This window comes from Paenibacillus sp. MDV22-iso6 (genome assembly GCF_058408365.1).
This window is the reverse complement of the sequence record NZ_JBZVDZ010000018.1, coordinates 1-51,076: the sequence shown is the minus strand read 5'-3', so window position 1 is coordinate 51,076 and position 51,076 is coordinate 1. Positions and strand designations below refer to the sequence as shown.

Sequence of the window (51,076 nt, the reverse complement as noted above, 5' to 3'; positions counted from 1 at the left end):
ACGCCGCCAAGCAAAGAACCACTGCCGATGTTATTCGGTGGTGGTTTTTATTTGTGTTTATAAGCAAAAATTAGCATTAACTATTAGTTTAAAGATAGTGCACTAAATGACTCTACATACATAAGCGCCACTCGTTATGAGTGGCGTTTCATATATATAAAATGAACCTGTCCGTATGACAAATACAGTTGTATGCATCAGGCAATACACCTAATATAACCAGGGAGTTTCCCTTGACAGTCTAAATAACGCTTTGCTAAGATGGCAATAATAAATTTTTCAGAAAACGTATTTTCGGCATAAAATACAGCCTGAGATCTTCGGGTTTTGGACCGTAAAGCTGAGCAAACATAAGGAGGAACGCCCGCGTGTGGGAAGATAAATTTGGTAAGGAAGGTTTCACCTTCGACGATGTACTGCTGGTGCCCCGGAAATCCGAGACACTGCCTAAAGAAGTGGACGTATCTGTTCGTTTGAGTGACAGCGTTAAACTGAATATTCCTTTGATTAGTGCTGGTATGGATACTGTTACGGAAGCGACATTGGCTATTGCCATTGCCCGTGAAGGCGGTATTGGTATCATCCATAAAAATATGTCTGTTGAGCAGCAAGCGGAGGAAGTGGATCGGGTTAAGCGCTCGGAAAGTGGTGTTATTACGAACCCGTTCTCATTGACAGCGGAACATCTGGTTTCTGATGCAGAATTGGTTATGGCAAAATATCGCATTTCCGGTGTACCGATTGTTGAAGGAGATCAAAAGCTTGTTGGTATCCTGACAAACCGTGACTTGCGTTTCATCCACGATTTCTCCATTAAAATCAGCGAAGTCATGACTCGTGAGAATTTGGTTACTGCGCCTGTAGGTACTACACTGCAAGAAGCAGAAGGCATTCTCCAGAAGCATAAAATCGAGAAACTTCCATTAGTAGATGAGTCCAACACACTGAAAGGTCTCATTACTATTAAAGATATCGAAAAAGCAATTCAATTCCCTAACGCAGCTAAAGATGCACAAGGACGTTTGCTGGTTGGAGCAGCGATCGGGATTTCCAAAGATACCTTTGAACGTGCTGATGCATTGGTTCAAGCCGGTGTGGACCTGATTACGGTAGACTCGGCACATGGACATCACATAAACATCATTGATGCGGTTCGTCAGCTGCGCGAACGTTTCCCGAACCTGACCATTGTTGCAGGTAACGTTGCTACAGGCGATGCAACTCGTGAATTGATCGAAGCTGGGGCGTCGGTTGTCAAAGTGGGAATTGGTCCAGGTTCCATCTGTACAACACGTGTAATTGCTGGTATTGGTGTTCCTCAAGTTACAGCAGTATACGATTGTGCAAATGTAGCACGTGAATATGGCGTACCAATCATTGCTGACGGTGGTATCAAGTACTCTGGTGAGATTACTAAGGCTCTTGCTGCAGGTGCTCATGCAGTTATGCTGGGAAGCTTGTTTGCAGGTACGGCAGAAAGCCCGGGAGAAACGGAAATCTTCCAAGGACGTAGCTACAAAGTTTACCGCGGTATGGGTTCAATGGCTGCGATGAAACAAGGAAGTAAAGATCGTTACTTCCAAGATGATGACAAGAAACTGGTTCCGGAAGGAATTGAGGGACGTGTTGCTTACAAAGGTCCATTATCTGATACGATTCATCAGTTGATTGGTGGTCTACGCTCAGGTATGGGATACTGTGGTACAAGCAGTTTGGAACAGCTTCGTAACAACACTCAGTTTATTCGTATTACAGGTGCGGGGCTTCGTGAAAGCCATCCGCATGATGTACAGATTACGAAAGAAGCCCCTAACTACTCGTTGTAATCTGAATTGTGTTAATTATTTCCAGGACAGGCTTGGCGATTTTCGCCGGGCCTGTCTTTTTTTGCGGATACCCCTGTGATAGAATAGAACAAGCGGTAATGATCCTTTAATGGATTAGGGCATTGCGGCGGTTTTTTGACGTGAGTCTATGAAACTGCTTCTGACAATGAATTTTGAGTGATTGAAAAAGGTTGAAGGTAGCCCAGCGAAAAAAGAAGCGCGGACGTCCTTTTACATAAGCATTTCATTTAATGCTAACTAAGTGACAATCGATTCGAACTTTAGGAGCAATGACAATGCTCTTTCGATACAGCGCATATACGACACACCTCACACATCATCTCCACTTGTTAGGGACTAGAAAATATTGCAGCTCAAGCTGTACTGAAGCACACAATAGAAAGCTTCGGACCGAAGGGAGTATTCATCATTGAAAACCAAACAAATGAATAAGAAAAAACGTCAAATGCTCAAAAAAAGCGTAGCCTCGGTTATGCTGATTAATATGCTCTGCATGTCTGCGGTAATGCCTGTTATGGCTGCTGCAAACGATTCAGGGCAGGTATTGACCGCAGCAGCGACAACAACGAAGACAGAAAAAGCCGTGGACATTCCTTCGGCAGACTCACTGGGACTCGATGTTAAATCAGCCATACTGATGGAGGCTTCAACGGGCCAGATTCTACTCAATGTGAATGCGGATAAAGCTATGCCGCCAGCAAGCATGACCAAAATGATGACCGAGTACATTGTGGCTGAACAGGTCAAACAGGGGAAATTAAACTGGGATGATGTCGTTACAGTTAAAAAGAACGCAGCGGAAAGTACTGGATCACGGATTTTCCTCGCAGAAGGTGACCAACATACAGTCAAGGAGCTGTACATTGCTATGGCTGTTGGTTCTGCCAATGATGCTACAGTGGCTTTGGCTGAACACATCGCTGGCTCCGAGCAAGCTTTTGTGAAAATGATGAATGATGAAGCGAAGCGTATGGGAATGAAAGATAGCTACTTCATCAACTCCACAGGACTGGATCGTGCAGATATGCCTGCGGACTTCCGCCCAACTGAGGATAAAGAAATCGTCATGTCGGCACGGGATGCGGCCATTTTGTGCAGATACATCATCATGGATCACCCGGACTACAAAGATTTTACAACCATTCAATCTTATAAATTCCGTCCTAATGACAAAGATCCAATTGTTAACTATAACTGGATGCTGGAAGCGAATAAAAATATAACCAACTTCAAAAGCTATGCCTATGAGGGTCTGGACGGGATGAAAACGGGCCATACCACAAACGCTGGGAATAACTTTACGGGTACGGCTGAGCGTAATGGCATGCGTCTGATCAGTGTGGTTATGGGTACCGATTCGGAGCCAGCGCGTTTCAGAGAAACAAAGAAAGTATTGGACTTCGGATTCAACAATTTTGAAGTGAAACAGGCGGTTGCTGCCAAAACTAAAGTCACAGGCTGGGAAGCTGTACCTTTGAAAAAAGGGAAGGAAACAACAGTACCTGTTGTGACGGATAATGCAGTAAGTTTCGTTGTACCTAAAGGTACTCAAAACCTGGACGTGACATTTAAAGCGAATGTAACTGAAGCTGATAAGCTGGTTGCTCCAATTAAGGCCGGAACCAAGGTTGGGACGGTTACTTATACGTACAAAGCTGAAGGAATTGAGCCACAAGAGAAGACAGTGAACCTCATCACCGCAGAAGAAGCCGAAAAAGGCGGTTGGTTCCGTCTCTTCTTCCGTGCAGTGAAAGATTTCTTCGTTGATCTGTTTGATGGCATCAAAAACCTGTTCTAATAGATAAGGTGAAAGAAGACGGGATAATATGACATTTTCAATATAGTGTCGTTAGACCATTGACAAAATACAAGTAATTCCGACCGGATGGATTGTATATTTACAATTTTTCCGGTAAAATATCAAGTTAGAATTCTACGTATAAATCAGTTTAAAAGTCTATTGTTCTTCTAACTGACAATGCATATTTCACATCCTGTTTATGGACAAGAACGACACATCCATTACGGTAGATTGGGGTATGGAAACGGGAATAGCACGCGTAAAAAGAGGTGCGAAAGCGCGGATCGGACATTATGTGGCGCCAAGGACTTGGATGAAGCGTTGCGCCGGATTGGCGAAGGTGCTTCCATGATCGGTACCAATTCCAAACTTGCACCTTCCGAGCCCATGCAGGATCGCGGCTGGTAAGAGAAAGGTGGATTTTAAATGAAGATCGGCGTTTTAGCACTTCAAGGGGCAGTCACCGAGCACATTCGTAGTATTGAACGGGCCGGAGCAGAAGGATTGGCGATTAAACAGGTTCAGCAACTTGAGGAGCTGGATGGGTTGATTCTTCCTGGCGGTGAGAGTACCACGATTGGCAAACTGATGCGTAAATATGGTTTCATGGAGGCCATTCGGGCATTCGCTGCTGAGGGTAAACCGGTATTCGGCACCTGTGCTGGTTTGATTGTTATGGCCAAACATATTGCAGGACAAGAGGAAGCTCATCTGGAGCTAATGGATATGACCGTCTCCAGAAATGCATTTGGACGGCAGAGGGAAAGCTTCGAAACGGATCTTTCGGTAAAAGGCATTGAGGAGACGGTAAGGGCGGTGTTTATACGGGCACCCCTGATTGAGAGTGTAGGAGAAGAGGTAGAGGTTCTTTCCACTTACAAGGATGAGATTGTCACTGCTCGCCAGGGGCATCTGCTGGCTTGCTCCTATCACCCTGAGCTGACAGATGATTATCGACTGCATGCTTACTTTGTGGACATGGCTAGGTCGTATAAACAGCCTGTACAGAACCAATAGTGGTTGATATACAACCTATGATCTGCCGGTGAACCGGATCAGTCCTTCAGAGGCTTTACACGGCTTGCTGGCAAGGAGCTGTCTGGTCAGATACCTGATGTTGCCCGTATCTGCTTCCAAAGCGGGAATCGCAGCGTAGGGTAGCGCCGGATGTCATAGGTTGTTTTTTTACCATTGAGGAATGATGAAGCTATAAGGCTGCAAAGTTTTTACAGGAGTTAATAAGGAAGGTTTCTACTTTGTGGTGTTATTTAGGAGGGGTATTTAGTGCTTGATGTGAAAATATTGCGGAATGAGTACGCACGTGTTGAAGAAGCATTGACGAAACGTGGCAAATCGCTGGATCTAATCGCTGGGTTCACGGACATGGATGCCAAGCGTCGTGAGTTGCTGCAAGAGAGTGAAAACCTGAAAAGTCGCCGGAATACGGTATCCGGAGAAGTTGCCAAGCTTAAAAAGAGTGGTGAAAATGCGGATGAGTTGATCCTTGAGATGCGCGAAGTCTCCGATCGAATCAAAGCAATGGATGAAGAAGTGCGTGAGTTGGAAGTGAAGATCAACGATCTCACTATGGCGATTCCGAACATCCCTAACGAGAGTGTGCCTGTTGGTGCGTCCGAAGATGATAATGTGGAGATTCGTCGTTGGGAAGAGCCGAAGTCATTTTCATTTACACCAAAAGCACACTGGGAAATCGCACAGGACCTTGACATCCTTGATTTTGAAGCGGCTGCCAAAGTAACAGGCTCCCGTTTTACCTTTTATAAAGGGCTGGGTGCACGTCTGGAACGTGCTTTGATCAACTTTATGATGGATCTGCACAGCGATCAGCATGGCTATGAAGAGATTCTACCTCCATACATCGTTAACCGCGATAGCTTGTTTGGAACTGGCCAACTGCCGAAATTCGAGGAAGACCTGTTTAAGCTGAAAGATACCGAGTATTATTTGATCCCTACCGCTGAAGTTCCGGTAACGAACTATCATCGCGAAGAGATTTTGAATGCTGACCAGTTGCCTAAACACTTTGTAGCATACAGCTCGTGTTTCCGATCCGAAGCAGGTTCTGCTGGACGGGATACACGTGGCTTGATTCGTCAGCATCAGTTCAATAAAGTTGAGTTGTTGAAACTGTCTTCTCCTGAGACCTCCTATGAGGAATTGGAGAACATGACTCAAAATGCGGAACGTGTGCTTCAATTATTGGGGCTGCCTTACCGTGTTCTGACGTTGTGTACAGCAGATATGGGCTTCACGTCTGCCAAAACATATGACATTGAGGTCTGGTTGCCGGAAAGCAATACGTATCGTGAAATCTCGTCTTGCTCCAACTGTGAAGACTTCCAAGCACGTCGAGCTAATATCCGTTTCCGTAGAGAGCCAAAAGCGAAACCGGAATTTGTTCATACGTTAAATGGTTCAGGACTGGCAGTGGGGCGTACAGTAGCTGCTATTCTGGAGAACTACCAACAAGAAGATGGAACAGTGGTTATTCCTGAAGCACTGCGTCCTTACATGGGCGGAGTCAGCGTGATTGCCCGTCGTTCCTAAGATGTTCAACTAAATGAATGAAATAAAAAACCGTCTCCTGACAAATGGAAGTTTAGAACGATCCATTTTCACAAGGAGACGGTTTTTTGTAGTTTATTGTTTATAACGACTATAGATTAGCCATAATTATCACCTAAGCGAAAGCGTAATTTTAGTTCACATACTCAATGGAGCGCAGTGTACGCACCAATATCATAAGTGCTTCGTCTGTGGTTACTGCTTTTTTAGGTTCGAAGGTGGTCCCGAATGTATCTTGAAGCAAATTGAGCGATGTCAGAGCCTGGACTTGGGCTGTGGCCCAAGGAGAGATAGATTCATGGTCCAGATAGGATATCACAGCTGAGCTATTAGCGACAGAAACTCCTCCTGTATACTGAATTGCCCGATAGACCATGATTGCTAGCTCTTCCCGCGTGACCTGGCGATCGGCACGGAATGTTCCATCATCATAGCCTTTAACAAGTCCAAGGTGTGCAGCGGTTGCCGCATACGACTGTTCCTCAGTCCTTAGATGCGATTCCGTTTGCCCCTAAGGCAGAAACTAATAATTGGGCAACCTCTCCGCGTGTGATGGGTCCATCGGTCTTGAATTGGTTCAAAGCAAGCAATTGTTTATTCTGCATGTATTGGATGCTGTTTATCGATGAATCATTGTCTGAAGTATCTATCTGTTCATTTGAAGCAATAACATAAGTGCTGTATTGCATATCTCGTATTCTTACCTCCCATTGCCCTTTATTTTGGACGTAATAGGCTGGCACGTAGGAATATGTCCGCGTTTCTTCATTGAACCCGAGTACGGTTGCTGTTTGTGGGTCAAGATCTGTAGTACCAAGGTGGATCACCCGAGTCACATTTTTTAATTCTTCTTGATCCAGCTTGAGCGTTTGGTCGCCAGCCACCCATTGTACATTGAAACGTAAAGGCTGTACCAACATTTTTAGGCCAGCCGGTAGCGATTGTTTTAGGTCAGACAACTCATCGTTGGACAGGACATCAATGTTGATCTGGAGATCAAGCTGTTCGGTTGGCACATGCAGTAGAGAAGATGCGCGTTGAATATTTAATTTGTTCAAAGCTAACGTCATTTTAGACTGATTGCTGAACAGAGTGAATGAAGAAACTTTGTCCTTCGAGCGCAGGAAAGAAAGAACTCCTTTTTTATTCCCTCCGAAATCAACTCACTGATTCGCTCCTCAGGCAATGCGTTCAAAGGGTCATTTTTACGATACACACCTATAAACAAGCAACCACCCCATAATGAAAAAGTCTAAATTCGATTATACAGAGCAGGGCTGAACCGATTCTGAACAACCATATCAATCTTCAGGTAGCAATGTTTACCGGTAGTTAGTAGGTGGAATTTCCCTTTTTGATGTATCGAACAATAAATCTTATAAAAAGGTTGCTTTCTGTCATACAATTATGGTACGATCTATTTCGTGGCAAGTTTATAAAAGTTAATGTTCTGGAGAGGTACCGAAGCGGTCATAACGGGGCGGTCTTGAAAACCGTTAGGGGGCAACTCCACGTGGGTTCGAATCCCACCCTCTCCGCCATACTACAATTATGATAAGGGTTCGAGCGATAAGCTCGAGTCCTTTTTTGCATTTATTTATACATTTAGCACAGCTGCATAGCCGCTGTATTTACAGAGCATTTTTAAGACAAGAAATCAGTTTGTTTCAATATCTGTGTGATGCATAAAAACATTCAAATCGCCGCACTTTATATAAGAGTGGAGGTGGTAAGATGAACCGCGAATTAAACATAGATCAGACGGAGCTCGTAGGTGCTTGGCAGGAAAGATTGCCTGAGGTCCTAAATGTCGGAGATCGGGCTCAAGTTATGGCTGACGAGGCTGATCAACAGGCTATTCGAATTCACATCGCAACAGCGGGACACCAGATGTACTCTTTTGATTTCAAGTGTGCCTATGTGGATTCTCGTGAAGTCAGTGTACAACTAATTGATGTGGAGCGCGATGGAAGTACGACGGATGAGCGTACAGAGCCTATTCAGGAATTGGCTCAGGATTACACGCGTCATATTCATGAATGTGCCCAGTCGTTGCAAACCAAAACCAGACATTAGGCAGACGTAAAAGGAGTGGTAATACGTGAGCAAAGCCAAAGCTGGAACAGATAAAAACCTGCAAAATGTAGTCGCAGATCTGGATCAGACACCTGTGAATAGTCACCATGCCCAGCAAATTCAACAGGACTCGAATGACCGTCGGCATCAGGATTCCATAAATCATGATAAAACGGAAGATATGGACCCATCCCATTCCTAATCCAATGAAGAGGGGGGAACAACATGAGTAAACCCAAAACAACACCTGTGCCTGAAGCTCAGGCTAATGTGCAGCACCGAAAACCTGAAAAGCATTCTTCCATGCAGGAACCGTTGTCCGGCTCCAAAAAAGTGAAAAACCAGAATCATGTAGATCATCACAATCCTCAAGGCTAAGTTAAAGGAAGATTCATTCCTTTCTTTAGCACATATTAATGCATAACTATAACCTATAACTCCGGTTAACAAACCGGGGTTTTTGCGTGTTCATACATGATTTAGAGGAGCACACCATTGATATCTATAGCTTACATAGGTCTTTGTAGCCAATTTAGAGAGTAAAGCTCACAAATTTCCCAAATCGTGTTTCCGTTTCAGAATAAATGGTATATCATTGATATTGAATTATTTTTTTTGGGTTATCACGAGAGGAGAGAAACAAATGACTAAACGTATGGGGGCGCTTCTTCTTACGTTGCTGTTAACCGTATCCATGGCACTGACAGCATGTAGCAGCAAGCAAGAACCAAAAGAGGCATTGAAGACGGCGGCAGCCAATGCTTCCAAACTGACTTCGTATGAGATGAGTTCTAACTTCACTATTAATGAATTGAGCTATAAAGCTGCAGACGAGTCACAACAGGATCCAACGATGTCTCAGTTTATGAGCATGCTGAAGGATGCTCAGTTGAATGTTACTGGCGTATACCAAAGCGAGCCAATGCAGACCGAAATGACGGTAGGTATTGAGCTTAAAGGCGATATGGGTATGACATTTACCATTCCCATGGTTATGACCGCTGAGAAGTTATATGTTAAGGTACCAAGTATTCCGTTCTTCCCGATTCCGGAAACGGTTGTTAATAAATTCCTAGAGCTGGATCTGAAAGAACTGGCTGAGCAAGAAGGAACGGAATGGAATCCGGATGCTATGGATGCAGCGAAAACACAAAAGCTGAGCAATGAAGTTATGGATGCGGTTCTGAGCGAGTACGATCAGGATAAATTCTTTAAAAACCTGGACGTGAAGGATGCACAGCTTCCTGAAGGTTTGGATGCCAAGCAAGTCGTTCAATTTTCGGTCAACAATGACAATGTGAAAGAAGCTGTTACTGTTCTGGTAACCAAAGCATTGCCTAAAGTATTGGATATCATCTCTAAAGAAGAGTATCGTGACATGTTGCAAATGAGTCAGGAAGATATCGACAAAGCTAAAGAGGATCTGAAAATTACTGAAGCAGATCAAGCTGAAATGGCTAAAGATCTGGACCAGTTGAAAGATACACTGACCATTAACCAGTTCCACATTGATTTTGCTTTGGACAAAAAAGATTTCCCGGTATATCAAAAGTTGGTTGCTGATCTGTTGATTAAACAACCTGATACCAAGGATGAAGTTAAACTTGCTTTCACTGGTTCGAACACTTACACCAAAATTAACGAGAAGCCAGCATTCAAAATCAATATTCCTACTGGCGAAGACGTCATTACAATGGATCAGTTTGAAGAATTAATGAACGCATCTTACGGATACTAAGTTCTCAGTTTCATGTTAAAGCAAAGAGCCGCTCGACCTTAGGGTTGAGCGGCTCTTTGTATGTTGTTACATGGTATATTCAATTACTGTAAAGATTCACCCAAGTCCTCGGCCAGCACAGCGTAGATCTGATGATCCTGATACTCTCCGTTAATTTTGAGATATTTACGAGCAATGCCCTCAGCTTGAAAGCCGTTCTTCTCGAGAACACGTTTGGAACCCGTATTGGACAACAGAATGGCTGCTTGGACACGATTTAACTTCAGGGCACGGAAGGCGTAGGATACAGCGAGTTTCACGGCTGCGGTCATTCGTCCGCCGCCTTGGTAATCTGGATGGATGAAGTATCCCATGTCTGCATAATTGGCAACGCCCTGAACGACATTGTTCAAGCTAACCTGACCGATCAGAATACCATCGTCGATTGTAAAAATTCCGAATTGATAACCTGTTCCTTCTTCGGCCGCCTGTATTCTATCCTGAATGCGTCTGGTTTGCGCCTGCAGCGTATAGAATTCATCATCCCGGATAGGCTCTACAGCTTGGTAGGGATGACGTGTAATTTGAATAAGAGCAAGATACGCCTCTGTATCTTGTGGAGTAAGTAAACGGAGACTTATTCCTTTTGGTGTGTCGTATAGTGTAAGCGGCATGGAATGCACTTCCTTTCCAGATGGGTGTAAGATTCTATTTTTTGCGTAAACGCCGGAAAAATTGAGTCAGCATGGTGGAGCACTCTGGTTGCAGAATGTCAGCAACCACTTCGGTTCGATGATTAAAACGAGGTTCCTGCAGCAGATTCATCAGCGTTCCTGCGCATCCGGCCTTGGGGTCTGCGGTACCATATATGATTCGAGGCACTCTGGATTGCACAATGGCACCTGCACACATGGGGCATGGTTCCAGTGTGACGTACAGACTGCAATCCAGCAGTCGCCATGCACCGATGGCTTCACTGGCCTGCCGGATGGCTACCATCTCCGCATGTGCTGTGGAATCAAGTGTCGTCTCACGCAGGTTATATCCACGACCAATAATACGGTTATGTTGAACAATTACAGCCCCGATCGGCACTTCCCCGAGTGCTTCTGCTTTGTACGCTTCAGCAATGGCTTCACGCATCCAGTGCTCGTGCTGAGCCTCCTCGGAGAGATGCGTAAGATCAGGTTGGAGAACGTCATCCTTCATTAAAATGTAAAACTCCTTCCAAAGAGCATTTTATGCGGCGAACAAACATTCGTTTGTTAACATGTTGTGTATAAGTCTGTGGATAACCAACGAGTTGCTCACATAGTTATGAACATACTATCCACATGCCTGTGGATTTGTGTATAAGTTTTAGTGGTTATTCCCATTGTAGGCATGGAAAAGACAAAATACAATTGATTTCGCGTTTTTCAGCCAAGCGGTAACTTTTGGACAAGGGTCAATTATCCTTTTCAAATAGACATACAACAGTTATGATGGAGATAGGTTTTGCCATATATCGCCAGAGGGTACAAGCCGAGAGGTGAACGAAAAAGTTGTCTATTAAAACGAAATTATCCATGATTATGTCGTGCTCAGTGCTCGTCATTTTGGTTTTAAATATAGCACTGAGTTATTATACTACAGAAGAGAATTTAAGGCAGGACAGCGAAACCAAGATGGTGCTTACGGCCAAACAGATTGCAATCGCTGTCGAACAGAGTCAGTCCAGTTCAGAATATGTAAAACGACAAATTGGGAACAATCTATGGCTGGCCTCAGTAATGGCAGCGGGAGAACTGGACCCGAATATTAATAATATCACAAATGAAGACCTGGTTCGCATGAGCGAGAAAGTCGGTGTCTCCCACATTTCATTGATGGAGCAAACGGCTGATGATATTGTGGTTACCCGGTCTTCCGATCCAAAGGAGATTGGATTGTCTACCAAATCCATGACGTACTGGTATCAGGCATTTAAACAGCTGTTCGAAAACCATCAGGTTACAATTTCACAGGGACAGAAGTTGGACCATTTTTGGTCGGATGGATTCGAATACTCTACATCCAATCCGTCAGATGTTGATATCTGGGGTTACTATCATGATGGGAAGAGGAATTACATAATCAATCCCTTCTATAATAATGCCGCTGTTGACGACTATGTGAAGATCTCTGGTCCAGACGAGATTTTGAATAAGATTCGCGAAGTGAATTCATCGATTCTGGAGATTACAGGTATCAATCCATTGACCTTCGGTAGCTCGAACATGAGCAATGACGGAAGGGATACGAACCACAACAAGTTGAATAACAGGCCTATTCGTTTCGGTACATATCAATATGGTGCCGCAGAAGAGGATCACAAGGCGGTTGTACGGGCAATTCGTACTGGGCAGAATGTATCTTTTGTCAGTGAAACTCATGAACAGAAGGTGCTCAAAAGTTTCATTCCGATATTTACCCCCAATGAATCATCTTATGTGATTAGTATTGTCATGGACTATAAGCAAATATCCTCTATGGTATCGGAACAACTGGTTAGCCATGCCTCGATTTCGCTTGTGTTGCTGGAGATTGTGATCTTTGGTAGCTATTTGCTTGCGGGATACATTACGCGCCCTATTCAATCTATTCTGGGCAAAGTGAATGATGTGGCTGATGGCCATTTTGATTTCCGTCTAAAAGTGAGAAGGAAAGACGAACTGGGCCAATTAGCGAATCGCATTAATGCGATGATTCGTAATTTGGGCCATTATACGAATCGTCTGAAACAGATGTATGAAGAAAATCGTGCGGTAAAAGAGCATTTGGAATCGATTATTAACCAAACGGCAGATGCGATTCATATTACGGATCTGGATGGAAATGTACTGCGGGTAAACCGTGCCTTTGAGCAGTTGTATGGCTGGCGCAGTCGTGAAGTTGAAGGACGCAAATTGAAAATTATCCCTCCTGGTACTGAAGAGGAGATGGAAGAGCAGCATGCCCAGTTGATTGAGGGTATGTCAATTACGTCTAATGAAACGACATGGATGAAGAAGGATGGTAGCCGTGTCGAAGTCAGCGTGAGTACAGCACCAGTCCGGGATGAAGCAGGAGAGATTACAGCACTGATCAGCGTATCAAGAGATATTACCAGCCGTAATCGTATGGAGGAACTGCTCAGACGTTCCGAGAAACTGACGACGGTTGGTCAGCTGGCAGCCGGGGTTGCGCATGAGATTCGTAATCCGCTTACGACCTTGCGTGGGTTTCTTCAGCTCCAACAAGAGACGAACAAGCTTAATCATCGTCACCTGGATTTGATGCTGTCAGAGTTGGATCGAATTAATCTCATTGTGGGTGAGTTTCTGATACTGGCCAAACCACAAGCGGTTCATTTTCAAGAACGGGATATTCGCTTCATTCTGGGAGATGTTATATCATTGCTGGATAGTCAGGCGCATCTGCATGGTGTGGAATTTGTATTGAATGCTTCATCGGATTCAGCTATGGTACACTGTGAAGAGAACCAGTTGAAGCAGGTCTTCATTAACTTGTTGAAGAACGGCATGGAGGCCATGCCAGACGGAGGTAATATTCGAATTAAACTCAATCATGACGAAGAGAATAGTCGGGTTCGGATTGAAATTAAGGATGAAGGCACTGGAATTCCAGAAGAACTGATGCCTAAGCTGGGGGAACCATTCTTCACAAGCAAGGAATCGGGAACAGGGCTTGGCCTGATGGTCAGCCAGCGCATTATTCAATCACATAAGGGCATGATGGATATCAAAAGCGTCATGAACAAGGGAACGACCGTCATTATCGATCTGCCTGCCTCCCCACAGCAAACGGAGAGTATAGAGGAAGAGCATAAGACGGACAATGAACCTACAGACGAAGAGAACTAGATGAGGTGAGATTACCTTTTGCGTATTAATAAATTTATCAGTGAAACAGGTTTTTGTTCCCGTCGGGAAGCCGACAGATTGGTGGAAAGCGGGAAAGTAACGATTAATGGAGTGACGGCAGAGCTGGGCAGTCAAGCAGAAGATGGCGATGATGTAAGAATTAATGGTCAACCTATTAAGGAAAAACGGAAACACGTATATATTGCGCTTAATAAACCTATTGGAATAACGAGTACAACCGAACAGCACATTCAAGGGAATATCGTTGATTTTGTAGGACACAAAGAGCGTATCTTCCCAATTGGTCGCCTGGATAAGGATTCGGAAGGTTTGATTCTGATGACCAATGACGGTGATATTGTCAATCGAATTCTAAGGGCAGAAGGACGCCATGAGAAAGAATATATTGTCACCGTCGATCGTGCGGTAACGCCGAGTTTCTTGAGAGGCATGAGCACAGGAGTCAAGATCCTTGGCGAAATGACGCTGCCTTGTACGGTGACTCGTATATCAGAGCGGGTGTTCCGCATTATTCTGACAGAGGGAAAAAACCGTCAAATTCGCCGGATGTGCAGTGCATTTGGCTATGAGGTTCGGAAGTTGAAGCGGATTCGTATTATGAACATTCATCTCGGTGAACAGGCCACAGGGACCTGGAGAGAACTGACACCCGCAGAGAAGTCGGAATTAAGCAGTTTGCTAGATTATAATATGGAATAAATGATGATTGTCCAAGGCGCTGCTTCCCCTCAAGGGAAGCAGCGCTTTTTCATATCAGTGGATAGAAAAAAGTCACTCCCCTGGTATTAAAGGAGAGTGACATAAGCTTAAGCATTAGTTTGCTATAACGAACGATTCTTTAGTTACCTTGTCCGACTGCTTTCACGGCCGTGTTGTTACTCTGATATTTCCGGATAATCGAAACTTCTACCCGGCGGTTTTGAGCTCGTCCAGCATCCGTTTGGTTGCTAGCGACTGGGTGATACTCTCCATAACCGCTAGGTGTGAACTTCGAAGGGTCCAGCGCCTCATTCAATAACAGAATTTTGAGGAAATTCAGTGCTCGATCGGCACTCAAATCCCAGTTATCCTTATATTGGCTGTTCGAAATGGGAACATTATCAGTATGGCCAGACACAACGACTTCATATTCCGGGAACTCCTGCAGCATGCTCGAGATGGCTTTGGCCAGCGAGCGTGACTCGGGTTTAACATCAGCCCGGCCTGAGGAGAACAGGGCGTTATCACTGATCGTGATTTTGAGCTCAGACTGATTCAGCTTGGTATTCAGCTGATCGGAAAGCCCATTTTTCTGAATATATTGATCAAGCTGTTTCTTGAGTTTCTCCAGATCTTCCTGTTCTTTCTGGGCCATTTGCGCATCCGTAATCTGAGCCGCTGTCTTCTTGGTGATTTCTTCAGGCTGCTGTTTGTTCTTGCCCAAATCTGTAGTAGATTCTGTAGGGTTCATGGAGGTATGATCCAGTACACCCGAACCACCATTCAATGCGCTGCTCAGTGCGGAAGCCATCTGTTCAAACTTCGTTGCATCTATAGAGCTCATAGAGAATAATGTGATAAACAGAGCGAGCAGCAACGTCATTAAGTCGGAGTAGGGAAGCAACCAACTCTCGTCTATATGTTCTTCATGCGGTTCGTGTTTTTTAGCCTTTTTCACCTGATGAGCCCTCCTTCTCTTCCAACTGTCTACGTTCGGAAGGTGTCAGGAATACAGATAATTTTTGATTAATGGCAATGGTGGATACACCAGATTGTATGGATAACAAGCCTTCAACCATCATCAGCTTGATTTCCATCTCTTTTTTGGACATCCGCTTCAGTTTATTGGACATCGGATGCCACAACACGTAACCACTAAAGATACCGAGAAGTGTCGCGATAAACGCCGCTGCAATTGCATGCGAGAGCTTTTCCATATCACTGAGATCGGCAAGCGCTGCGATGAGGCCTACAACGGCCCCGAGTACCCCGAGTGTTGGTGCATACATCCCCGCTTGCGCGAAGATCAAGGCACCGCCACGATGGCGCTCTTCTGTAGCATGAATATCTTCCATGAGTACATCACTTACAAATTCCTGATCATTGCCGTCAATAATCATACGCATACCGCCGCGCAGGAACTGATCATCAATATCTTCGACTTTCGATTCAAGTGCAAGCAAACCTTCACGACGGGTGGTGGAAGCCCAGTCCATAAATGTGCCGATTAGAGAAACACGGTCAATCAGTTGTTGCTTTTTGAACAGTACCCCGAATAGCTTGGGGATTTTTTTAACTTCAGACATGGGAAATGCCATGAAAATAGTTGCTGCCGTACCAACAAAAATAATAACGTAGGCTGCTGGGTTGTTAACCAGGTTGATAAGGGGCGCACCCTTCAGGAACATACCCACTACAAGTGAAACCAGCCCTAAAACTAGTCCGATAATCGTTGAAATTTCCATCATACACCTCATCCATGAGATAAAATTGAATCCTTTCAAGCGGCTTTATTCGGGCTTCCGGACGAACGTTACACCGCAATCCGTTTAATGTTAGGCATCCTTTAGGGTTGCAGAAACAGTTAAAACGGTCATGTATAGTATTTATCGACCAGATGGCCTTTTTTTTTAAGGGTTATTTTCAGGTATAATAAGATCAAATCTGCTCCTTAGGGGCTAAATAGGAGTGAAAAGCCAATGGGCGTAAAGCATGGACGAGATTATGAAGGAATATTGACAGATTTGACAGAGGCTATAGGCCGAATACCGGACCGCTATGTTTTCTTTGAAATGGATGAGGAAGAATGGTCACGCCTTGGTGTAACAGAGCAACTCGAAGTGGATGAGGCATTGGCGGAAGATCTGTTCTATGCACTGGGTGAGGAGTCGGTCATTCCGGTAGGAAGTGGAGTGGTCATTCATGACAAGGATCAGCACCGAATTCATATCTTAATTGGGGAAGAAGAACTGACTTTTGTACCGCTCATTTAGTATGCTCCTATAAGATATTTTGCATGGAAAACCGAGTTGGAAAATCTCCCTAAAGCCTTATGGTTAGTGGATCTAGCGCCATTTGTACTATTGGAATTTGAGGCTTGTCCGTGGTAAGATGATAGTCATGAAACGGGCGAACCGCAGGGCGGTGGACCTATGCGTTTGGGTTGCTATGGGTAGCACCAAAGGTTTCGGTGGCAGCATGGACAGTTGTCTGTGATAAGCCATCATATGGGGAGGAAGATAACGTATGGTTTTTTCGCAAGAGGAAGTCGAAGCTCATCTGGGAAGGCTGGAAGGCTGGGAACTGGAAGAGGGACGATGGATTGTCCGCAAGTTCGTATTTTCCAACTACATGAAAGGGATTGCATTTGTGGACGAGGTCGCAGCGATTTCGGAAGCGTTCAATCATCACCCTTTCATTACGATTGACTATACAACAGTCACACTGCGTCTCACATCATGGGATGAAGGTGGCATCACATCTGTAGATATTAAAGAAGCAGAGCAATATAATGAGGCTTTTGAGAAAATGAGGTCGGAATAACCTGGATCGGTTATATCGCACTACCGGAAATGAGTGAAGCATACATGTCAGACGATAATCAGAACAAACCTCTTATTGCTGTCGTAGGCAGCCTTAATATGGATCTGGTGGTGAAGACAGACATCATTCCTGAGGAAGGCGAGACGGTGAGTGGGGAGGAACTGCACTATTTGGCCGGGGGCAAAGGCGCCAATCAGGCGGTTGCTGCTGCACGACTGGGTGGACAGACTACGATGATTGGTGCCGTAGGTTCGGATGGTTTTGGTGAACGCCTGTTGCACAGTCTAACGGAAAGCGGGGCGGATGCCTCGCAAGTTCGCATTCTGGATGATACCGTTACAGGTACGGCCTCCATCTGGCTCTCCAAAGGAGATAACCGGATTATTGTTATTCCTGGAGCGAATGGGCAGGTTATGCCTGCGATGCTGGAAGAGGCGGATACGGTAAAAAGCCTGACTGCAGCCGCAGCGGTGCTGCTGCAGCTGGAGATCCCGCTGCCTGCGGTCACCCGCGCCGCCCAACTGGCGGCTGAAGGCAGCGCATTGGTGGTACTCAACCCGGCGCCTGCGGTGCCGGGTCTGCCCCAGGAGCTCCTGCGGTGCGTCGACGTCGTCACGCCGAACCGCAGTGAGCTCGCCGTGCTCACCGGCCGGGATGATCTCCGGCCGGAAGACGTGGATGCGGCGGTCGCAGAGCTCGCCGCATCCCTCGGGGCCGCTGTCGTCACGACGCTCGGCCCCGAGGGGGCTGTGTACGCGGCAGCGTCTAGCGGCCGCGTTCAGGCAGAGCGTGCCGGCGCGTGCCGTGCGCCCGGCTACGCCGTAAGCGCCGTCGACACGACCGGCGCTGGCGATTGCTTCAACGGCGCGCTGGCAGTAGCCCTCGCGCGCGGAGAGACGCTGGACGCGGCGGTAAGCTTCGCCATGGGCGCAGCCGCGTTGTCGGTGACGAAGCTCGGCGCCCAGTCCGGGATGCCGTCCGCACGTGAAGTGCAGGCTTTCCTTGCCGAGCAGAAGGCAAAGACCCAGTAATATATGCATACTTTAGGTGAATCAGAGGCAGGCTGGAAGGATACGCTAATGCCTCTATTTAGCCATAGCATGGTGGATGTTTTCATCGGAGCATCCCTGAAATGACCAAGAGGCTCTTACTTCCCAGTACGGGAGAGTAAGAGCCTCTTGTCTGTATGACCATTGATAAAACGAGTAACCCTGTATTACCAATAAGGGTTGACTACGTTGCGCGTCTAGCGCCAGCGTGGTTTAGAGCATGAGTAAAGAGCAGAGGATGATTGAAGCCATCACACTCTCTATACATGCCCCCTGCCACAAACTGATCGCCTTGAACATCTTGGATTACTTCTTCTCCGCCAGCCACATCGCAATATTCGCGATTTCTTCATCCTTCAGCTTGTCTTTGAACGAAGGCATACCGCCGCTTTTACCTTTGACGATGGTCGTATAAATCTTCTCCACATCGTCCTGGCTGCCAATCTTCTGCAGACTAGGGCCCATGCCCCCTTGAAGCTGATCACCGTGGCAGGTAATACAGTTTGCTTTGACCAGTGCCTCAGCCTGTCCTGCATCCATTGTAACTTGCGGCATCGTCGGTTTCGCTTCTTCTGCAACTTCCTCTTTCCCTGGAAGCGTAAACATTAGTACAATAGCTAAAGCGCACGCTGCAAAAAATACCCCGCTCATGATCCATTTGTGCATCCCTTATGTCCCCTCCAGAATGAAAGATCATCTAACTTGAAACTATCCATATCATTATAACGGAACCTGTAGTGACATCATAGCATTTTGTGGTAATTTTTTGAACTAATCACATAACCGGGGACTTTTTGGGGTGATTTCAAGCCCTAGTTATTCGCGTGGACCTTCATAGACCATACAGTAAAAAGGTTTCAAACCACCCGGTGTCTGTCGTTCGTATGTATCCTGCGTAACAAATCCGGCTTTGAGATAGACACGAATAGCCCGGTCATTCCAGGTCAGAACTTCCAGATCAATTTCGTTTGCAGGGTTCCGGCGAATGGCTTCCTGCACAATGGCCGAGACAAAAGCCGTTCCTTGACCATGACCACATCGATCGGGGTGCATGCCAAGTCCGATGCGGGTTACACCTTCAAGAGGGAAGTACTGAGCAAAACCGCAAATCTGCTGATCCTCTCCCAGCACCACCGCATATTGTTCTTTCCGTAGCTTGGGATCGCCGAATTCCACTTCAAGTGCTTTCATCTGCTCCCAGGGCAGCCAGCTATAAATATTATAAGGCGGGTCATACTGCCAATCGCAGATTAGTTCCGCGTGTTCTTCTTGCATGGGCACAACGTGAAACGTCACAGGGGCTTCATCCATACAACTGCACGCTCCTCTCATTGTGAACAAGCTATAATGATTTTGATTTGTCCATATACATATACATATGTCATTCCATATCTAAGCTTGTTTTCACTCTACAAAAGAGGCGTTCATTTGGCAAGTCCTCGTTTTTGAAAAAAAGTGAAACAAAAGTTCCGGTAATTTCGTTTATATTATAGTGGGATGGGTAAAAACATTATAAGAGCACGGGCGAAGCAATGAAAAATAGCTTTAAAAAAAGTTAAAATTAGGTTTGATAGCTATCCCGAATATGTTAAGGAAACGAAGCACAAAAAAACCGCCGGATAACATTCCTGCGGAGAATGTACCAGACGGTTCTATTATGCTTCGTTACAGTAAAGTTATTGTTACAGCATGACGTTGCTCGGCTTGTCCCTATTCAATGGCCAATGTCTCATATGCGTCCGTGCTCATAATACGTTTAGCGCCAACATAGCGGTTGGCCCAATAGCTTTCGCTTAATTCGCTAATTGTAACTCCTTTGGAAGAAGAGGAGTGTGCAAACTTCCCATTCCCTACAAAGATCCCTACGTGCGAGACCCCTTTGCCCGTTGTATTGAAGAATACCAGATCACCTGGTCTCATTTCCATCCGGGATACCGAATCACCCATGTCGAATTGTGAACTCGATTGGCGAGCCAGATCAATGCCCAGCTTGTCGAATACATAACTTGTGAATCCAGAGCAGTCAAAGCCGTTAAGCGTTGTTCCTCCGCTTTTGTATGTAGTCCCCATTGCTGAATCAATAACTTGGTCCATTTTCGAATCTGCGAATGCGCTGCCTGCTCCAAGCGATAATGCGAATGTGAGGCTGAGTACAGCTGCGGTTAATTTCTTCTTAAACAAGAGATATACCCCTTCCAATGCCTGCGAGGTTAGCTTAAGGATTCGGTTGAAGGTCCCCTATGATCCCTCTGTTGCAAGATCAATTCACCCATAACTGGTTCCCCCGCTTCCCAGGTGCTAGGAATTTGGCTATGCTAGTTATGCACCTGCGAAATCAAGAAATGACGATTAAATTTTAAGTAGTTACAAATATGAAGGTAAAGATTACAAAGTTGTTACTAAAAACTCACTGCGATTATTGTAACAGAGGTATATCACTTTGGCAACGTTTAACAACAAAATTAACAAAAAAACCCTCGACCTTTGACGGGGAAAGGTCGAGGTTTGCTTGTTTAACGGCATTTGAAGAATACAACTTTACATAGAGATGGTAACCGTTTTTAACCGTTTAATTTAATCTTTGACCGAGTTGGACTGCCATAGGCGGAAATGGGCACATATTTTCCACAGGCTCAGCAAGCACCGGGCAAGTGGATACGTTTGTTGTAGTATAAGACCAGTTAAGCCGGTTAGTAACCATGAAGCTGAAGTAAAGGCACCAAAGACCAACAGATGAAGGCCGCCCAGCAGGACAGCAATGCCGATTAGAGTGATGACTTGGCGTAGTGCAATCCATATAGCTTGAAACGTACCACGTGCTCCGCCTTCCCCATCGGGAGCTGAGATACCAAACTGCATGTACAGTAGGACATGATGGATAACCCACCCGTATACAATCCAACCAGCAACATAGGGAATACCAGGCAAGAGCAGATGGAGGGAATGAAAACCTTCCATAAAGATGGAATAGAGCTTTGGCGCGAGCCAATAAGCGGGTAGCAGCAGTAATATAGTCCGAATGGTGTGGAGCAACAGCATCGGTTTCCATAAATTTTTGATACCGCGAATGAATGGAATGCGCTCTTCCGAATGGTTATAATGCTGGAGCGAGTAGAGCAGCCCTGCCTGAATGAGTGGGCTAATCAGAATCCGTATCAGCAGCATAGCCCCTAAAATCCATAAATAGCGGTGAACCTCCGGATTCGTTGTCAGACCGAGTTGGCTCTCCATTTTAAATAAAATCGTACTGAGTTCCCCTGTATCAGGGTCAGGATAACGCAGGAGCAGCGGAACCACAGCTGACTGCACCATTCGATAAAGAAAGTATCCCCATACTAATTGATAGAGAAATAAGAGTGCCGCAATGAACATATGCTGACGGACGAGAAACCAGCCTTCACGTATTTTCGCTTTCACTGTATCCACCTCACCATGACAGACTTCCGAATATGGCTTCTATAATTTTGGTTGCGCTCATGCTCCAGCGGGATTTAGTTGGCTCATCCAGTCCGGCTTTCAGAAAATTGTTCATATGATGGTTCTCCAGCACAATCGTGTATAGCGGATCAGTCATAGCCCAGGAAACAGGGGAAGTATAGGTCAGTTTGTAGGTAATGCGCTCCTCGCTACCATCCCATTCTTTCGTCATGGTTTTCCCATCTTCGAACATAATTCGAACAGGAACCTTCTTATATTCACTCCCTTTTTTCTGCAATGTAACCGATGACTCGTACAACGTTTGGCCGTCTTTCAGGATAGGATTGATTGCGATCTTTTCCACTGCAAAGTCAGCCATGCCATCGCCGTATACATACTGATTAAAATAATCGGTCCAGGATGTACGCGTCACTTGTTCCACGACCTTTTGAAAATCAGACGAAGTAGGGTGTTTAAAGCGGTATTTATTCACATAGGTCGAGAGAATACGCTCCATCGTTTTAGCACCAACCTGTTGTTCTATTCCAAGTAATACAAGCTTGCCTCGTGTGTATACGTTTGCTGCATATTGATTCTGGGAATCAAACTTCCAGGAGTCCTGTGTCAGTGAAGCTGGAGAAGTAATGAGACCAGCTTGTACGGGCAGATTCGGGATAAGTCCGTATTCCTGTTCCATTACTTTGTCTTCTGCATAGGAGGTGAATCCTTCGTCCAGCCAAGCCTCTTCAAATTCATTACTCGCGACCATGCCGTAAAAATACTGATGCCCAATCTCGTGCACAACCGTGCGTTCCAGATCGTAGCCAGGAGCAGAATCATCTGCACCGAAGGCGGTGACCAAGGTAGGGTATTCCATTCCCCCTGCGCCATTCCCTGATTTGGGCGGGACAACGATGGACAGTGTGGAATACGGATAAGGGCCAAACCACTTGCTATAATTGGATAGCGCTGCTTTGGCGGCGTAGAAATAACGTTCCTTCAGATCCTCATGAGCAGGGTCGAGATACAGCTTGATTCGTACGCCTGGCACATTGGGAGCAGAGAAGGGTTCTTCTGCATAAACAAAATCAGGAGAGGCTGACCAGGCAAAATCATGCACATCATCGGCATAGAACTGATATACTTTTTCGCCGTTCTTCACAACCGCTTGCTGGGTTGGGAATCCAGTAGCAGCTACTTTGTATGTTTCCGGTACCCGAATACGCACACTATAGATACCAAAATCGGCGTAAAACTCTGAATTACCGTGATACTGATGCAGATTCCAGCCTTCGGTCGTTTGACCTCGTGTGCCTACTGGCTCATATACGCTAAGTTTAGGGAACCACTGACCTGCCATAACGAAATTATCTGCTGTTCCCATGCGGGCAAAAATTTTCGGTAGCTTGACCTCAAATCGGGTGTGAAGCGTGATGCTTTCACCGCCTTTAACGGGTTTGGGCAGCCGTACCTTAATGAGGCTAGTATCTTTCATGTTTCCGTCATCCGGTTGCACATACTGCATCCGATGTAAGAGAGAAAGCCCATCCTCTGTTTTCATTTCTGTAATATGCATGGAACCGTAACCGTTCGTGGGCATGACATCACCTCGAAGTTTCCCTCCGGATTCTTTCATAAAAGTGGTGTCGGCAGAAGAGAAGGCATTGGGATACATGTGAAAATAAAGCTCGCTGACGGTTTTCTTACCTGGATGTGTCCAGGTGATCGTCTGAGTCCCTTGCAGTACATTCCCGTCTACCAGCTTCACATCCATGTGATATTCCACTACGCGGTTGCTGAACACTTCAGCGGTAGGTGTCTGTATACTTTCCGGAGATGTTTGGGTTTTGACGGGTGCCGTAGGCTTGCCCGATTCCGGGGCGAGCGCAGGCAAGTCAGATTGAATGGAGCGTGTGGAGCCCAGACCAAGCCATATCCCCCCGGCAACTACACACAGGGCTATAATTGCGGTGAGCCAGCTCTTGGCGCGTCGTGGAATCATCGTTAAATACCTCCCGTTGACAAGCATCTACAGCATGTATATGTTTGCATTGGGGCGATTATTAGTTAAAATATTTGTATCAACCCTTGGAGGCTATAAAACATGGACCAAAACGAGCAGAACGGCAAAAAACAGATTGCCTTGAATATCGTTAGTGCAAAGAGCAAACACAAAGGTTTCGGTGCAGGCTCCATTGATCTGAATAACCTTTCCCCCGTTATTATTGATAACGGTGAAGCAAAGATTGATGTGGGCGCGATGCATGCGAAGAGCAAAGTGGAGCGCAATATCAAGTTCTCGACTAATCGTGAGGATGTGCCCAATGGACGCCAAGTATGGCTAGTATGGGTAGCTGTGGACCGTAACGAACAGGGGCAGTTCTATGGTGGAGCAACTGCGTGTGAGATGTGGATTGATACAGAAGCGCGTCGTGGATGGAAACTGCTTGCCGATCATGTGAATCGCATGGATTATGCCATGAAGCGCCGGTTCATGCTGGATGATCTTGGACCTGAGGATCGCGCGGCACTCAAGACGTTGCTGACTACGCATAACGAAGAATGGTGGAACGCTTCTCCGGATGAATTGAAAGAAGCGCTTGCCTAATTAATGAATGTTTCAAGCTGTTCAAAAAGAAGAAGCAAAAGCCCCGTGACCGAGATGATCGGTTCGGGGCTTTTGCTTTTATGCTAAATTGAATTTTACGGGTAATGACGCAATTACGTCATTACGTATTTACGTCACTTTGGTTATTCCACCCACCAGCGTTTGAAATCCTTCCACCATGAATGCTTCTCTTCCTGTATTCCCTGCTGGTTTTGCACTTCTCGAGTGTCTTTATCTTTCTCTGAACCCGAATCGTCTGAAGCGCTGCGGCAGACCTCGGTCGGTTCCGTGCCATCAATAAAAACTTCCAGCCGTTTCTCGGCGCAGCCATTGCCAGCCAGTTTGCCGGATTCGGGATCGATATATACACTGACGACGTTATCCGGTACAGTAAAAATCTTCGGTGGAACACTGGCGAGGGCCTGTTCCGTAAACTGGGCGAACATGGGTGCCGCACGACGCCCGTCGGATGTGGAAATGGCTTTGCCTTGATCGTAACCGACCCAGACAGCCGTTGAGAGCTCTGGAGTGAAGCCGACTAGCCAAGCATCCGTATTGGTCGTCCCCGTTTTGCCGGCGACAGGCCGTTTAATCGTTGCAGATACCCGATTACCCGTACCTCCATTTTCGAACACACTTTCCATCAAGCGTGTTAATACATAAGCGGCAGCGGGTTCAACGACCTTCTCGGCCTTGGTCTGAGGTGCTTCATAGATTACTCGTCCTGCGGCATCCGTCACTTGCAGAATGGCTACAGGAGGTGTCCGCTGTCCACTTGCGGCAATAGCGGAAAATGCTGAAGCCATCTCCAATGGACTAACTGGCGAGGTGCCGAGTGCAAGGGAGGGTACCGGGCTCATGTTGCTCGTAATCCCTAGATTCTTGGCCATCTTCACCACTTGTTCAGGTCCAATCTGCATAATCGTATTTACCGCATAGATGTTGTCCGAAGCGGCGATCGCCTGTCTTAAATCAATCTCACCTAAATACTTATCCCCGAAGTTGCCGGGTTTATAGGTTTTGCGATCATTGTCATAATGAAACAAAGTCGGCTCGCTTTTAAACATGGACGCACTGGTGAGCTGTTTGGATTCCAGGGCAGCCAGATACATAATCGGTTTAAAAGCAGATCCCGGTTGGCGTGTAGTCGCCAGTACATGGTTAATCTGATTGGTGCGGTAATTTTTGCCACCCACCATCGCTTTGATGTATCCGGTACGCGGATCGATCGATACCAGAGCCGTTTCGAGCTCGCTTTTGGCGTCCATGCCTCTGGCTACAGCGTCTTCCGCAGCTTTTTGTACACGCAGATCCAGCGTGGTGTATATATTCAATCCCCCATGATCCAGCATCGCTTCGCTGATTCCCAGCTCCTTGATGGCTAGATTCCGGATATAATCGCGGAAATAGGGTGCGCTTTCTACGGTTTTGCGTTCACTTTCCGGCTTGAACGAAAGCATTTCCTCATAAGCCTTGTCTGCTTCCGCTTGCGTAATTTTGCCGATGTCAGCCATGGCATTCAATACAACCTTCTGCCGGTCCTTGGCGTTCTTCATATGATTATATGGTGAATAGTAGGTCGGACCCTTTGGAATCCCTGCAAGCATGGCACTTTCGGCAAGCGTCAACTGTTTGGCGGATTTGCCAAAATACATCCGTGAGGCTGCTTCGATCCCGTAGGCGCCGTGACCGTAATAAATTTCATTCAGGTACATCTGCAGGATTTCATCCTTGCTATATTTCATCTCCAATTGTGCCGTGTACATCGCTTCCTTGGCTTTGCGGGTCCATGTCTTTTCATGAGACAAATACAAGTTGCGCGCGAGCTGTTGCGTCAGTGTACTTGCGCCCTGGGACATCTGCATATGTTCCAGGTTGACGAGTACAGCCCGTCCCATTCCTCGGATGTCGAAGCCGACATGATCATAGAACTTGCGGTCCTCTACAGCAAGTGTAGCGCTAACCAAATCAGGTGAGATATCTCCCAACTGCACGGGTACCGAGTCTTTGCCGCCTGCCGAGAAAGTGGCAATGACTGCGCCCTGACTGTCCAGCAGCCTGGAATTGCGATCGGAGTCGGCTAGTGGCAGGCTGGTGGCGTATAGATAGACCAATGCTGCTGCTGTGGAGATTAGGCCGAGAATAGCGAGCAGAGTCAGGCTTTTGATGACTTTCCATATTCGGAACCCGCGTTTGCGGGTCTTTTGGCTTGATTGGGTCATGGAACGGGCTCCTTTCTTTTCTTTCCAGTATGGGAATTCAATGACACGGATATTCAATCCGGCCGTTTAACGGTTTAAAATATAGCTTTTTTGCAGAAAAAAACCGTTTTGCAGTATAAACGTCAATCGCGTATAATGCAAAAGGGTAATGAAAAGTAACAGTTCGACACAACATACAATAGGCAAGGAAGGTCGAACAGTTCCCATTGTCAGTGATTTGATTCTTTGATTAGTCAGACGCTATGTACGCTCTGGTCAATTTAATCTATATAAACTTTACGGAAAGAAGGTAGAGATTATGGAATTGTGGTTTACGGAGAAACAGACCCCCGCATTCGGAATCACCGCGAAGATTAAACAGACCTATGTAAGCGAAAAGACGGATTTTCAAGATCTGGCTATGGTAGAGACCGAAGAATTCGGCAATATGTTGTTGCTTGACGGCATGGTGATGACAACGGTGAAAGACGAGTTCGTTTATCACGAAATGGCGGCTCACCCTGCGCTGAACACACACCCGAACCCGAAAAAGGTGCTGGTTGTCGGTGGCGGTGACGGCGGAGTTATCCGTGAAGTCATTAAGCATGCTGCTGTAGAAAAAGCAGTTCTCGTCGAAATCGACGGGAAAGTGATTGAATATTCCAAAAAGTATCTGCCTGAAATCGCCGGTAAATTGGACGAGCCTAACGTTGAAGTGCTGGTGAACGACGGCTACATGCATATTATAGAGCATAAAAATGAATACGATGTAATCATCGTTGACTCCACAGAGCCTGTAGGTCCGGCTGCTCCGCTGTTTGAGCGCGGTTTCTACCAAGGTATCTATGAAGCGCTGAGAGAAGACGGGATCTTCGTTGCTCAAACGGACAACCCGTGGTTCAAAGCGGATCTGATCCAAAAGGTAAACAAAGACGTTAAAGAAATCTTCCCGATCGTACATGTGTACGGCTGTAATATCCCTACGTACCCAAGTGGTCTGTGGACTTTTACAATGGGTAGCAAAAAACATAATCCGCTTGAGGTGGACGAGACGCAGATTCCAGAGATGGATACAAAATATTACTCTCCACGTCTGCACAAAGCGGCGTTCGTTCTTCCTAAATTCGTGGAAGACCTTACGAAATAAGGAGGAATAATTAGATGAAATTGGATCAAGCTTATTCAGGTAACGTATTTATTTGCAGTTCAGAGGATTACGAGAACTCCAAAGCAGTCATTTATGGTATGCCGATGGATTACACCGTCAGCTTCCGTCCAGGGTCCCGTTTTGGTCCTTCCCATATCCGTCAGGCGTCGGTTGGACTTGAAGAGTACAGCCCTTACCTTGATAAAAGCATTGTGGATATGACTTACTTTGACGCTGGGGATCTGCTTTTGCCTTTCGGTAACGCAGGACGCAGTCTCGAAGTCATCGGAGAATATATCGGTGGCCTACTGGCTGACGACAAATTCCCGATTGGTCTCGGCGGGGAACACCTCGTTACTTGGCCTGTCATTCAGCAAATGTACAAAAAATATCCGGACCTTATCCTGATCCATATTGATGCACATGCCGACCTTCGTGAAAACTATGAAGGCGAGCCATTGTCTCACTCAACGCCAGTGCGTAAAGCAGCTGAACTGATGGGTGGCAAAAATATTTATCAGTTCGGAATTCGTTCCGGTTCCCGGGAAGAGTTCCAATTCGGACGGGAGAACATCAACTTCTATCCGTTTGAAGTGGCAGCTCCGATGAAGGAAGCTCTTCCGAAAATGGGTAACCGTCCGGTGTACGTTACAATCGATATCGATGTGCTTGATCCATCTGCAGCTCCGGGTACAGGAACAGCAGAAGCGGGCGGTATTACGTCCAAGGAATTGCTTGAAGCCATTCACATGATTGCAGGATCAGATGTAAATGTGGTCGGTTGTGACCTGGTTGAAGTGGCTCCTATTTACGATCATACAGAACAGACACAAATTGTGGCTGCGAAGATGATCCGTGAAATGCTGCTTGGATTCGTAAAGTAATCGCAAAATAACAGCGTCCTCTGTCTGCGTCAGGTTGAAGCCTGCGTAGGAGAGGGCGTTTTTTTATGATCTTCTCCTGAACTTATTGAACCTCATTTCTGTATTGTGTTATACTGACAACAACAGTAATCAGTAGTATATTAATTGATATATTGATTGATATATTACATTCGTGAAGTATATGGTGGTTGGTTCGACCATATACTAAAAAAAGAGCCTTCACCGCGCCAACGGTAAAGACTCTTAGGACCCGAAAGGCTGTGGACTGCCACGGCGCGCATGAACTAAATATTGCTATTCAAGCGAAACCCACCGTCAGGCGATCAACCTTATGAGGTGGGTTTTCGCTTGCTACGAAACTTTTTGCGCAACCAACGGTAAAGCTTTCGGATACTCAGCACTAAACTGAGGATCGCAGCAATCCATCGGATTACATCAAGCAACGCCACAAGTTTGATCATCGACGTCACCCCCTTTCCGGAAGCTGCGCCGTGATCAAGAAAACATCCACCTTTATTCAAAGTCCATAACATTGATTATAGCACGTACGTTCCCGTACCTCTACCATTTGTTGTATGTATGATTCCGCCCGCACGTTAAGCGAAAACACGTATTTGGGATGACTCTATCTTAATATTTATGTATAATATGGAAATAGAGGAAAGGAGTTTTTGTTATGCATGCAATCCGGGCTCAATTGAGTATGTATCCCAAATGGTTCATAGCGGTACTTATGATATTTACCATCAATCTTATAATAACAATGACTTTGTTCATTAACTTAACGCTAATACTGGCTAATCTAGCTATGTTATATGTTTCCTTTAGCATCAGAACACTCAAATACAATAAATTGCATTTTGCCCTTTGCCTTGTTTTAAGTATCACTTTTGTGATCATTGCTTTTAAGACATATCCCATTTAAATCAGCTCTTAGTAGAGATTAATGATCAACCACTCATGCCCATGAGATAAAAATTGTGGGCATGAGTGGTTTTTAATTGCAATAATGTTACGCGCGATAAACAAATTGTTACGTTAAATCCTGCAAAATAGGGTAAAAACATAGAAGGAGGTGTCACAATGACAACAAAGAGCAGAATGACATGGAAACGGATTGGCGCACTCGCACTATCAGTAACACTGGCTTGGGGACTGGGACCGGTACATACTCTACCCGGCGCTAACGCTGCATCCTCCCCAACGTGTGGAAGTGGAGATCACGGATTAACGGCTACGTTGAAAAAAGGCAGTGGTGTGGAAGACCAACGACTGCAATTTACGGATATCGATTTTCTGAACAATACAACCGGACGGGCTGGTGGTGAAGGCTTCCTTATTGGCACATCGAATTCTGGCTGCACTTGGCAGTCCATCTATACAGGCCAATGGCAGTTCACACAACTTGATTTCCCGAATAATGTGAATGGATTTGCTTTGGCACAGGTAAAGGACTCTCCAACGACATATCTCATCCGCTCAACGGATGGCGGTGCGCACTGGACACGGATGGATACTAAAGGTATACAGTTTAAACGAATTGATTTCCTCAATAAAAACGAAGGCTTTGGATATACCTATAATGGAGCTTATTTGACGAAGGATGGCGGTGCAACATGGAGCCCGATCTCCACACTAGCCAATACACGCGGAGCTGTGTTCACGACACAGAAGCAAGGTTATGCCATTGTAGTGGCTCCTGGTTCAGGATACCATATCATGCAGACAAGTAACGGCGGCAAGAACTGGACGCAATCGCTGAAGGTAGCCTCAGCAACTTGGAGCGGTGGAGATTTATACGCAAGTGGTAACCAGGTATGGGCCCTTCTGTATGGGGACGCAGGAATGTCTCAGCAGTCGTATTCTCTCTACGCGAGTGGAAATGAGGGCAAGAATTGGAGACAGGTCTTTGCTCAATCCACAGCAGGTGGTGGCCCGGCTCCAGGTGTAAACAGCACAGGGAATGGAAAAGGCCCCGCAGACCCAGGGGGTCACCCAGGGAACATGGCGTTGATCGGTAATCAGACGGCCTATCTCTCCGCAGGATCACCTGCGGCGGGCAAAGTGGGGATTGGACGTTCATATGATGCAGGTTCCACGTGGAAAAATATCGACCTGAAAGATCCAGGTTATAGCTCCCGCATTTCGTTTCCTTCTGCCAAAACAGGTTGGCTCGTCGTAACAAGCGACAATTCTCCTGCGATTTATGAGACGACAGATGGTGGAACAACATGGAAGCAAAAAATGTTATTGCCCGCTGTAAACGAGTAAATGACGTTATGCCATGGAATAATTTTAAGGCGATTTCAATCTAAAATGGTATAAATCTCAACTAATTTGGCCTGATGAGGCCAGCCCAAACAAACAAGTCTTTTCCGGACAAATGAAACCGGAAAGGGCTTGTTTTTGCTTGAATAAAAACGGTTGAATCCTGTTTAGAAACACGTTATTGTAAGCGGTAACAATACTTTTGAGGAGGTTGAAATAATGGTTGATGTTATTCTAAAGGCGGATTCAGAACAAGGATTAATAAATCGCAATATATACGGTCATTTCTCAGAGCATCTGGGACGCTGTATCTATGAAGGCATTTGGGTGGGAGAGGACTCTCCTATCCCCAATACGGAAGGCATCCGAAATGATGTGCTTACTGCACTGCAAAAACTCCATATTCCCGTACTTCGTTGGCCTGGAGGTTGTTTTGCCGACGAATATCACTGGAAAGATGGCATAGGTCCAAAAAGTGAGCGCGCCCGGATGATCAATACGCACTGGGGCGGGGTAGAAGAGAACAATCATTTCGGCACGCATGAATTCCTGAGACTATGTGAGTTACTTGATACGCAGCCATATATCAGCGGCAATCTGGGCAGCGGTACGGTGCAGGAGATGCAGGAATGGGTGGAGTACATCACGTTTGATGGGGAATCACCGATGGCGAACTGGCGGAAGAGCAATGGCCGTGAAGAGCCATGGAAGCTGAAATACTTTGGTGTGGGGAACGAGAACTGGGGTTGTGGCGGTAATATGCGTCCGGAATACTACGCAGATGAGTACCGTCGTTATGCTACATATGTACGCAATTATTCCGGGAATGAAATTTATAAAATTGCCTGCGGTCCCAATGACAACAACTATCACTGGATGGAGGTGTTAATGCGGGAGGCCGGTCGTTTTATGGATGGAATCAGCCTGCATTATTATACCATTCCAACAGGTGAGTGGGCAGATAAAGGTCAGGCTACAGGTTTCGGAGAAGCTGAGTGGTTCACTACATTGAAAAAGACGCTATATATGGAAGAGTTACTTTTGAAGCACTCCGAGATTATGGATAAATATGATCCTGAGGGCAGAGTCGGTATTATCGTGGATGAGTGGGGAACGTGGTATAACGTTGAGCCGGGTACTAATCCTGGGTTCCTGTATCAACAAAATACGATGCGTGATGCTGTACTTGCAGGGATCAATCTGAATATTTTCAACCAACATAATAAAAGAGTGCATATGGCCAATCTGGCCCAGATCGTTAATGTTCTCCAGGCGTTGGTCTTGACAGAAGGAGAGAAGATGCTGCTTACGCCTACATATCATGTGTTTGATATGTATCAGGTGCACATGGACGCGCAGCGGTTGGAACTGAATTACGAGAGCCCTGGATATACTTTCGGGGAAGAGACCATCCCTCAACTTAGTTTGTCAGCTTCTCGTAGCAATGATGGCGTTATTCATGTGACGGCGTGTAACCTTAGTCATACGGATGAGCTTGAAGTGGTTTGTCAGATTGAATCAACGAACGCTTCTGCTGTATCGGGACGAATTCTGCATCACGCAGATTATAGTGCGTTCAACACATTTGAACAGCCGAATCAGGTTCAACCTGCGGACTGGAAGGGTATTACACTCGAAAATAACAAACTGCGTTTTGTACTGCCTCCGGCCTCGGTTGGAGTGGTCGCTATAAAGGCTTGATCAGATGGATTCATCCGTGCAGAGTAGAAGTGCTGGGAAACGGGAGCCATGCAAGGGATGTAACGATCAATATGATGTGAAAATTAGTGAAGCCAAGATGGCCCGGCTCGTGGAGCTGGCCTCACGCTCACGTCCGGTCGTCGATGATGCTGAATATGAGCGGCGTTTATCCATCTGCTCTGATTGTCCAGGATTACAATACGGTACGACCTGCCGCTATTGTGGCTGTCTCGTACAGGTGCGCGCCAAGCTGGTAGAGTCGACCTGTCCATTTCCATATGAGCCGCGATGGACCTGATCCAGAATGTATTTCTTTATTAATGAAGCAAGGCAGAGCTGCACTTTACAGGTGTGGCTCTGCTTTTTTTGGCGTTGATGGGCAAAAACTCTGAATTTGGATTTGAATTGAGCGGGTGAACTGGATATAGTTATACAGTAGAGTGTAGGATAGCGAGCTATCCGGGAATATGAGCGCGTATAGCGGCACAACAATACAGGAAGGGCTGTTCTCACCGGCCGTGCCTGATTTTGCGTCGCCTCGAATATAATGGAGGTTAACATTCATGTCGAACATGCGACCGGTTCAGATCCGGCTGCACAGCCGTTATGAAGGTGAAGATGTACTGCAGGAAATGCAGGGTGAAGCCGTATTGAAGGGATCTGTGCTCTATGTTCGTTATGAAGAGCCACAGGCTGGCCCCGAGGGCGGTATTACCCGAACAACATTGAAGCTGGGCGGACAATCCATCAAGATTATACGTCACGGCGAGGTGGAATCGGAGCAAACATTTGAGTTAAACCGCAAGCTCCCTGGTTTTTACCGCTCGCCGTATATGTCGTTTGCCTTGTCCACGCATACACAGGAGCTGGAACTTTCCATTCAGGGATTGAGCGCACGCGCAGCGTGGAGCTACGACTTTTACCGCTTTGACGAAGAATCCGGACATTTCGCGATTAGTTTGCATATACAGGAGGAACCAATTTCATGACACGTAATCCATTAGATACGATTAACGAACGGGTAAGTACAGCCATTGGCAATGCCATTGTTGCTGCTGGCATTGTTACGCAGGAGGATCTGCCGACCATCACCCTTGAAGTACCACGCGAGAAAACACACGGCGATTTGGCAACCAATGCCGCTATGCAACTGACCAAGATTGCCAAGCGTAATCCACGCCAGATCGCAGAAGAGATTATTGCCAATCTCAACCTGGCTGAAGCTGGAATTGAGAAGGCTGAGATTGCCGGACCGGGATTCATTAACTTTAAGTTGGACAAGAGTTATCTCTACCCTGTGCTGGGGCTTGTACATGAGCAGGGTGAGAATTATGGAAGAATCAATGTTGGTGAAGGGCGCAAGGTCGAGATGGAGTTTGTCAGTGCCAACCCGACAGGCAGTCTGCATCTGGGCCATGCGCGTGGGGCGGCTGTGGGTGATGCGCTTTGCAACATCCTCGACTATGCCGGATATGATGTAACACGTGAATACTACATTAATGACGCGGGTAATCAGGTATTTAATCTGTCTCGTTCCATTGAAGCTCGCTATTTGCAGGAACTGGGCCAAGACGCAGAGATGCCGGAAGATGGTTATCATGGTGAGGATATCAAAGGATTCGCCAAGGAGCTAGTGGCTGAGAAAGGCGATTCTTTGCTGTCCATGCATCCAGGTGACCGTGCAGCTTATTTCCGCGACTTCGGTTTGGAAAAAGAATTGGACAAGATCAAACGTGACTTGAATCGCTTCCGTGTCAATTTCGACATCTGGTTCAGCGAAACTTCGCTGTATGATAACGGAGAAGTGTTGCGTGTGCTTGACGAATTGCGTGATCGTAATGAAATCTATGAGCAAGACGGAGCAACTTGGTTGAAAACCATGCAGTATGGTGACGATAAAGAGCGTGTTTTGATTAAAAATGACGGCACGTACACGTACCTTACGCCGGACATTGCTTATCACCGTGATAAATATGCGCGTGGATACGACACGATGATTAACATCTGGGGAGCGGACCACCACGGTTATATTCCACGGATGAAAGCGGCCATGCAAGCACTGGGCAACGATCCTGAGAAATTGGTCGTGCTGATTGCACAGATGGTGAGCTTGTTCCAGAATGGCGAGAAAGTGAAGATGTCCAAGCGTACAGGCAAGGCGGTAACGATGGAAGATCTGATGGACGAAGTAGGCATTGATGCCATTCGTTACTTCTTTACCATGCGCAGCATGGACTCTCATCTGGACTTCGACATGGACCTTGCGATTTCGACGTCCAATGAAAACCCTGTATTCTATGTTCAATACGCTCACGCTCGGGTATGCAGCGTATACCGTCAGGCAGAAGAACAAGGCATTGAGCTGTTGCCATTGGCACAGATCGACCTTTCGAAGCTGACCACGGAACATGAATATGACCTTCTTCGCAAAATGGGTGAACTGCCTGAAGAAATCGCGACTGCTGCTACGGGATATGCGCCGCATCGCATTGTTCGTTATGTATATGAACTGGCATCCCTGTTCCACAGTTACTATCGTGCAGAGCGCGTCATTACTGAAGACGCGGGACAAACTCAGGCGCGTCTGGCCCTGATCGGTGCTGTACGCACCGTCATCGCAACAGCGCTTCGTCTGGTGGGCGTATCCGCACCGGACAAAATGTAATTCAAGCCCTGGCGGTGCACAACCGCCCTATGGTTTTAGCAAAAAGTCTCCATGCACCACGCTTGCAATGCAGCGTGGACATGGAGACTTTTTGCTGTGCCCGCGGCCGAGTTCATACGGCCCCGAGGCACCCAGAGCCAGCGCTGCCTGCCGCCGTGGGCAACCACCCTGAAGCATCACACCGCGCAGCAGTGCTGCGCTTAGCGATGCTTCACGGAACGGCTCCCTGCGGCAGGCGGCGCACCTTACCCTCCACCCTCCTGCATTAGCTTGAGGGCGTCAATCTCGCCACCGCGTATTTTGCTCTTCGCGGTGGTTGTCTTGCGTGCGCGCAGCGGAACGGTCGCGCGCTTCACGAGCGTTTTGATCTCGGCTGGCGACAGGCCTGGATGCTTCGCAAGCAAGAGCGCTATGGCGCCACTGACGTGCGATGTCGCCATGGAGGTACCGCTCATCTCATGGTGCTTGCCTTGCACCCAGGATGAAACAATTTTGTCCCCTGGCGCATATACATCAACGTATGCACCTCGGTTACTAAACGAGGCGATCCGCCGGTTTTTGTCGGTTGCCCCAACCGATATCGTTTGCGGATAACGTGCCGGATAATCAATGCTGCGGCGTTTGCCGTCATTTCCTGATGAAGCAACAATGACAATTCCGGCTTGATGGGCACGGTTCACGACATCAAGCAATGCTTTGCTACGCGTTTTCATGCCAAAGCTCATATTGATAATATCGACCCGATTGCGTACACACCAATCGATGCCAAGCACAATGTCTGACACGAAGGCCGAACCATTATGGTCGAATGCCTTCACCGGATAGATCAGGGAGCGAGGGGCTACGCCAATCATACCTGCCGTACTGTTAGCTGCGGCAATGGTTCCGGCAATATGGGTGCCATGACCGTTATCATCATGAGGAAGCAGACTGCGGTTTAACAGATTGATTCCGCGTGCCAGCGAATAGCGAAGATCCGGGTGTTGATAATCGGCACCTGTGTCGATCACGCCGATTTTGACTCGATGTCCCGTGGATACGGACCATACTTTGGGAGCGTGAATCTGTTTGACGCCCCAAGGTATGCCCTGAGCACTGCTCGGTTTACTGTGAAGCGCGGTGGCATGCAGTGAGATGGATACATCTTCTTCTACCGTAATCTCATTGCTGTAGCGAGATAATTCTTCTGGGTCATGCACCGGGGCGATAATGGAGCGGGCCAGCCGGGAGGAGCGTACCATACCAAGATCCGTAAATTCATTCCTCATCCGCGACAGTTCCACGAGGCAGGCTTCATATTGCTTCGGTTTGGCGAACCGGATCAGGTACCGCCGCCCCTGTTCTGGTTCGGGACGTTGCATTCCTTCAACCAATTGATGTAGAAAACCAGTATAGTCCATAATGGGCAGCCCCCTTCGGGATGAACATGCTGAGGTATTCTATGAATTCATTGATCCCGCCGCATGGGGAACCTGCCCTTTTTTTACAAAAACACATTCTCTTCGTGTCAAAACGGGCGCAGGGACATATGATGGATGGAGGGCTAGAGGGCTCTCGCCGGGACCCTGGTGAGGAGCGATCCTTCAAGGGTATACAGTCAGAAGGCGGAGGGGACTCCGTCTTTTTTATATGATCATGCTTTTTTTGCAAAAAGGACGATATGCCCGCGAGTTAGCGGTCTCTTACGGGTCTATACATTGCTCGTTTGAAGTTGCTTCTTGGAATTATGAGACATCCATACATAAAAACTTGCTTTTTGAGGCTAAATAGGTTTTACTTAGGTTTGTTAATGGATATGTTATATGTAACATTCCAGTTCGTAGGGATATAAAGTGAATTTTGTGTGAGAGGAAGTGTCTGTCAGTGAGTACCTCGCTCAATTTGAAAATTGATAAAGAAAAGGTCAGAGAGATTCCTTTGGTGGACCTCGCCTTTATGGTGCTGAAAGCGGCCAATACGCCGTATTACTACCGTGATTTGATGAATGAGGTAGCTAAACAGCGCGGAATGACTGATGAAGAAATCAACGAGTTTATCGCCCAGTTATATACCGAGATTAATATCGATGGCCGTTTTGCTTGCGTCGGTACAAGTCTGTGGGGCTTGAAGCGCTGGTATCCGGTAGCTGGATCGGAAGATACCATGACGGGTGCGAAGCGTCCGCGCATCATCAACGATGAAGACGATGATCTGGAAGATGAGGACTTCGGGGAAGAGGAAGACAGCTACAACAGCGACGAAGACTTCGACAATTCTGATGATGATCAGGACGAAGATGATGATGACGATGATGATGACGAAGACGACATCTTTGACGAAGAAGATGGCGATTTGGAAGAGGAAGACCTCGAAGAAGACGATGAAGAAGAGTCCGAAGACGAGGGTGAATTTGACGACGATTCCGATAAGTAGCAGTCATTTTTGACATCGATAGTTTACCCGTTTTCCCCGCATAGTCAGCCTTGACAGCAGACGGGGTAACGGGTAAACTATTGCATGGGCTTATGAATGAGCGACAAAATATTTATGTTTTTTATAAAAAGTGCCCCGTCCTGCGGGAGTACTTTTTTTGTATTTTTAGAGGCAGAATTTTGCAAAATGATTTGAATTCCGCATGCTCCCGGCCAACAATCCGTGGTCTATTTTTGTATATCCAAAACACCAAATGGATCGATGCAATGATATCTATTTAGGGACAGGCTCGGTAGTTGGCTCCCGGAAGGTTTGCACCATTCTACGCTGTAGAACAACGTTGTTTACACACGGTCTTCGCATGAAAGAGCAGTTCGCAGATGCAGGGAATTTCTGCCATTGCTCTTTTTAACGATGATTACCTGGGAAACGGGTTACGATAATACCATATATCGCCTGAATTTCTGTACTTATATTAGGAGGGTAATAACAGTGACAAAGTATATTTTCGTGACGGGCGGAGTTGTGTCCTCCCTGGGCAAAGGGATAACGGCTGCCTCGCTGGGCAGATTGCTGAAAAACAGAGGGTTGAAGGTAACTATTCAAAAATTTGATCCATACATCAATATCGACCCGGGAACAATGAGTCCTTATCAGCATGGTGAGGTTTTTGTAACGGATGATGGCGCGGAAACGGATCTTGACCTTGGCCACTATGAACGTTTTATTGACATCAACCTCTCCAAAAACAGCAACGTCACGACTGGTAAAGTATACTCCTCCGTCATCAGCAAAGAGCGGCGCGGGGAATATCTGGGCGGAACGGTACAAGTCATTCCACACATTACGAACGAGATCAAAGAGCGAGTATTCCGCGCAGGACGTGAAGCGGGTTCGGATGTTGTCATTACGGAGATCGGCGGTACGGTAGGTGACATCGAGAGCTTGCCGTTCCTGGAAGCTATTCGTCAAATCAAGAGTGATGTAGGTCGTGACAACGTGATGTACATCCATGTAACACTTATTCCTTACATCAAGGCTGCCGGAGAAGTGAAAACCAAACCAACGCAGCACAGCGTGAAGGAATTGCGCAGCATCGGTATTCAGCCGAATGTCATTGTATGCCGTACAGAGTATGAGCTGTCCAAAGACATGAAAGCCAAAATCGCTCTCTTCTGTGACATTGATGAAAATGCCGTGGTGGAATGCCGTGATGCAGACACATTGTACCAAGTGCCTTTGAACCTGCGTGAAGAAGGTTTGGATGAGATCGTGGTAAACCACCTGAAGCTGACTACTCCTGCACCGGATATGAGCGAGTGGGAAGGGCTGGTTGACCGTATCAATAAGCTGAAGCATACAGTGGAGATTGCCATTGTAGGTAAATATGTGGCATTGCATGATGCTTATTTGAGTGTTGTTGAATCCTTGTCTCATGCAGGATTTGCATCCAATGCAGATGTCAAGATCCGCTGGATTCACTCCGAAGATATCACCGATGAGAATGTGGGCGATCTGCTGCACGGCGTAGGCGGAATCCTCGTTCCAGGCGGATTTGGTGATCGGGGTATTGAAGGTAAAGTATCTGCGATTCGTTATGCCCGTGAGAAACAAATTCCGTTCTTCGGTATTTGCCTGGGTATGCAGGTTTCTGTTATTGAATATGCACGTTCCATCGTTGGTTTGAATGGAGCAAATAGCTCCGAGATCAATCCAGCTACAGAGTTCCCGGTGATCGACCTGTTGCCTGAACAAAAAGACATCGAAAACCTGGGTGGTACAATGCGTCTGGGTCTGTATCCTTGTAAGCTTCAGGAAGGTTCCCTGGCAATGTCTTGTTATGATGATGAATTGGTCTATGAGAGACACCGTCACCGGTACGAGTTCAACAATGAATACCGTGAAGCGATCGAAAAAGCCGGTCTGGTTATCTCGGGTACATCCCCGGATGGACGTCTTGTTGAGATCGTGGAGCTTCCAGGACACCCGTGGTTCCTGGCAGTACAATTCCACCCGGAATTCACTTCCCGTCCGAACCGTCCGCAGCCATTGTTCCGTGAGTTTGTAAAAGCTTCTCTGGAGAGCGCTGGAAAATAAGTGTTGATCATTAAGCTATAAATAAATGGATGTTCTTGGCAGCCGATAAGGGTGCTGGGGACATCCTTTTTTAGTGCATCGAGATGAGCGAAAATGGTTTTTGGCATTTTGGGATGTAAGCAGGATTTCAATGGGTAAGGTAGAATACTTATCATGACGACTATGGGATTGTTATCCAGATTCAGACGTACATGCTTTCCTAATTCTAGGAGGTTACTTAGTGGAAAATAAAAAAGTGTTGATTGTTGATGACCAAAACGGTATTCGAATCCTGTTAATGGAAGTGTTCAGCAGCGAAGGATATAATACGTTCCAAGCGCCTAATGGGAAGATCGCCCTGGAGATAGTAAATAATGACAAACCTGATCTTGTGCTGCTTGATATGAAGATTCCTGGCATGGATGGCCTAGAAATTCTGAAACATATTAAGGAAATTGATCCGGATATCAAAGTCATCATGATGACGGCCTATGGTGAACTGGACATGATCAAAGAAGCTACCGATCTTGGAGCGCTCATGCACTTTACGAAACCGTTTGATATCGATGAAATGCGAGTGGCAGTCAATATGCAGCTTCGAAATGATACTGCAAATAAGTGCAGCTGAATCCTGTAGATACAGGATTTTTTTGCGTGTGAAGCTGTGAGAGTTTACAGGTGGGCATACAGGGTATTTCAGTCAGGCATCCGGGGAATATTGGAAATGGGGACGTCATCATGCTGTGTCTATGAAAACTGTGCTGCAAAGCACAGCATTTTTGCAAATGCTTGTTTAGTATTTGACATGGGATGTGGTATAATAAGCCCGTATGTGATTTCGGCTAAAAACCATAGACACAACCCAACACCCCTAGGAGGATTGAAACCATGCCATTAGTATCTATGACAGACATGTTGAACAAAGCACTCGAAGGAAAATATGCAGTTGGTCAATACAACATCAATAACCTTGAGTGGACTCAAGCGATTCTTGCTGCAGCAGAAGAAGAGAAATCCCCAGTAATCTTGGGCGTATCCGAAGGCGCAGCACGTCACATGAGCGGTTTCTACACAGTAGTTAAAATAGTAGAAGGACTCATTCACGACATGAAAATCACCGTTCCAGTTGCTATTCACTTGGATCACGGTTCCAGCTTTGATAAGTGTAAAGAAGCGATCGATGCTGGATTTACATCCGTAATGATCGACGGTTCCCACCACTCCATCGATGAAAATATCGAAATGACTAAAAAAGTTGTTGAATATGCACACGCTAAAGGCGTTTCTGTAGAAGCCGAAGTAGGTACTGTTGGTGGACAAGAAGACGACGTTATCGGTGGTATCATGTACGCTGATCTGAACGAGTGTGTACGTATCGTTAAAGAAACAGGTATCGACACATTGGCTCCAGCTCTTGGTTCCGTACACGGTCCTTACCATGGCGAGCCTAACTTGGGCTTCAAAGAAATGGAAGAAGTTCGCGATGCAGTTAACGTTCCACTGGTACTGCATGGTGGTACAGGTATCCCTAAACATGATATCGACAAAGCCATTTCCCTGGGAACTTCCAAAATCAACGTGAACACTGAGAACCAAATTTCGTTCTCCAAAGTGGTTCGCGAAGTGCTTGCAGCTAAACCAGATGCTTACGATCCACGTACATTCATCGTACCAGGCCGTGATGCAATCAAAGAAACCGTTAAAGGTAAAATTCGCGAGTTTGGTTCCAACAACAAAGCGTAATTTGTCTTTACCAGTTCCATACTGTGTAAGTGGAAAGAACACCGCCTAGCCGGTGTCTTTCCATTTTCACGCCTTATTTCTACATCGAAAGCCAACAGCACGTATTGCCGTTAACCGGCTGCAAAACACGTAGGGGGACATTAAGCTTTATGGAAAAATTGATGATTAGTGGCGGACGTCCGTTACAGGGAACTGTAACTATAAGCGGCGCCAAGAACAGCGCCATCGCGCTTATTCCTGCAGCATTGCTTGCCGAGTCAGAAGTCGTGCTGGACAACCTGCCGCTTTTGAGTGACGTGGCGGTTTATGCAGAAATTTTGGAGGAACTCGGGGCTCGTGTACATTGGGAAGGCAGTCAGATGAAGATCGATCCTTCCGACATTAAATCCATTCCTATGCCGAATGGTCCCGTGAAGAAGCTCCGTGCTTCGTATTATATGATGGGAGCATTGCTTGGGCGTTTTAAAGAAGCAACAATTGGTTTACCCGGGGGCTGCAACTTTGAGCCTCGTCCGATTGATCAACATATCAAAGGGTTTGAAGCGCTTGGCGCAACGGTAACAAACGAACACGGCTCCATTCATTTGCATGCCAAAGAGCTACGCGGAGCAAAGATTTATCTTGATGTAAGCAGTGTAGGTGCAACCATTAACATCATGCTGGCGGCTACTCGTGCCAAAGGCTCTACAATTATCGAAAACGCGGCTAAAGAGCCTGAGATTATAGATGTAGCAACACTTTTGAATTCAATGGGTGCCAGCATCAAGGGTGCCGGTACCGAAACGATCCGTATTGAAGGTGTGTCGGAGCTTAAGGGTTGCCGTCATTCCATCATTCCGGACCGTATACAAGCAGGCACGTATATGATCGCTGCGGCTGCAACGCGTGGCGACGTTCTGATTGACAATGTCATTCCCAAACATCTGGAGGCTTTGACGGCAAAGTTACTGGAGATGGGCGTTGGTATTGAGGAGCTGGATGAAAGTATTCGTGTCATTGGCAAACCGAGCTACAATCATGTAGACGTTAAGGCGCTCGTATATCCCGGTTTTCCGACGGATTTGCAGTCCCCGATGACCAGTGTGTTGACACAGGCAACGGGTGTGAGTGTCCTGAGTGACTTTGTATATAGCAATCGATTCAAGCACGTTCCTGAGTTGGTACGCATGGGTGCAAAAATCCGTGTGGAAGGGCGGTCAGCTATTATTGAAGGCAGTGCATTGAATGCGGCCAAGGTAAAAGCATCCGATCTTCGCGCTGGTGCAGCGCTGGTGATCGCAGGTCTCACCGTCAGTGAAGGTGTGACCGAAGTGACAGGCGTGGAGTTTATCGATCGCGGGTACGATCATCTAGTAACCAATCTACGTCTGCTAGGTGCAGATGTGTGGCGAGAAACCGATTAATTCTGTATTGTATGACGAGTTTTACGGTATTAAAGTGATTATTTTGACAGAACTGCATATCCTTTCAGTAATTGGGTAAACCTGTTTTAATAGAGTTCTCAGTCTCTCCGGGATAAGACGAAATGTTCCTGTTTCCTTTACCGGAGGGTCTTTTTTTGAGTCAGACTTCATATGGCTTTAAGAACATCATTTCCTTTTCCCCAAACCCCGGTTTTGTTTGAACTGCGCTCCATAGCCGGTCTGCCCGGATCGAACGCCTCATGTATTCGTGTTCACTCACTAGCGGATCTTGCCGAAAGCTGGCCATCCCGCCCGGAAACTTACACTCAAAGACAAGTATTTGCATTATAACGGTTACATTCCGTACAATGGACAGAAGAGAAATGCAGAACGATGCTGCTCTTATAGCCGGAACATCAAGCGAAACTATCCATTTCACGGACTTATTAATTGAATAGGTGGTTATTATATGGATCTACAAATTTCCGATTTGGAAGAAATGAAACTAACGGACCTCTACAAACTGGCCAAAAAATATCAAATTCCCTACTACGGCACTTTAAAAAAGAAAGAATTGATCTTCGCTATATTACGTGCACAAGCTGAACAGAGTGGATTGATGTTCATGCAGGGTGTGCTCGAAATTCTACCTGAAGGCTACGGATTCCTTCGTCCGATCAATTACCTGCCAAGTACGGAAGACATCTACATCTCAGCCTCACAGATTCGCAAGTTTGACCTAAGAACAGGTGACCTCGTATCAGGTAAGTGTAGAACACCTAAAGAAAACGAGCGATACTTCGGTTTGCTGCAAGTCAACGCTGTAAATGGTGAGAATCCATCAGCGGCTGCGGAAAGACTTCACTTCCCGGCATTAACCCCATTGTACCCGCAGAAGAAACTGGTTCTCGAAACATCCCCCAGCCATTTGTCCACACGCATTATGGATGTACTCGCCCCGGTAGGACTGGGACAGCGCGGATTGATCGTAGCACCTCCCAAAGCGGGTAAAACACTTCTCCTCAAAGAAATCGCCAACAGCATCTCAACCAACAACCCAGAAATTGAACTATTTGTCCTGTTGATTGATGAACGTCCGGAAGAAGTTACGGATATGTCGCGTTCGGTTAAAGGGGAAGTTGTAGCTTCTACGTTCGATGAGCTGCCAGAAAACCATATCAAAGTTGCGGAATTGGTGCTGGAACGTGCGCTCCGTCTGGTTGAAGCAAAAAAAGATGTCGTTATTTTGCTGGATAGCATTACGCGTCTTGCTCGTGCATACAACCTGGTCATCCCACCGTCCGGACGGACACTTAGTGGCGGTATTGACCCGGCAGCATTCCATCGTCCGAAACGTTTCTTCGGTTCTGCTCGGAATGTAGAAGAGGGTGGAAGTCTGACGATCCTGGCTACAGCTTTGATTGATACGGGCTCACGTATGGATGATATCATTTATGAAGAATTTAAAGGTACGGGCAATATGGAGCTTCATCTGGATCGCAAGCTGGCAGAGCGTCGTATCTTCCCGGCTATCGACATTCGTCGTTCCGGTACACGTCGCGAAGAAGTGTTGCTGAGCAAGGAAGAACTTGATACAATCTGGGCGATTCGTAAAAACATGAACGATTCCCACGACTTTGTCGAAGGTTTCTTGAAGAAACTGCGTAATAGCAAAACGAATGCTGAGTTCCTAGCGGCATTTGATACAGCTGGCAGCAGTCAGACCAGCAACTCCGGAACGACTACGACTCGACGTTCGCCAAGACAGACTGCGGCGTCCGGTACAACTACCTAGCATTACGTCGTTGATTTAACTCAATTTTTGCAGCGCTGCTGTTGATTAACAATATACTCGTCGTTTGGCTTTAACCCATTAGATGTGAGGAGAACATCATGTATTTAGTATACGCAGATGAAAATGGTAATGTATTTGATCACCCTTCCCTGTACGGGCTGGCCCGCAGTGGAGATATGATCGTCGAAATTATGGAGGATGAGCTGATTCCTTTGCCGGAAGGTGCAACGCTGGTTGGACTGCCGAGTACACGTCCGATTGGTATGGACCCGGATACTGGCGAAATGCTGCCAATGCCTAGTGATACACAGGCGGTTGGGGCTTTGCTTCCGCAAGGATTCACTCGGTTGTGTCTGCCGGGGTATGTAAAAACGGATAAGGAGTACAAACTGCCTTTGTTCGGTTACTCGGCTGTTGTTTGGAAAGATGGTCAGTTTTACGTCACTGCCCGGATGTCGGATCATCCGGATAAATGGAACCCACTGAACTGTGATCGGGATGACGTACGTGCGGGTGTTAAACGTTTAACGAAGCAATATCCCGAAAATCGTCTCTATACCCATTTGTCCAATTGTGCGCTCGGGTATGAATGTCTGACTTCTTCCAATACCTTCCTGAATCGTTGGGAAGGCGGAGTTCCAGTATCCTATTCCTGCAACGCAGGCTGTTTCGGATGTATTTCCGAGCAACCGGATGACAGTGGCTTCGTTTCCCCGCAGACCCGGATGAATTTCCGTCCGCGTGTAGACGAAATCGTTGAAGTAATGCTGGAGCACTTGAAAACGCCGGAATCGATTATCAGCTTTGGTCAAGGTTGTGAAGGGGAGCCTTCCACACAGGCCAAATTGATTATTGAAGCTATTCGCGAAGTGCGTTCCATTACTGACATGGGATATATCAACATTAACACCAATGCCGGTTTGAATGATCACATGAGAGGTATTGTTGATGCTGGGCTTGATCTAATGCGTGTAAGTACAATCAGCGCACTGGATGACCACTATAATGCATACTACAAACCTCGTGGATATACACTGGCCAATGTAGAAAAATCGATGAAATACGCTGCTTCCCAGGGTGTATATACGTCGATCAACTATTTGATCTTCCCGGGGGTAACGGATCGTGAGGAAGAGATTGAAGCGATGATTGAGTTTGCTCGCAGAACCGATTTGCGTCTTATTCAAATGCGTAATCTTAATATAGACCCTGAGAGCTATCTGGAATTGATTCCTCCAGCTCAAGGTGATATTTTGGGCATGAAGCAAATGATGGAGATCTTTGAGGAAGAGCTGCCTGATGTCGTTATCGGCTCATACACGCACGTTCCCCCAGCTGGAATGGCGCGTCCGAAACGTCTGATCACCTCATGACAATAATGGATTGCAACCGGCATTAGGCCGTGTTATAATCTTCGATGTTGTGCCATTTACTCTGGGTCCGCTTGAGGCTCAGGGCGGAAAGAGGTGAAAGGTAATGAAAGCAGCAATTCATCCTAAATACACGATTGGTCAAGTATCTTGCGCTTGCGGGAATACTTTTGAGACTGGTTCGGTTAAAGACGGACTTCGTGTAGAGATTTGCTCCGCGTGCCACCCGTTCTTCACAGGTAAACAGAAGTTTATCGATGCTGGCGGCCGTGTTGATCGTTTCAAGAAAAAATACGGAATCTAATTCAGCAATTCCCTGGGAATTGTCTGACTATTACATCCAAATCACCTCTGCCGTTCCGGCAGGGGTTTTTATATGTTTTTATGTGATTGTATTGCTGCTCTTTTCGCTCTGGTTGCAATTTAGACAACCTTAAGTTATACTATTTCTTACCGTGCTAGATGGGGAGGTAGCGGTGCCCTGTAACTCGCAATCCGCTACAGCGAGGTTGAATTCCTGCTAGAGGTTTTGTCGATGTGAGGTTTGGTCCCTTAACGTGGTGTTGACGGTTGGGTCCTCCGCAATGAGTACTCATGAACCTGGTCAGGTCCGGAAGGAAGCAGCCATAAGTGAGATCACTCTTGTGCCGGAGGGTCGCCTAGCCCGAGCTGTTGTTAAGGGGTGCCGCTTGGATCGCAAATATCGATAGCAGGTGCACGGCTTACCATTTAAATGTAGAGACCTTTGCAGTTGTATGTATGCAGAGGTCTTTTTGATATGTCTAAAAAAACCATGCATGATGAGTCAGATAAAGTTTGGATTCACCCCGGAATATAGTATAATGGGGGAACGACAAAGGACTCGAATGCGAAGTGGAAGGAAGGTAACGCATCATGGAGCATATCGCGTTATACCGGGCTTGGCGTCCCCAGTCGTTTCAAGATATGGTGGGACAACAGCATATTATTCAGACCTTGCAGAACGCGATTCGTGAACAGCGGACTTCCCATGCCTACTTGTTTAGCGGGCCCAGAGGAACAGGGAAGACGAGTGCCGCCAAGATTTTGGCCAAAGCTGTAAACTGCGAGCGCGGGCCTGCGCCTGAGCCTTGTAACGAATGTGAAGCTTGCCGCAGGATTACGACTGGCGCTGTGATGGATGTGCAGGAAATTGATGCCGCATCCAACCGTGGCGTTGAAGAAATCCGCGATCTTCGGGAAAAGGTGAAATACGCCCCGACTGAAGTCCGGCAGAAAGTGTATATTATTGACGAAGTGCACATGCTGACGACAGAGGCATTCAATGCGCTACTCAAAACATTGGAAGAGCCTCCGCCACATGTGATGTTTATTTTGGCAACAACAGAACCCCATCGTCTTCCGGCAACGATTATTTCTCGCTGTCAGCGATTTGATTTTCGCCGGGTGTCCCTGGAAGAACAGACAGCACGACTTACGCTGATCTGTGAACAGGAAGGCATGGAAGCTGATCAGGACGCACTCCAGTATATTGCTCGTCTGTCTGACGGAGGGATGAGGGACGCACTCAGTGTCCTGGATCAGATCTCCTCCTATACAGATGGAAGGGTAACCTATCAGCAAGTTATGGATATGACCGGAGGCATTCCTTCCGAACAGTTTGCAAAGTTGGCTGCTTCTCTGCTCAAAGGCGACGTAGGTCATATTTTGCAAATGATCGAAGGGTTCATGCATGAAGGTAAGAGTGCGGACAAGTGCATGGAAAATTTGCTTTATTATTTCCGTGATTTGCTTATGATTAAGATGGTGCCGGATGCAGATAAACTGACGGATCGGGTGCTTAATCCCGAGTCGTTCCGTGATATGGCGGAATCATTCACCAAGGAACAGCTGTTCCAGATGATTGATACTCTTAACCGGTACCAGAGTGAGATGAAATATGCAGTACAGCCGCAGACGCTGTTTGAAGTAGCTCTCCTTAAACTGTGCAGTATTCCTGCTCAAGGGGCATCATCGGGTCAGATGGAGGGTTCGGCCGGCGCTGCTCCTGCTGCATCCGCGCCAGCGGATGGCGGGGAGATCAACCGACTGAAGCAACAGCTTGCTGAACTGGAGAAAAAGCTGGATCGCGCGCTTAAGGGCGGTTTGTCTGGTGGGGAGGCTGCATCAAGTGCTCCTTCACGCCCGGCAACACGAGCTCCGGTGTCGAGAGGCAATTCACCAGCGAAGCTGCCTGCACAGCTTGATCAGTACGTTGCACGTAAGGGATCTCCTGAGTTTGCGGAGGTTAGCAAGAAGTGGGGGCAGATCCTGCAGCGCGTAAAAGAAGAGAAAGTAACCGTTCACGCCTGGTTTATGGATGGTGAACCGGTATCGCTGCTGGAAGACAATGTTCTGGTGGCGTTTAAGAACAACATCCACCGTGAAACTACGGAGAAGCAGGCTAATCGCGAAGTGATTGAACGGGTGCTGTCTGAACAGCTTGGACGTTCAGCGCGTCTTGTGACGATGATGCTCAAAGATTGGACTGGAGCGATGGAAGGGGCTACTGAAACGCCAAAGGAGGACTTTAAGCTTGAACCTGAGCATGAAGACGGCGGTTCAGGCAACAAGCAGCCTTGGATTGATGAAGCTATCCAGCTCTTTGGTGAGGACCTTGTAGTGATCAAAGAATAGATATACATGCGCCTGGCGCGATAACTATAACAAAGGAGATGAATATCATGAACAACATGAACCAAATGATGAAACAAGTGAAGAAAATGCAGGAGCAAATGCTGAAGGCACAGGAGGAACTGGCGGACAAAACAGTCCAAGGTACTTCTGGTGGCGGTGTTGTAACTGCTGAAGTTAACGGACATAAGAAATTGCTGGCTATCACTATCAAGCCAGAAGCGGTTGATCCAGAGGATGTAGAAATGCTGCAGGATCTGGTTATGACAGCAGTCAATGACGCAATGACTAAAGCTGATGAAATTGCGAACCAGGATATGGGTAAATTCACAGGCGGTATGAAAATTCCGGGATTATTTTAATTTAAATTGATCCTATCAAAGGAGACGCAATCGATTGTATTATCCCGAACCGATAGCGAAGCTGATTGACGCCTTCACCCGTTTGCCGGGTGTTGGCCCCAAGACTGCGGCGCGACTAGCTTTTCATGTGCTTAAAATGAAGGAAGATGACGTTATTGACTTTGCCAAAGCACTCGTCAGTGTGAAGCGGAATCTTCATTACTGTTCGGTGTGCTGTAATATTACGGATACTGACCCGTGTCGGATCTGTCAGGACAAATCCAGGGATGTCTCGGTAATCTGTGTAGTTCAGGATTCCAAGGATTTGGTGGCTATGGAGCGTACCAAGGAATTTGACGGATACTATCATGTGCTGCAAGGCGCAATCTCTCCTATGGAGGGAATAGGTCCGGATGATATCCGTCTGAAGGAACTTTTGACCCGTTTAAGCGATGAGCGAGTTAAAGAACTGATTCTGGCTACAAATCCGAATATCGAAGGTGAGGCCACGGCGATGTATATTTCCCGTCTGGTCCGTCCGTTTGAGATCTCGGTGACTCGGATTGCCCATGGATTGCCTGTTGGGGGCGACCTGGAGTATGCGGATGAAGTGACTCTTTCCAAGGCGCTGGAAGGGCGCAGGGAGATGAAATAGCAGTGCGTGTTTCTTAATGAGAGCATGCGCCTGTAATGATTGATTTCCTAAAAGAAAAGAATAGATAAGTTTGGATTACTTAGAGAGCCCTTTAGGCTCTCTTTTTTTGTTTTAATACTCTTTTTAACGTTGCCTAAATGTGAAGTCTCTCATTTCTACTGATGTATGGTTATTAATCCATAGAATGTCGTTGAGATTAAAATAACGATTCATTAATTTATTTAGCTCAGTTCTAAGTTTGTCCTTTCCCTGATATGTATGAGAATATGCTGTGCTGATCAGGAAGGGGATGGCTTATGTTTACATGGCGAAATGTAGGGAGATCGGTGGAGAAGCGCGAAAGAATGCTAAAGGAGATGGAAGAGGACCAGATTTATTCAGATATACAGAAAGCTAAGGCAGAGTGGGAACGGGCTGTTAGACAGTTTGAAGAGGCACAGGGGCAGGATGAGATCGATTATGCGATCTATGTGCTGGAGGCCGCGGAGCGAAAATATCAGATTCATTTGAAGCGCGCTAAACGTGTAGGGATTAATAAGGCAGTTATAGGTGATCGAGGAGTGAGCATGTAGGCGGAGGTGTGACATTCAATTATGGAGGTGTTGAGAGTATGAAGAGTCTTATATTAGGCAGTGTGCTTGTTGTGTCGTTACTAGGGTTGATAATCATCTTGTTTAGAAAACGGATTGGGTTATCATTTTTTACATCATTCGGTATTCATCTGGTGCTGGCTGCGGTAGGGATATATGTAGTTAACTATTCAGGGTGGATCACCGGAACTTACATTCCATTGAACCCTGCTACAATAGGTACTGTGAGCATTTTAGGGTTGCCGGGTGTTGGTTTATTATTGGGTTTGAAAATTTCTTTGTTTGGGTAGTTGACTCCTTCGATATTTATATGGTACATTATATCTCGTTGCTTTGCTTGCTTGGTTAAATGCTTTTGACGAAATGAACCAGTTCAATAAGAACTCGAAAAAAGAATTTCAAAAAAAGCTTGACTGAAACAAACGAAGTATGATATATTATAAAAGTCGCCGCTGAGAGAAAACGGTGACGAAAAAGCAAGAAAATTATCAAGTTTGATCTTTGAAAACTGAACAACGAGTGAGTAAACATTCTGCTTGCAGAATGAACGCGAAAGTTCGAGACAAGCCTTGGCTTGAATCGGCTGGAGCATAAATGAGATTTTTAATCTCGTCAGTTTCAAAATGAGCTTATCGCTCTTTTCAA

48 protein-coding genes, 1 tRNA gene, 1 other RNA gene, 2 pseudogenes and 1 riboswitch are annotated in these 51,076 nt (G+C 46.5%); of the genes and pseudogenes, 37 read left to right on the top strand and 15 right to left on the bottom strand.

Going from position 1 to position 51,076, the window contains the following annotated elements:
• The first annotated feature begins 368 nt into the window (after positions 1-368).
• The 5 genes and pseudogenes from guaB to serS all read left to right on the top strand — a co-directional run bounded on the left by guaB (position 369) and on the right by serS (position 6,216).
• The gene (gene guaB, locus AC4PM4_RS30335) at positions 369-1,826 is read left to right on the top strand and encodes an IMP dehydrogenase (protein WP_491615258.1); all 1,458 of its coding nucleotides are present in this window, start codon (positions 369-371) and stop codon (positions 1,824-1,826) included.
• A 445-nt stretch (positions 1,827-2,271) separates the two neighbouring features.
• Positions 2,272-3,645 carry a D-alanyl-D-alanine carboxypeptidase family protein gene (locus AC4PM4_RS30330; protein WP_176854911.1) on the top strand — a complete coding sequence of 458 codons (1,374 nt, stop codon included), beginning with the start codon at positions 2,272-2,274 and terminating at the stop codon, positions 3,643-3,645.
• A 294-nt stretch (positions 3,646-3,939) separates the two neighbouring features.
• Positions 3,940-4,017 (top strand): annotated as a pseudogene (locus tag AC4PM4_RS30325) (hypothetical protein); the annotation flags it as partial.
• A 57-nt stretch (positions 4,018-4,074) separates the two neighbouring features.
• Positions 4,075-4,665 carry a pyridoxal 5'-phosphate synthase glutaminase subunit PdxT gene (gene pdxT, locus AC4PM4_RS30320; protein WP_400349473.1) on the top strand — a complete coding sequence of 197 codons (591 nt, stop codon included), beginning with the start codon at positions 4,075-4,077 and terminating at the stop codon, positions 4,663-4,665.
• A 267-nt stretch (positions 4,666-4,932) separates the two neighbouring features.
• The gene (gene serS, locus AC4PM4_RS30315; RefSeq protein ID WP_063567620.1) at positions 4,933-6,216 is read left to right on the top strand and encodes a serine--tRNA ligase; all 1,284 of its coding nucleotides are present in this window, start codon (positions 4,933-4,935) and stop codon (positions 6,214-6,216) included.
• A gap of 151 nt (positions 6,217-6,367) precedes the next feature.
• Here serS and AC4PM4_RS30310 read toward each other — a convergent pair whose 3' ends face one another.
• From AC4PM4_RS30310 to AC4PM4_RS30300, 3 genes and pseudogenes are all read right to left on the bottom strand, one after another.
• Positions 6,368-6,610 (bottom strand): S-layer homology domain-containing protein, encoded by a 243-nt coding sequence (locus tag AC4PM4_RS30310; RefSeq protein ID WP_491615257.1) that lies wholly within the window; start codon positions 6,608-6,610, stop codon positions 6,368-6,370.
• Between the two features lie 15 nt (positions 6,611-6,625).
• Positions 6,626-6,697 (bottom strand): annotated as a pseudogene (locus AC4PM4_RS30305) (S-layer homology domain-containing protein); the annotation flags it as partial.
• Between the two features lie 19 nt (positions 6,698-6,716).
• The gene (locus AC4PM4_RS30300; protein WP_491615255.1) at positions 6,717-7,292 is read right to left on the bottom strand and encodes a hypothetical protein; all 576 of its coding nucleotides are present in this window, start codon (positions 7,290-7,292) and stop codon (positions 6,717-6,719) included.
• Between the two features lie 394 nt (positions 7,293-7,686).
• On the opposite strand from AC4PM4_RS30300, the gene AC4PM4_RS30295 reads away from it, so the two are divergent.
• The 5 genes from AC4PM4_RS30295 (at position 7,687) to AC4PM4_RS30275 (ending at position 10,048) form a co-directional block, all read left to right on the top strand.
• Positions 7,687-7,775 (top strand) — tRNA-Ser (locus AC4PM4_RS30295).
• A 193-nt stretch (positions 7,776-7,968) separates the two neighbouring features.
• A complete protein-coding gene (locus AC4PM4_RS30290; RefSeq protein WP_063567622.1) occupies positions 7,969-8,310 on the top strand; it encodes a hypothetical protein in 342 nt (113 codons plus the stop codon).
• A 25-nt stretch (positions 8,311-8,335) separates the two neighbouring features.
• Positions 8,336-8,512 (top strand): hypothetical protein, encoded by a 177-nt coding sequence (locus AC4PM4_RS30285; RefSeq protein ID WP_162842467.1) that lies wholly within the window; start codon positions 8,336-8,338, stop codon positions 8,510-8,512.
• A gap of 23 nt (positions 8,513-8,535) precedes the next feature.
• A complete protein-coding gene (locus tag AC4PM4_RS30280) occupies positions 8,536-8,688 on the top strand; it encodes a small acid-soluble spore protein P (protein WP_063567623.1) in 153 nt (50 codons plus the stop codon).
• Positions 8,689-8,953: 265 nt separating this feature from the next.
• Positions 8,954-10,048: a hypothetical protein gene (locus tag AC4PM4_RS30275; protein ID WP_090812030.1), complete on the top strand. Its 1,095-nt coding sequence runs from the start codon at positions 8,954-8,956 to the stop codon at positions 10,046-10,048.
• An 83-nt stretch (positions 10,049-10,131) separates the two neighbouring features.
• Here the strand turns inward: AC4PM4_RS30275 and AC4PM4_RS30270 are convergent, their stop codons facing one another.
• On the bottom strand, positions 10,132-10,701 hold the full coding sequence (locus AC4PM4_RS30270) for a GNAT family N-acetyltransferase (RefSeq protein WP_063567625.1): 570 nt from the start codon (positions 10,699-10,701) through the stop codon (positions 10,132-10,134).
• A 34-nt stretch (positions 10,702-10,735) separates the two neighbouring features.
• Positions 10,736-11,236 (bottom strand): tRNA adenosine(34) deaminase TadA, encoded by a 501-nt coding sequence (gene tadA / locus AC4PM4_RS30265; protein WP_063567626.1) that lies wholly within the window; start codon positions 11,234-11,236, stop codon positions 10,736-10,738.
• 335 nt (positions 11,237-11,571) lie between these two features.
• Between tadA and AC4PM4_RS30260 the strand changes: the two genes are divergently transcribed.
• Both AC4PM4_RS30260 and rluF read left to right on the top strand, forming a co-directional pair.
• Positions 11,572-13,911 carry a PAS domain S-box protein gene (locus tag AC4PM4_RS30260; RefSeq protein ID WP_063567627.1) on the top strand — a complete coding sequence of 780 codons (2,340 nt, stop codon included), beginning with the start codon at positions 11,572-11,574 and terminating at the stop codon, positions 13,909-13,911.
• An 18-nt stretch (positions 13,912-13,929) separates the two neighbouring features.
• The gene (rluF, locus tag AC4PM4_RS30255) at positions 13,930-14,631 is read left to right on the top strand and encodes a 23S rRNA pseudouridine(2604) synthase RluF (RefSeq protein WP_063567628.1); all 702 of its coding nucleotides are present in this window, start codon (positions 13,930-13,932) and stop codon (positions 14,629-14,631) included.
• Between the two features lie 139 nt (positions 14,632-14,770).
• On the opposite strand, the gene motB is transcribed toward rluF, so the two are convergent.
• Positions 14,771-15,589, bottom strand: coding sequence for a flagellar motor protein MotB (gene motB, locus AC4PM4_RS30250; RefSeq protein WP_063567629.1), 819 nt, complete (start codon positions 15,587-15,589; stop codon positions 14,771-14,773).
• On the bottom strand, positions 15,576-16,376 hold the full coding sequence (motA, locus tag AC4PM4_RS30245; RefSeq protein WP_024628803.1) for a flagellar motor stator protein MotA: 801 nt from the start codon (positions 16,374-16,376) through the stop codon (positions 15,576-15,578). Before motA ends, motB begins: the two co-directional genes overlap by 14 nt.
• A 234-nt stretch (positions 16,377-16,610) precedes the next feature.
• On the opposite strand from motA, the gene AC4PM4_RS30240 reads away from it, so the two are divergent.
• From AC4PM4_RS30240 to rbsK, 3 genes are all read left to right on the top strand, one after another.
• On the top strand, positions 16,611-16,904 hold the full coding sequence (locus AC4PM4_RS30240) for a hypothetical protein (RefSeq protein WP_063567630.1): 294 nt from the start codon (positions 16,611-16,613) through the stop codon (positions 16,902-16,904).
• 253 nt (positions 16,905-17,157) lie between these two features.
• Positions 17,158-17,454: a 4a-hydroxytetrahydrobiopterin dehydratase gene (locus tag AC4PM4_RS30235; RefSeq protein WP_063567631.1), complete on the top strand. Its 297-nt coding sequence runs from the start codon at positions 17,158-17,160 to the stop codon at positions 17,452-17,454.
• Between the two features lie 29 nt (positions 17,455-17,483).
• On the top strand, positions 17,484-18,485 hold the full coding sequence (gene rbsK / locus AC4PM4_RS30230) for a ribokinase (protein ID WP_491615252.1): 1,002 nt from the start codon (positions 17,484-17,486) through the stop codon (positions 18,483-18,485).
• Positions 18,486-18,809: 324 nt separating this feature from the next.
• Here rbsK and AC4PM4_RS30225 read toward each other — a convergent pair whose 3' ends face one another.
• From AC4PM4_RS30225 to AC4PM4_RS30205, 5 genes are all read right to left on the bottom strand, one after another.
• Complete coding sequence (locus AC4PM4_RS30225; RefSeq protein ID WP_063567633.1) at positions 18,810-19,169, bottom strand: c-type cytochrome; 360 nt, start codon at positions 19,167-19,169, stop codon at positions 18,810-18,812.
• A gap of 150 nt (positions 19,170-19,319) precedes the next feature.
• Positions 19,320-19,814, bottom strand: coding sequence for a GNAT family N-acetyltransferase (locus AC4PM4_RS30220; RefSeq protein ID WP_269055150.1), 495 nt, complete (start codon positions 19,812-19,814; stop codon positions 19,320-19,322).
• Positions 19,815-20,213: 399 nt separating this feature from the next.
• Positions 20,214-20,684 (bottom strand): C40 family peptidase, encoded by a 471-nt coding sequence (locus AC4PM4_RS30215; protein WP_063567635.1) that lies wholly within the window; start codon positions 20,682-20,684, stop codon positions 20,214-20,216.
• A gap of 3 nt (positions 20,685-20,687) precedes the next feature.
• Positions 20,688-20,825, bottom strand: a riboswitch (cyclic di-AMP (ydaO/yuaA leader).
• 252 nt (positions 20,826-21,077) lie between these two features.
• A complete protein-coding gene (locus tag AC4PM4_RS30210; protein WP_090812022.1) occupies positions 21,078-21,920 on the bottom strand; it encodes a hypothetical protein in 843 nt (280 codons plus the stop codon).
• A gap of 10 nt (positions 21,921-21,930) precedes the next feature.
• The gene (locus AC4PM4_RS30205; protein WP_063567637.1) at positions 21,931-23,922 is read right to left on the bottom strand and encodes a M1 family metallopeptidase; all 1,992 of its coding nucleotides are present in this window, start codon (positions 23,920-23,922) and stop codon (positions 21,931-21,933) included.
• Between the two features lie 102 nt (positions 23,923-24,024).
• Between AC4PM4_RS30205 and AC4PM4_RS30200 the strand changes: the two genes are divergently transcribed.
• The gene (locus tag AC4PM4_RS30200; protein WP_063567638.1) at positions 24,025-24,528 is read left to right on the top strand and encodes a YwhD family protein; all 504 of its coding nucleotides are present in this window, start codon (positions 24,025-24,027) and stop codon (positions 24,526-24,528) included.
• A gap of 143 nt (positions 24,529-24,671) precedes the next feature.
• Here AC4PM4_RS30200 and AC4PM4_RS30195 read toward each other — a convergent pair whose 3' ends face one another.
• The gene (locus AC4PM4_RS30195) at positions 24,672-26,750 is read right to left on the bottom strand and encodes a transglycosylase domain-containing protein (protein ID WP_400349459.1); all 2,079 of its coding nucleotides are present in this window, start codon (positions 26,748-26,750) and stop codon (positions 24,672-24,674) included.
• A 298-nt stretch (positions 26,751-27,048) separates the two neighbouring features.
• On the opposite strand from AC4PM4_RS30195, the gene speE reads away from it, so the two are divergent.
• From speE to argS, 7 genes are all read left to right on the top strand, one after another.
• Positions 27,049-27,876, top strand: coding sequence for a polyamine aminopropyltransferase (speE, locus tag AC4PM4_RS30190; protein WP_064641349.1), 828 nt, complete (start codon positions 27,049-27,051; stop codon positions 27,874-27,876).
• 14 nt (positions 27,877-27,890) lie between these two features.
• Entirely contained in the window at positions 27,891-28,760 is an 870-nt protein-coding gene (gene speB / locus AC4PM4_RS30185) for an agmatinase (RefSeq protein ID WP_063567641.1), read from the top strand.
• A 1,083-nt stretch (positions 28,761-29,843) separates the two neighbouring features.
• Positions 29,844-31,031 (top strand): WD40/YVTN/BNR-like repeat-containing protein, encoded by a 1,188-nt coding sequence (locus tag AC4PM4_RS30180; protein ID WP_491615249.1) that lies wholly within the window; start codon positions 29,844-29,846, stop codon positions 31,029-31,031.
• 216 nt (positions 31,032-31,247) lie between these two features.
• Positions 31,248-32,729, top strand: coding sequence for an alpha-N-arabinofuranosidase (locus tag AC4PM4_RS30175; protein WP_491615248.1), 1,482 nt, complete (start codon positions 31,248-31,250; stop codon positions 32,727-32,729).
• A gap of 4 nt (positions 32,730-32,733) precedes the next feature.
• Entirely contained in the window at positions 32,734-33,027 is a 294-nt protein-coding gene (locus tag AC4PM4_RS30170) for a DUF6171 family protein (RefSeq protein ID WP_090812009.1), read from the top strand.
• A gap of 265 nt (positions 33,028-33,292) precedes the next feature.
• On the top strand, positions 33,293-33,718 hold the full coding sequence (locus tag AC4PM4_RS30165) for a YwiB family protein (protein WP_063567645.1): 426 nt from the start codon (positions 33,293-33,295) through the stop codon (positions 33,716-33,718).
• Positions 33,715-35,394, top strand: a complete 1,680-nt coding sequence (gene argS, locus AC4PM4_RS30160) for an arginine--tRNA ligase (RefSeq protein ID WP_063567646.1) — start codon at positions 33,715-33,717, stop codon at positions 35,392-35,394. The genes AC4PM4_RS30165 and argS overlap by 4 nt, the downstream gene beginning before the upstream one ends.
• Positions 35,395-35,639: 245 nt before the next feature.
• On the opposite strand, the gene AC4PM4_RS30155 is transcribed toward argS, so the two are convergent.
• A complete protein-coding gene (locus tag AC4PM4_RS30155) occupies positions 35,640-36,794 on the bottom strand; it encodes a S8 family peptidase (protein ID WP_491615246.1) in 1,155 nt (384 codons plus the stop codon).
• A gap of 463 nt (positions 36,795-37,257) precedes the next feature.
• On the opposite strand from AC4PM4_RS30155, the gene rpoE reads away from it, so the two are divergent.
• From rpoE to AC4PM4_RS30085, 14 genes are all read left to right on the top strand, one after another.
• Positions 37,258-37,806 carry a DNA-directed RNA polymerase subunit delta gene (gene rpoE, locus AC4PM4_RS30150; protein ID WP_491615245.1) on the top strand — a complete coding sequence of 183 codons (549 nt, stop codon included), beginning with the start codon at positions 37,258-37,260 and terminating at the stop codon, positions 37,804-37,806.
• 492 nt (positions 37,807-38,298) lie between these two features.
• Positions 38,299-39,903, top strand: coding sequence for a CTP synthase (gene pyrG, locus AC4PM4_RS30145; RefSeq protein ID WP_063567651.1), 1,605 nt, complete (start codon positions 38,299-38,301; stop codon positions 39,901-39,903).
• A gap of 220 nt (positions 39,904-40,123) precedes the next feature.
• Positions 40,124-40,510, top strand: a complete 387-nt coding sequence (locus tag AC4PM4_RS30140; protein ID WP_024628781.1) for a response regulator — start codon at positions 40,124-40,126, stop codon at positions 40,508-40,510.
• Positions 40,511-40,770: 260 nt separating this feature from the next.
• Positions 40,771-41,625, top strand: a complete 855-nt coding sequence (fba, locus tag AC4PM4_RS30135; RefSeq protein ID WP_063567652.1) for a class II fructose-1,6-bisphosphate aldolase — start codon at positions 40,771-40,773, stop codon at positions 41,623-41,625.
• A gap of 149 nt (positions 41,626-41,774) precedes the next feature.
• Positions 41,775-43,028: a UDP-N-acetylglucosamine 1-carboxyvinyltransferase gene (murA, locus tag AC4PM4_RS30130; protein WP_063567653.1), complete on the top strand. Its 1,254-nt coding sequence runs from the start codon at positions 41,775-41,777 to the stop codon at positions 43,026-43,028.
• Between the two features lie 469 nt (positions 43,029-43,497).
• Entirely contained in the window at positions 43,498-44,823 is a 1,326-nt protein-coding gene (rho, locus tag AC4PM4_RS30125; RefSeq protein ID WP_063567654.1) for a transcription termination factor Rho, read from the top strand.
• Positions 44,824-44,921: 98 nt separating this feature from the next.
• Positions 44,922-46,196 (top strand): radical SAM family protein, encoded by a 1,275-nt coding sequence (locus tag AC4PM4_RS30120; protein WP_491615243.1) that lies wholly within the window; start codon positions 44,922-44,924, stop codon positions 46,194-46,196.
• Positions 46,197-46,299: 103 nt separating this feature from the next.
• Positions 46,300-46,497 carry a 50S ribosomal protein L31 gene (rpmE, locus tag AC4PM4_RS30115; protein WP_024628775.1) on the top strand — a complete coding sequence of 66 codons (198 nt, stop codon included), beginning with the start codon at positions 46,300-46,302 and terminating at the stop codon, positions 46,495-46,497.
• A 149-nt stretch (positions 46,498-46,646) separates the two neighbouring features.
• Positions 46,647-46,914: signal recognition particle sRNA large type (gene ffs / locus AC4PM4_RS30110), an RNA gene on the top strand.
• A gap of 173 nt (positions 46,915-47,087) precedes the next feature.
• Positions 47,088-48,848 carry a DNA polymerase III subunit gamma/tau gene (dnaX, locus tag AC4PM4_RS30105; protein WP_491615242.1) on the top strand — a complete coding sequence of 587 codons (1,761 nt, stop codon included), beginning with the start codon at positions 47,088-47,090 and terminating at the stop codon, positions 48,846-48,848.
• A gap of 47 nt (positions 48,849-48,895) precedes the next feature.
• Complete coding sequence (locus AC4PM4_RS30100; RefSeq protein WP_024628773.1) at positions 48,896-49,207, top strand: YbaB/EbfC family nucleoid-associated protein; 312 nt, start codon at positions 48,896-48,898, stop codon at positions 49,205-49,207.
• Positions 49,208-49,241: 34 nt separating this feature from the next.
• Positions 49,242-49,841, top strand: a complete 600-nt coding sequence (gene recR / locus AC4PM4_RS30095; RefSeq protein WP_063567657.1) for a recombination mediator RecR — start codon at positions 49,242-49,244, stop codon at positions 49,839-49,841.
• Between the two features lie 344 nt (positions 49,842-50,185).
• Positions 50,186-50,413 (top strand): DUF2508 family protein, encoded by a 228-nt coding sequence (locus AC4PM4_RS30090; protein WP_079697741.1) that lies wholly within the window; start codon positions 50,186-50,188, stop codon positions 50,411-50,413.
• Between the two features lie 38 nt (positions 50,414-50,451).
• Positions 50,452-50,721, top strand: coding sequence for a pro-sigmaK processing inhibitor BofA family protein (locus AC4PM4_RS30085; protein WP_063567659.1), 270 nt, complete (start codon positions 50,452-50,454; stop codon positions 50,719-50,721).
• Between the two features lie 83 nt (positions 50,722-50,804).
• On the opposite strand, the gene AC4PM4_RS30080 is transcribed toward AC4PM4_RS30085, so the two are convergent.
• A partial coding sequence (locus AC4PM4_RS30080; protein ID WP_491615241.1) for a hypothetical protein occupies positions 50,805-51,076 on the bottom strand: 272 nt, incomplete at its 5' end.

What these genes read in the sequence shown, in the direction of transcription:
- AC4PM4_RS30330 (WP_176854911.1), top strand. Translation starts at nt 2,272, where the DNA reads ATGAATAAGAAAAAACGTCAAATGCTCAAAAAAAGCGTAGCCTCGGTT.
- pdxT (WP_400349473.1), top strand. Translation starts at nt 4,075, where the DNA reads ATGAAGATCGGCGTTTTAGCACTTCAAGGGGCAGTCACCGAGCACATT.
- AC4PM4_RS30310 (WP_491615257.1), bottom strand. Translation starts at nt 6,610, where the DNA reads ATGGTCTATCGGGCAATTCAGTATACAGGAGGAGTTTCTGTCGCTAAT.
- AC4PM4_RS30290 (WP_063567622.1), top strand. Translation starts at nt 7,969, where the DNA reads ATGAACCGCGAATTAAACATAGATCAGACGGAGCTCGTAGGTGCTTGG.
- AC4PM4_RS30280 (WP_063567623.1), top strand. Translation starts at nt 8,536, where the DNA reads ATGAGTAAACCCAAAACAACACCTGTGCCTGAAGCTCAGGCTAATGTG.
- AC4PM4_RS30275 (WP_090812030.1), top strand. Translation starts at nt 8,954, where the DNA reads ATGACTAAACGTATGGGGGCGCTTCTTCTTACGTTGCTGTTAACCGTA.
- AC4PM4_RS30270 (WP_063567625.1), bottom strand. Translation starts at nt 10,701, where the DNA reads ATGCCGCTTACACTATACGACACACCAAAAGGAATAAGTCTCCGTTTA.
- tadA (WP_063567626.1), bottom strand. Translation starts at nt 11,236, where the DNA reads ATGAAGGATGACGTTCTCCAACCTGATCTTACGCATCTCTCCGAGGAG.
- motA (WP_024628803.1), bottom strand. Translation starts at nt 16,376, where the DNA reads ATGGAAATTTCAACGATTATCGGACTAGTTTTAGGGCTGGTTTCACTT.
- AC4PM4_RS30240 (WP_063567630.1), top strand. Translation starts at nt 16,611, where the DNA reads ATGGGCGTAAAGCATGGACGAGATTATGAAGGAATATTGACAGATTTG.
- AC4PM4_RS30235 (WP_063567631.1), top strand. Translation starts at nt 17,158, where the DNA reads ATGGTTTTTTCGCAAGAGGAAGTCGAAGCTCATCTGGGAAGGCTGGAA.
- rbsK (WP_491615252.1), top strand. Translation starts at nt 17,484, where the DNA reads ATGAGTGAAGCATACATGTCAGACGATAATCAGAACAAACCTCTTATT.
- AC4PM4_RS30225 (WP_063567633.1), bottom strand. Translation starts at nt 19,169, where the DNA reads ATGCACAAATGGATCATGAGCGGGGTATTTTTTGCAGCGTGCGCTTTA.
- AC4PM4_RS30220 (WP_269055150.1), bottom strand. Translation starts at nt 19,814, where the DNA reads ATGGATGAAGCCCCTGTGACGTTTCACGTTGTGCCCATGCAAGAAGAA.
- AC4PM4_RS30205 (WP_063567637.1), bottom strand. Translation starts at nt 23,922, where the DNA reads ATGATTCCACGACGCGCCAAGAGCTGGCTCACCGCAATTATAGCCCTG.
- AC4PM4_RS30200 (WP_063567638.1), top strand. Translation starts at nt 24,025, where the DNA reads ATGGACCAAAACGAGCAGAACGGCAAAAAACAGATTGCCTTGAATATC.
- AC4PM4_RS30195 (WP_400349459.1), bottom strand. Translation starts at nt 26,750, where the DNA reads ATGACCCAATCAAGCCAAAAGACCCGCAAACGCGGGTTCCGAATATGG.
- speE (WP_064641349.1), top strand. Translation starts at nt 27,049, where the DNA reads ATGGAATTGTGGTTTACGGAGAAACAGACCCCCGCATTCGGAATCACC.
- speB (WP_063567641.1), top strand. Translation starts at nt 27,891, where the DNA reads ATGAAATTGGATCAAGCTTATTCAGGTAACGTATTTATTTGCAGTTCA.
- AC4PM4_RS30180 (WP_491615249.1), top strand. Translation starts at nt 29,844, where the DNA reads ATGACAACAAAGAGCAGAATGACATGGAAACGGATTGGCGCACTCGCA.
- AC4PM4_RS30175 (WP_491615248.1), top strand. Translation starts at nt 31,248, where the DNA reads ATGGTTGATGTTATTCTAAAGGCGGATTCAGAACAAGGATTAATAAAT.
- AC4PM4_RS30170 (WP_090812009.1), top strand. Translation starts at nt 32,734, where the DNA reads ATGGATTCATCCGTGCAGAGTAGAAGTGCTGGGAAACGGGAGCCATGC.
- AC4PM4_RS30165 (WP_063567645.1), top strand. Translation starts at nt 33,293, where the DNA reads ATGTCGAACATGCGACCGGTTCAGATCCGGCTGCACAGCCGTTATGAA.
- argS (WP_063567646.1), top strand. Translation starts at nt 33,715, where the DNA reads ATGACACGTAATCCATTAGATACGATTAACGAACGGGTAAGTACAGCC.
- AC4PM4_RS30155 (WP_491615246.1), bottom strand. Translation starts at nt 36,794, where the DNA reads ATGGACTATACTGGTTTTCTACATCAATTGGTTGAAGGAATGCAACGT.
- fba (WP_063567652.1), top strand. Translation starts at nt 40,771, where the DNA reads ATGCCATTAGTATCTATGACAGACATGTTGAACAAAGCACTCGAAGGA.
- murA (WP_063567653.1), top strand. Translation starts at nt 41,775, where the DNA reads ATGGAAAAATTGATGATTAGTGGCGGACGTCCGTTACAGGGAACTGTA.
- rho (WP_063567654.1), top strand. Translation starts at nt 43,498, where the DNA reads ATGGATCTACAAATTTCCGATTTGGAAGAAATGAAACTAACGGACCTC.
- AC4PM4_RS30120 (WP_491615243.1), top strand. Translation starts at nt 44,922, where the DNA reads ATGTATTTAGTATACGCAGATGAAAATGGTAATGTATTTGATCACCCT.
- rpmE (WP_024628775.1), top strand. Translation starts at nt 46,300, where the DNA reads ATGAAAGCAGCAATTCATCCTAAATACACGATTGGTCAAGTATCTTGC.
- dnaX (WP_491615242.1), top strand. Translation starts at nt 47,088, where the DNA reads ATGGAGCATATCGCGTTATACCGGGCTTGGCGTCCCCAGTCGTTTCAA.
- AC4PM4_RS30100 (WP_024628773.1), top strand. Translation starts at nt 48,896, where the DNA reads ATGAACAACATGAACCAAATGATGAAACAAGTGAAGAAAATGCAGGAG.
- AC4PM4_RS30090 (WP_079697741.1), top strand. Translation starts at nt 50,186, where the DNA reads ATGCTAAAGGAGATGGAAGAGGACCAGATTTATTCAGATATACAGAAA.
- AC4PM4_RS30085 (WP_063567659.1), top strand. Translation starts at nt 50,452, where the DNA reads ATGAAGAGTCTTATATTAGGCAGTGTGCTTGTTGTGTCGTTACTAGGG.